The sequence below is a fragment of the Pseudomonas sp. OV546 genome (assembly GCF_900116845.1).
GTDB lineage: Bacteria > Pseudomonadota > Gammaproteobacteria > Pseudomonadales > Pseudomonadaceae > Aquipseudomonas > Aquipseudomonas petroselini.
In genome coordinates this window covers 55,341-112,109 of sequence record NZ_FPCE01000005.1, presented here as the reverse complement: position 1 = coordinate 112,109, position 56,769 = coordinate 55,341, and the positions used below count along the sequence as shown (strand labels likewise).

Below are 56,769 nucleotides of genomic sequence, written 5' to 3'. Positions count from 1 at the left end.
GCGCCAGCTGACTTGAGGTTACACATCCCCGTGAATGTCGATTTGCACTGCCACAGCACGGCCTCCGACGGCGCCCTGGCGCCCGCGGTACTGGTTGCGCGTGCGTTTGAAAAAGGCGTGCGAGTCCTGTCCTTGACCGACCACGACACCCTCGAAGGCCTCGACGAAGCCCGCGAAGCCGCCCATTCACTGGGCATGCAACTGGTCAACGGTGTGGAGTTGTCCTGCACCTGGGGCGGCGCCACCATTCATGTGCTCGGCTACGGTTTCGATCAAAACGCCGCGCCTTTGGTCGCGGCCATCGCCCAATTGCACGATGGCCGCTGGCTGCGGTCCGAAGAAATAAGCCGCAAGCTCAGCCTTAAAGGCATGCCTGGAGCGCTCGAAGGCGCCCGCGCCATCCAGCAGGAACTGGGTGACAGCGGCAATGCACCGGCCCGGCCGCACTTTGCCGACTGGATGGTGCGGGAAGGTTTCGTCAAGGACCGTGCCGAAGCCTTTCGCAAGTGGTTGGGCGCCGGCAAGTTGGGGGATGTGAAGCAACATTGGCCGACCCTGGAAGACACCGTCGAGACCCTGCGCGCCTCTGGGGCCTGGGTCAGCCTGGCGCATCCCTGGCATTACGATTTCACCCGCAGCAAGCGTCGCAAGCTGTTTGCCGACTATATTGGAGCGGGCGGCCACGCAATCGAAGTGGTCAACGGGCATCAACCCGCCGAACAGGTCGGCAGCCTGGCGATTCTTGCCCGCGAATTTGGTCTGCTGGTCAGTGCCGGCAGTGATTTTCATGGCCCAGGCGGCTGGTCCGAGATCGGCGAGTATCGCCCCGTCCCGGAAGACTTGCCGCTCTTGTGGGGGCGATTCAAGCATGACCCCATTATTGCCACCGTCTGAACAGGTAGAACACGTGAGTCAATTCTTCCAGATTCATCCGGAAAACCCCCAGGCGCGCCTGATTAAACAGGCCGTCGAGATCATTCGCGCCGGTGGCGTGGTGATCTACCCAACCGACTCTTCCTACGCCATTGGTTGCCAGATCGGCGACAAAGGCGCGGTCGAGCGTGTAAGACGTCTGCGTCAACTGGACGACAAGCACAACTTTGCGCTGATCTGCAGCGACCTGTCCCAGTTGGGGCTGTTCGCCAAGGTCGACACCGGCACCTTCCGCCTGCTCAAGGCCCACACGCCAGGGCCCTACACCTTTATTCTGAACGCCACCCGCGAAGTGCCGCGCCTGCTGTTGCACCCGAAGAAGCGCACCATCGGCCTGCGGGTGCCGGAGCACCCCATCGCCCTGGCACTGTTGGCCGAGCTGGGTGAGCCGCTGATGAGCGTGTCGTTGATCATGCCCGGCGATACCGAACCGCTGGAAGACCCATACGAAATGCGCCAATTGCTGGAAAAACAGGTCGACCTGATCATCGACGGCGGTTTCGGCGGCGGCAAGGCGTCCACCGTGATCAACCTGGCCGATGGCGAACCGGAAGTGATCCGGGTGGGTTGCGGCGACCCGGCTCCGTTTATGGTCGAGGCCTGAATGTCGGCCGTGGAAACCGTCGACCCCCAGGCAGGCGCCCAGCAGGAACTGCCGTTTGCCATGGTGTATGGCCAGGCGGTCATGGAAATGCCGCTGGATCTGTACATTCCGCCGGACGCGCTGGAAGTCTTCCTTGACGCCTTCGAAGGTCCGTTGGACTTGTTGCTGTACCTGATCCGCAAGCAGAACATCAACATCCTCGACATTCCGGTGGCGGAAATCACTCGCCAGTACATGGGCTATGTGGAGCTGATGCAGTCGGTGCGCCTGGAGCTCGCCGCCGAGTACTTGGTGATGGCCGCCATGCTTGCCGAGATCAAGTCGCGCATGCTGCTGCCGCGCTCGGAGACGGTCGAAGCTGAAGAGGACGACCCGCGCGCCGAACTGATCCGCCGCCTGCAAGAGTACGAACGTTTCAAGGCCGCCGCCGAAGGTATCGACGGCTTGAGCCGTGTGGGTCGCGACGTGGTGGTGCCCAAGCTCGACGCCCCCGAAGCCCGTGCGCGCAAGTTGCTGCCGGATGTGAGCCTGGAAGAATTGTTGATGTCCATGGCCGAGGTGCTGCGCCGTGGCGACATGTTTGAGCACCACCAGGTCAGCCGCGAGGCGCTGTCCACCCGTGAGCGTATGAGCGACGTGCTGGAGCGCCTCAAGGGCGGCGGCTTCGTGCCGTTTGTCGAGCTGTTTACGGCCGAAGAAGGGCGCCTGGGGGTGGTGGTGACCTTTATGGCGATCCTCGAGTTGGTGAAGGAATCCTTGGTTGAGCTGGTCCAGAATGAGCCTTTTGCGGCTATCCACGTGCGGGCGCGAGCCGAATAAAGAGCTGAATCGATGAATCTGACTGAACCCCGCGAACTGGCCCCATTGCTGGAAGCCTTTCTCCTGGCCTCGGGTAAACCGCAATCCCTGGAGCGCTTGTTCGAACTCTTTGAGGAGGCCGAGCGCCCTGAGCCGCCGGTGTTCAAGAAGGCGCTGGAGATCCTGCGCAAATCCTGCGACGGACGTGCCTTTGAATTGCGCGAGGTGGCGTCGGGTTATCGCCTGCAGATACGTGAGAAGTTTTCCCCGTGGGTCGGCCGCTTGTGGGAAGAGCGCCCACAGCGTTATTCACGGGCGATGCTGGAGACCATGGCGCTGATCGCCTATCGCCAGCCGATCACCCGTGGCGAGATCGAAGACGTGCGTGGCGTGGCGGTCAACAGCCATATCGTCAAGACCCTGCTGGAGCGCGAGTGGATCCGTATCGTCGGTTACCGCGACGTGCCCGGCAAACCGGCGATGTTTGCCACCACCAAGGTGTTTCTCGACCACTTCAACCTGAAGAACCTCGACGATTTACCGCCGCTGGCCGAACTGCGCGAGATGGAAGCCGAGCCGGTGCTCGATTTCGACGACGCGCCGGTGCCCGCGAGCCTGCAGGAACTGGCCGACGCGACCGCAGAGCCGGAAGAACCGAAGGACGAGACCAGTTTCCACACGTTGTTGCTGGAGCTGGATGACATGGAGCAGGGGATCAAGACCGACTTTGATGATTTGTTGCGTGACGGTGCTGCCGAGCCTGAAGCGCAAGTGAACGTGGACGTTGAGCCTGAGGTCGAACCTGAGCCCGAGCCCGAAGAAGATATCCTCGGCGTGGCCGAAGCCCGCGAGAAACTTCTCGCCGCCGTCGCCGCCCTCGAACATCCGCCGCTGAGCGATGAGGAAGACGAAGCCCGGGCCCTGGCCGAAGCGATCGAGGCCGAGCGCCGCCAGTTCGAAGACTGACGCGATTTATTTACCGCCACTGACCTCATGTGGGAGGGGGCTTGCTGTGGTGAGTGGGGCTTGTCCCCCGACAGGTTCACCGCCGACTCAAGGGGCTGCTTCGCAGCCCAGCGCAGGGCAAGCCTGCTCACCACAGCAAGCCCCACACATTTGACTTTGATTGTCAGGGAAAACGCATGAGCTCCACCAAAGACCCTTGCATCAGCCTCTGCAAATTCAACGACGACATCTGCGTTGGCTGCGGCCGCAGCAAGCGCGAGATCCGTGCCTGGAAGAAACTCGACAAAGCCGACAAGCGTACCGTCTTGGCCGAAGCCGAGCTGCGTTTGCTGGCCCTGGGCGCCACCGGTCGGCGGAAAAGCAAATGACTGGGCGCATATCGACTAGTCTCTGATGCGCAACGCGCGCAATGCGCGTATGATTCGCGACCCTTTGCCGAGCTATTCGGCCAAAGCCCCGCTTTCAACACTCTTCAGGCCACGCCTGAATCGACCCACCGGGAGGTGCTTAAGATGAACGACAAAGACCAGAACGACAGCCAGGAAATCGGCCCAGCAGGCGAAAAACTGCAAAAGGTGCTGGCGCGTATCGGCGTGGGCTCGCGCCGCGACGTCGAAGCCTGGATCACCCAGAAGCGCATCAAGGTCAACGGCGTCGAGGCCACCCTCGGCCAGCGCGTCGACCTGCACGATGCAATCACCATTGATGGCAAGGTCATCAAGCGTGAAGAGGCCGCCGAATCGGTGCGCCGCGTGATCATGTACAACAAGCCCGATGGCGAGATCTGCACCCGTGACGACCCGGAAGGCCGTCCGACCGTGTTCGACAAGATGCCTAAGCCTAAAGAAGGCCGTTGGATCAACATCGGCCGTCTCGACATCAACACCACCGGCTTGCTGATGTTCACCACCGACGGTGAGCTGGCCAACCGCCTGATGCACCCGTCCTACGAGATGGACCGCGAATACGCCGTGCGTGTACGCGGTGAAGTCGATGACGAAATGATCGAGCGCCTGAAGGCTGGCGTGGTGCTGGAAGATGGCCCGGCCAAGTTCACCGACATCAAGCAAGCCCCAGGCGGTGAAGGTTTCAACCATTGGTACCACTGCGTGGTGATGGAAGGTCGCAACCGTGAAGTCCGTCGCCTGTGGGAATCCCAGGGCCTGGTGGTGAGCCGCCTGAAGCGCGTGCGTTTCGGTCCGGTGTTCCTCAACTCCGACCTGCCGATGGGCCGCTGGCGCGAAATGAGCCAGTACGAAGTCGACATCCTCAGCGCCGAAGTCGGCCTGACGCCGGTCGCGATGCCGCAGATGAACGCCAAGAGCAAAGACAAGCTCGAGCGTATGCAGCGTAAATCGTCGCGCCCTGTGGCTCGCACCGAACGTGTTGCCCGCACCCTGCGCCCGGCGCTGAATGCACCGGCGACCGGCGGTCGTATCTCGCGTGAGCCGCAGATCGAAGGCGAGCGCCGCCCCACCGCGCCATCGCGTCAGGAAGGCGAGCGTGCTCCGCGCACCCCGCGTCCTGCCCCGGCGGGTGGTCGCAGCAACCGCGGTGAAGCCGATCGTCCAGCGGACAACGCCAGCACCAAGCGTCCAGCCAAGCCGGCGGCCAACAAGCGCCCCGGCCCGAAACTGGTCGCGGACGAGCCGTCGGGCAAGCGCCGTGGCGCCCCGGCCGGTTCGGGTCAACGCCCGGGTTTTGGTCGCAAGAAGCCGCAGTGATGTAAGTGCTGCATAAAAAAACGCCAACCTTTGGGTTGGCGTTTTTTTTTGCTTTGGAATACCGTCAAAAATGTGGGAGGGGGCTTGCGCCCGATAGCGGTGTGCCAGCCACCCATACATCAGCTGAACCACTGCCATCGTGGGTAAGCCCCCTCCCACAGTGGATCTCTATGAGAATCGACGTCAGCGCTTAGAACGCAAAGGTGCCATCAAACACCGGCTTGTCATCCAGCGCCAGTACCCCACTGGCGAAGATCAGATCCAGGTGATGGCTGCCTTTCTGCCCGCCCCCCAGGCCCAGGTGCAACCCGCAATGGCGCTCCTCAAACCCGGCATTGCGCGCATACAGGTCCTTCACGCCTTCATTGGTGCCAATCCCCAGTTCCTCCACACGCCGGTTGGACGGGTTGGCATTCAGGTATTTATTGAAATCATCCGCCAGCCCAGGCACGTCGCTGGCCACGCTGCAGATGGTCGAGTTCTCGATCCACAGCTCCAGCGGTGATTGCAGCACGCCGTATTTACGCGCGAATGGGATGGTGCTGAGAAAGGTGCCGACAAACCGCACCTGGCCATTGATGGCTTCGCTGTGGGTGGCGATCTCACCGGGGGCGAGGTCGTGGTTACCGACGCCGTTGATATTGGTCCACTTCTTGATGCTGCTCATCGGCGCTTCCAGCCGCGAACCGTGCTTATCGGTAAAGCTCAGCACAGTGGCTTGGGACATGCGCCGGATCAGCGTGGCGTTGAGGTCGGCAATGCGCTGGGGTTCGACGCTGAAGGTGTCGTAGAAGTAGTCGCCGTAATCCTTGAACAGCAGGGATTTTTTCCAGTGCTCGGCCATCACGCCTTGCAGGGCACGGATAAAGTCCGGGCCTTCGGCGCGAGGGTTGGGCAAGGTCGAGGAATCGTAGAGGAACAGGTACAGGTCGCAGGTTTCAATCGCTTCGGTCAGGGTATCGCTGGTGGCCAGGTCCAGGCGCTGCACCTGGAAGTTGAAGCGGGCGGCACTGCTGTGGGTGATCGCCTGGGCGATGGCGTCGTAGCGCTCGGTATGGCCCAGCAACACGGTGGGGCAGCTCAGGCCGTTGAGCGCCGGGTGGTGCGCGAGGTAGTAGAGAAAGTGTTCGACGGCGCGGGCCTTGTCCATGACGTACTTCCTTTCTGTGCCTTGGGTAAGGGGGCAGGTGCCGTGCACAGCACCTGCCGAATGCCTGCCGGTTTTTAGAATGGCCACATCGCGGTGCCGAACGGCACAACGGCATCGGCTTGCATCATTTCAACGGCGGCCTCATGGGTCGGCGCTTCAAACCAATCGTCGAGTTGCAGTTCGGTTTCCAGGTCGTTTTCCAGTGCTTGCATGGTGTATCTCCTAGAGGACGTTGTTTGAGAACGGCTTGCCAACGGGCTTCGCGGGCAAGTGGGATGAACCTAGGAGAGAGTGTTTATAAATGCAAAATTTTTATTGACACGGTTTCATTTGGATTTTTTGTTCTGTTTTTAGGCGATCGTTTTTTCTTGAATGAATACAGGTAGCTGGCGCGACTAATCTGCCAGAAATTTCCTACCGTCAATTTTTATTAAAATTACAGCTGTAACGCTAATTTTCCATGCTGTAACGATTAATTTACGAGTAGATGGCGACATTGTTGGCCGATCCTGCGCTGTAAGGATTACCTGACAGATCGTCGCACTCGCTTTTCGCGGCCCCCCCCCAAGCGGTCGAGCGGTGTACAATCCGCCGCGTTTTACTGTGACCCCCTTGCGTAACCACGCAAAAGGCCAAGACCTCGGGGTTTACCCGCCCTGATCACTCCGCCTGGCCACGAGCCGGACGGGTTCGATTTCGTCACAGATAAAAACAAACAGGTGACGCATGACCGTTAGAACGACGCTGTACTCCTGGTGCCTGCGCTGGGGTTTGAGCGGCGCTGCTTGAGTCGGTAATTCAAGGCAGCAACCTGCATTCAACATCCTCAAACCTTGCGTGAGACCCTTTTCATGAGTGGACCCCATTCCTCTTCAGGCGAGCTGAAACGCGGCCTGAAAAACCGGCATATCCAGTTGATCGCCCTCGGTGGCGCCATCGGAACCGGCCTGTTCCTCGGCTCGGCCGGGGTGCTCAAATCCGCTGGCCCGTCGATGATCCTGGGCTATGCCATCTGCGGCTTCATTGCCTTCATGATCATGCGCCAGCTCGGCGAAATGATCGTCGAAGAGCCGGTTGCCGGTTCCTTCAGCCATTTTGCCCACAAGTATTGGGGCGGTTTCGCCGGCTTCCTGTCGGGCTGGAACTGCTGGATTTTGTACATCCTGGTGGGGATGTCGGAGCTGACGGCCGTCGGTAAATACGTGCACTACTGGTGGCCGGAGATCCCGACGTGGGTCTCGGCAGCGGCGTTCTTCGTGCTGATCAACCTGATCAACCTGGCCAACGTCAAAGTCTTCGGTGAAGCCGAGTTCTGGTTCGCCATCATCAAGGTGGTGGCCATCGTCGGCATGATCGCCCTGGGCAGCTACCTGCTGGTCAGCGGCACCGGCGGCCCGCAGGCCTCGGTGAGCAACCTCTGGGACCACGGCGGCTTCTTCCCGCACGGCGTCGGCGGATTGGTGATGGCCATGGCGATCATCATGTTCTCCTTCGGCGGCTTGGAAATGCTCGGCTTCACTGCAGCCGAAGCCGACCAGCCGCGCACGGTGATCCCAAAAGCGATCAACCAGGTGATCTATCGCATCCTGATTTTCTACATCGGTGCCCTGGTGGTGCTGCTGTCGCTGACGCCGTGGGACAGCCTGCTGGCGACCCTCAATGCCTCCGGCGACGCTTACAGCGGCAGCCCGTTCGTGCAGGTGTTCTCGATGCTGGGCAGCAACACTGCCGCGCATATCCTTAACTTCGTGGTCCTGACGGCGGCACTGTCGGTGTACAACAGCGGCACCTACTGCAACAGCCGCATGCTGCTGGGCATGGCCGAACAGGGCGATGCACCTAAAGCACTGGCGAAGATCGACAAGCGCGGCGTGCCGGTACGCGCCATCCTCGCTTCGGCGGCGATCACCCTGGTGGCGGTGTTGATGAACTACCTGATCCCGCAACACGCGCTGGAACTGCTGATGTCGCTGGTCGTGGCAACGCTGGTGATCAACTGGGCGATGATCAGCTTCTCTCACTTCAAGTTCCGCCAGCACATGAACCGCACCGGCCAGGTGCCATTGTTCAAGGCGCTGTGGTACCCGTATGGCAATTATGTGTGCCTGGCGTTCGTGGTGTTTATCCTGGTGATCATGCTGATGATCCCGGGGATTCAGGTGTCGGTGTACGCGATCCCGGTGTGGGTGGTGTTCATGGCGGGGTGTTATGGGCTCAAGAATAAGCGCAGTGCCGATGCGGCGCTGACGACAGCGAGTGAAGCGTTGAAGTAAGCGCCCGCACCTAAAAGGAAAACCCGGCGCAGTGCCGGGTTTTTTGTGGGCGTCGACGGGTTAGACTCGCGTCTTGTTGTGATCTGTTCATTGGCTGGAGCCCACCCATGCACCACACCGACATCGACGGCGGCACCTTGCAGCGCTGTGAGCTGGAAGACCTGATCGATCAGCACGGCGGCCCCTTGCGCCTGGTGGGCGTTGACTTGAGTGGCGCCGATCTGTCGCGTATGGCCCTGGATCACTGGGTGTTCGAACGCTGCATCCTGGTCCAGACCTCGTTCCTTGGATCGCGCTTAGAGGGTACCCAGTGGAAAAGCTGCCGCGCCGGCCACGCCATCTTTGAAGCGGCGAACCTGCTGGAGGCGCAGTTCCACAGCTGCGACCTGAACAACACCCGTTGGCAGCGCAGCAAGTTGTCCCAGGCGAGTTTTGAGCACTGCAAGTTGACCGGCGCCAACTTCACCCATTGCGCCTCCCTGGGCCTGAGCTTCAGCGAAACCCGGTTGAACAGCGCCTTTCTGTCGGGGTTGTCGTTCGCGCGTACTGTGCTGAATAACCTGGATTTTTCCGACAGCGATTTGTCGGATGCGGATTTTCGCAAGGCCGAATTGATCGACTGCAGCCTCGCCCACGCGCGTATCAACGGTGCCAATTTCGCCGGCGCCGACCTGCGCGGTGCGGATCTGAGCGGGTTTCGCCTCAATGATGCCAAATTGTTCAAAGGCGCCGTGATTTCCAAAGCCCAGGCGTCGATGTTGTTGTCGGAGTTGGGCTTGTCCGTTGCCTGATTATTCGGTTTGTTGCTGTCAGCAGCCCGTCGCCGGAACTGTGTGGTGTTGCCTTGCAATAAATATATAGTGGTTTTATCTGAATATTTGAGGTGATGTATGCGAGATCTGATTTCCGTCAGCAGGCAACCTTTCAATCCAGCCAATGAGTACGCACCGGCCTTGGATACCGGCTGCGGCAATAAGCTGTACGCCGGTGAGGAAACCCCGGCATTCACGCCGCACACCGGAGTCTCCATCGCGGGGAAAAACTACTCTCCCGCTGAAAAAGACTACCTGGTCAATGCCTTCGTCAACGATACGCTGCAAAACTCCAACTACGAGAACCCAGAACACCTTGCGCGCCGAGCGAAGCATTTCTTCACGCACATCGAGTCTGAAATGGCCATCGGTCTGGGCGTTGAGAAAGATTTGCTCCGCGACGACTCGCCAGCATCGCAACTGTCATCACATATGGCACACCTGGTTCGCGGTTTGTGGACGCATTCAAAAAGTGATCCCGCGTTTCGCGAGGCGCTGCACAAGGAGTTGTTGGCGCCGAGCAATGACCCCGGCAACGTTCTACTGGCTGGAGAGGGCACAGGCGGTCTGTACTTGAGTATGAAAAACCTGCACGCCCTGTTGGTTCGCGGTGAGCAGGGGCCGTTGACCCGTGAGCAAGCGCAGCAAGGTGCGGAAATGGGCTTTGGTATCAAGGCAATTGCCGAGGCGCTCAAGGCGCATGATCCGATGCTCAGTAGCGTCGATGCCTACACCGTGCAGCATCGCGTGGGGTCGAACCGTGTTGTGGACGGTGTGAAGACACATCATTTCACCAGCCGCCATGGCACGGATTTGCGCAACGACTTGGGCACTCAGGTGCGCGATGAGCTTGGCATGCCCGTCATGTTGGGTACCTCGGGTGGCGCATCGGATGTCGCCTCGACCATTCGATATGCAGCCCAATTACAAGGTCAATCCATGTGGCCAAGCGGGATGGACGAAAAGAACGGCCGGGCAGCGATGATGGGGCTGGTGTTTCATCTGATGCGTAACCAAGTCACAGACAATGCCCAAGGCTTCTACGACAAGATGCGCAGCGATTTGCACGGTTTGTCTGCCAAACGGGTTGAGCCTGCGCTGATCTTTTCTCATTCCTTCCCGGAGGTGGTGTCGGGCGTCGAGATGACGCTGAATGATGAAAAACCCACCGATCGCCAAGCGATGATCCATTCAACGTTGCTAGCCAAGTCTCTGTTGGAACAGGCCTTTGCCAACAGGACATGAGGCGCGTCGAAGCACCTGCGCGGGAAGCGGGCCGATGTAGCATCGTGACTCGTTCGCGTATGCTGGCGAACCTGAACCGCGGACCTGTCTCAATGCTGGTGATTTCCAATAACGTGCATTTGCCCGACGCCGAGATCGAGCTGACCGCCATTCGCGCCCAGGGTGCCGGTGGGCAGAACGTCAACAAGGTGTCGAGTGCGGTGCACTTGCGGTTTGATATTCCGGCGTCGTCGCTGCCGGACTTCTACAAGGAGCGGCTGTTGGCGTTGCGCGACAGCCGTATCACCAGCGAAGGCGTGCTGGTGCTCAAGGCCCAGCAATACCGGACCCAGGAGCAGAACCGCGCGGATGCGCTGGAGCGTTTGGTGGAGCTGATCCTCAGCGCCACCAAGGTGGAGAAGAAGCGCCGCCCGACCAAGCCGACCCTGGGCTCGAAAAAGCGACGGCTCGAATCCAAGACCAAGCGCGGCAGCATCAAGGCCGGGCGCGGCAAGGTCGACTTCTAGTCGCCGCGCGCTTCGCGGGCCTTGGGTGCCTGGCGATACAGGTACACGCTCAGCAGTAAACCACCGAGGGCGGCGAGGGCGGCGAACAGGAAGATCGACGCGAAGCCGAAGCCTGCCGCCACGGCCCCGGCGAGTGGCCCGGTGATGCCCAACGACAGGTCGATAAACAGTGAATAAGCCCCCACTGCCGAGCCACGACTGGACGCCGGCACCAGGTTGACGGCTTCCACGCCCAAGGCCGGAAACACCAGGGAAAAGCCGAAACCGCTCAATGCCGCACCGGCCAGGGCCAGATGGGCGTCCGGCGCGAGCCACAGCAACAGCAGGCCGAGAACCTCCACCGACAGGCAGGCAATCGCTACGCGAAACCCGCCGATCCGGTTGATCAAATTGCCGAACAGCAGCCGCGCACCGATAAAACTGGCGCCGAACAGGCTCAGGGCCCACACCGCGTTATCCCAATGCTGGGTGGTGTAATACAGGGTGATGAACGTGGCGATGGTGCCAAAGCCAATAGAGCCCAACGCCAGTGCGCAGCCGTGGGGCAATACTCGACCCAGCACATTCATGAACGGCAGGCGCACGCCGGCAACGAGGGGGGCGGCGACTTTGTTCCAGGCCAGCAACAGGCCGACGATTGCCAGCAGGATGATGCTGACGCCCATGCTCCACAGCCCGAAATGTCTCACCAGCACTACGCCCAGCGGTGCACCGACGGCCAGGGCTCCATAGCTGGCGATGCCGTTCCAGGAGATGACCTTGGCGGTATTCGCCGCACCGACGCGGCCGATGCCCCAGCCGATGGCGCCCGAGCCCACCAGGCTTTCAGCACTGCCCAGTACCAGGCGGCCGATCAGCAGGCTGCCCAAGCTCAACGCCGGCAGGCTTGAGAACCACGCCGCGAGCAGCATGAACACACCGCTCAGGCCGCAGCCCGCCAGGCCAATCAGTACCGCGCGCTTGCTGCCCAGCGTGTCGATGATTTTGCCCGCATAGGGGCGGCTCAGCAGGGTGGCCAGGTATTGCACGCTGATCACCAGGCCAGCAATGACTGCGCCGTAGCCCAGCTCACTGTGCACATAACCTGGCAACACGGCCAGGGGAATGCCGATATTCAGATAGCCGATGAAGGTAAACAACACGATGGAAACAACTTGCAGCGTGACCGCCAGGGGGCGCTGTGTATCGGGCATGGGAGAGGTCCACTGTCGCAGCAGGTAAAGATAGGCTGCTAATGATACCGGTGGTTTGCCCCGTGCAGGGCGGTAAACCGCAAAAATCTCAGATCAAAAAGACCTCAGGCTTGTGCAGGGGCCAGCAATTGGGTGGTGACCAGGGCGGCCAGGGCGTTTTCCTGGGTGCCGAAGCGCTTGAGCAGCACGGCCTGTTTGTCTGCGCTGAGGCGGTTCCAGATCTCGACCATCTGCAGGGCAGCATCGAGTACGGCGGTGTCCGGGGTATTGGGGAGATTGTCGGTCATGGTGGGTATCTCGATTTATTCAGGCAGTGTGGAAAGCGCTCAAAGGTGCGCTTTCCACACGGTCTGGTACGGCGTCAGTCCCGGCTTTCGCGCTCTACTGGTTTTGCTTCTTTGGCCTCAGGCTGTTTGTCGCTGGCCTGCTGCGGGGTTGGCTGCTCTGTAGGGTGCAGGCTTGGGAAGGGGAGATTAGGTATCTCGTGCATCGTCGTCGCTCCTCGCAAAGTCTGTTTTTTCAATCGCAGGTGATTCCGCGCTCTCAAAAAGCCTTGGCAGGATACAGCACTGTAAATGACAAATAGACTTTTATATCGCCGGATTTACGTAAGCTCATCGTTCAAGCGCAAGTGACATGGGGTCACACCCGCTTTAAAACGGCACCTTGCCGAGAATCATGTCGCGGTACATCACAAAGTCCCCCAGCAGGCTGTAGAACGGGTGCTGAAAGGTCGCGGGGCGGTTCTTTTCGAAGAAGAAGTGGCCGATCCAGGCAAAGCTGTAGCCGGCAATCGGCAAGGCAATCAGCAAGCCCAAAGAACCTCTGCCAATGGCATACGCCAGGATACCGATCACCAGCGTGGTGCCAATAAAATGCAGGCGCCGGCAGGTGCTGTTGGCGTGCTCGCTCAGGTAATAGGGGTAGAACTCGGCGAAGCTATTGAAACGTCTCACATTTTCCACGGCGACCGGCCCTTTGATTATTGTTCCGCCGAACAGATGTTCGGCGGGGAGCTTATTTGAGTCTAGAGTGATCAGTAGTAACAGCCAGTGACAATAGATGCCACTTTAGTATCCTTGGCTTCCTGGCTGCTGTTTGAGCCTGCTTTATTAAGAAGACGCCATGAGCGAACGAACAACTTCTGCAAGCTGGGCGATGGGGATAGTCAAGGCATTGGAAATGGACGGCCTGGATTGCCGTACCTTGTTCAAGCAACTCGGCTTGGACTACGCCGCCCTTGACGATCCCGATGCGCGGTTCCCGCAAGACTCCATGACGCGTCTGTGGCAACGGGCGGTGGAGCTGTCGGGTAACCCGGCGATTGGCCTGAACATGGGCAAGGTCGTGCGCCCGGCGTCGTTTCATGTGGCCGGCTACGCACTGATGTCCAGCAACACGCTGGCGGAAGGCTTTATGCGCCTGGTGCGCTACCAGCGGATCATCGCCGAAAGTGCCGACCTGAGTTTCCGACTGATCCCCGAAGGTTATGCGCTGATTCTGACGGTGCACGGTGATCACTTGCCCCCCACCCGGCAGAGCGCCGAAGCCTCACTGGCCTGTGCCTTGGCGCTGTGTGGGTGGTTGACCGGCCGTACCCTGCAACCACGCAAGGTGGTGTTGCAAGGCGATCAACCGGCGGACCTCACCCCCTATAAACAAGCGTTCCATGCCCCCCTGGAATTCAACGCGCCCTATGACGCGCTGATTTTCGAACGGGCGGATATGGACGCGCCACTGCCCACGGCCAACGAGGCCATGGCGCTGCTGCACGATCGGTTTGCCGGTGAATACCTGGCGCGCTTCTCGGAAAGCCGCGTGACTCACAAGGCGCGCCAGGTGTTGTGCCGCTTGTTGCCCCAGGGCGAGCCCAAGCGAGAGGTGGTCGCCCAGACGTTGCACCTGTCCCAGCGCACCTTGCAACGGCGTTTGCAGGAAGAGGGCACCAGTTTCCAGACGTTGCTCGACGACACCCGTCGCGAGCTGGCCGAGCAGTACCTGGCGCAGCCGAGCATGACCCTGCTGGAAATTGCCTACCTGTTGGGCTTCGCTGATCCGAGCAACTTTTTCCGCGCGTTTCGTCGCTGGTTCGATGCCACGCCCGGCGAATACCGGGCGCGGTTGCTGGAAGCGTCGACCGTCAGTGACGCCAAAACGCCGGAATGCACAGAACAAAGACTGTAATGATCTCCAGCCGGCCCAGCAGCATGCCGAGCGACAGGATCCATTTGGCCGCATCCGGCAGGCTGGCGAAGTTGCCCGCCGGGCCGATGGTTTCGCCCAGGCCCGGGCCCACGCCGGACACTGTACTCGCGGCGCCGGTCAAGGCGGTCATCCAGTCCAGGCCCAGCAGCGACAGGGCCAGGGCAATGGCGCAGATGGTGATGGCGAAGAAAAACGAAAAGGTCAGGATCGAACGCACGATCTCTTCGTCGAGACGGTGGCCGTTGTACTTCTGCTTGATCACCGCGCGCGGGTGAATCAGCTGGTTCAAGTTGGCCTTGAGCAGGATATACGCGACCTGGAAACGGAAGATCTTGATCCCGCCCGCCGTAGAGCCCGAGCAACCCCCGATGAACCCCAGGTAGAAAAACAGCATCAGTGAGAAGTTGCCCCACAGGCTGTAGTCCCCCAGCGCAAAACCCGTGGTGGTCACCACCGACGTGACATTCAGTGCCACGTGACGCAGGGCCTCCAGCCAGTGCAGGTTGGTGGTCCACCAATACCAGGTGCCAAGCACCAGCCAGGTCACCAGCAACAAACCGAGCAAGCCCTGTACTTGCTGATCCTTGATCAGTGCCTTGCGATTGCCACGCAAGGTCGCCACGTACAGGGTGAACGGCAAGCTGCCGAGGATCATCACCACCACCGCCACCCAATGCACGGCGGGTTGTTTCCAGTGCGCCAGGGATTCATCGGAGGTGGAGAACCCGCCGGTGGAAATCGCCGACATCGCATGGTTGATCGCATCGAACAGGCCCATCCCGGCCCACCAGAACGCCAGGCTGCCGAGGATGGTGATGCCCACGTAGGCCGCCACGATCAGGCGCGCCACCATGTGCGAGCGGGGCATGACTTTTTCCGAGCGGTCCGAGGATTCGGTCTGGAACAGGCGCATGCCACCAATGCGCAGCAGCGGCAGGATCGCCACCGCCATACCGATAAAACCGATGCCGCCCAGCCAGTGCAGCAGCGAGCGCCACATCAGGATGCCCGGCGACATGGTGTCCAGCCCGCTCAACACGGTGGAGCCGGTGGCGGTGATGCCGGACATGCTTTCAAAAAACGAGTCGGTGTAGCTGATGTGTTGGGTCAGCAGAAACGGCAGCGCAGCAAAGATGCACACCACCACCCAGCTGGTAACGGTCAGCAGGTACATGTCTCGCGGGCGCAGGTGCACATGTTCCGGGCGACCGGGAATCACCAGGGCCAGGCCGGCAATGAAGGTGATCATGCTGGCCCACAGGAACGAGGGCAGGTCACTGGTGCGTTCGAAGATCACCAGGGTTGCCATGGGCACGACCATGGCGATCGCGAGGGTGATCAGGAAGATGCCGATGATGAAACCGATGATGCGTAGGGTCGGCAACGCCATGAAGTTCGCTCGAGGTAGGGCAGAGGCGCCATTCTACCTGGGGTGTGGGGCAAGTAAACCGGAGCGGACATTGGCTTGGCGAGTAGCTATGTAATGCCCCCGTCCCGGCCTGCAGCGGCACGATGGCGTACCTCCTATTTTCGAGATATACGCCATGCCGCATGACCGGTTATCACCGACGCCGCTGATCAGTCGCCTGACGCTGCGCGACACCCCCTTACAGGTCAGCCTGCGCCAGAAGCTGGTTGCACTGAATATCGAACTGTTCGAGTTGCTCCAGCGGCAACCGACGTTTCACGCCCTGGTGCAGCAGGCCTTTGACCACGCATTCCCTGACCGCAAACCGCTGCTGGACATAGACCAAGGGGTTATCCAGTACGATGAGCAAGAGACACGGGCCATCGGCACACCCCTCCCTGAAAACAGCGAACCGGTGCCCGAGGAAGCCCTGGTGCCGAGGTTGAACCTCATGGAAGCGGTGGTGCAGCGCATGGTTGCCAACCAGGCTTCGGGCTACGCCAGCCGGCCTGTCAGTTTCCATGCGCGCTTGACCGCTGAAGGGGAGTGGGAGCCTGTTACCGGGCTCACACCGAGCGCTTTCGATCGTTTCCTTGACCAATTTGCCGATGGTTTTTCAGGGCGTTATCAGCAATCCCAGCAAGCCTTCCTGGCCTTGGCGCATGGGCCGACTGAGGCGCACACCATCAAGCAGCAGTTGATTAAAACGCGAACCGAGCAATTGAGCACCGAGCTCGCCCTGCTCAGCGCCGAAAACCTGTTCAGTGCGACGGCGCAGGCGCTGTTCGCCAAAGTGCTGAAATACCCGGACGCCCTGGCGCGTCAGGCGTTGGGCAGCTATCGACCGTGTGTCTATGGGATCGCTTTGAAGGCTGGGGATACTGACGATATCCCGCTGCATGGGGCCTTTATCTTGACCGCCCGGGACCCGCAAGATACCCACGTGGGTTGGCAAAGCGATGTTCAGGTGCCTCAGGTTCGACCCATTGAGCCGGCGGCGAACGTCGGCACGGTGGTGGTATTCACTCCCGGCGCAGGCCTTGAAGAGTTTGCCTCGTTGAGTGACCTTGACCGCGAGCTGCATCGGCGGCTGAGCCATGGCGTTGCGTTCCCCCGCATCCTGGCGATGGTGGGGCAAGACCAGCAATCGCTGGCGCTGGCGCGGTGCCGGGAAGGTCATGAACGGGGCCAGTTCAAGTACCTTGAACGACTGGACTCCCCGTTCGATTACGCTATCGAATCCCAATGCCTGCACCTTCAGCAGAACGTTGCCGCGACCCTTGCGCGCTATCAAACCTTGGGTTTGCAGGCGGACAGCACATATTTGCCGCAGAGTTTGGACGAGGTAATGGACCTGACGCGGGCATTCGATGGCGCGGGTGCACTCTTCGCCAGCCTGGAAAAACGCGGGCAGGCGCAGATCAAGGCCTTTCTCAGTGCCGCCAGTCAAAGCGACAAAGACGCGTGGAGCGCCGCGAGTGCGCAATATTACGAACAGTTGGCAAGCCTGCTGGCCGCGGATGGCTTGCCTTCCTGGGCGCAATTCAGCGACAAGAGCAAACTGCTGGCTTACGCCAATCAGCAACTGCGCCAGGTGCTGGTGGCCGAATACGGGCTGGATATCAACCCAGATCATATTCTCGTGCACACCCAGGAAGCTTATGTCCCTCCCAGCGTGATAGTCCCAGGCGCGCCCGGCCACTCCATCAGAGAACCCGGCACGCCGTTGTATAAAAGCCGCAGCCGATCACTGACCCAACTGGCCCTGGAAAACGTCGGTGGCCTGGATCTCAATTTCATTAATTTCTCGCGGTTGACCGAAAAAACCGAAGACCTCGACAAGCCCGACGAAGCGCTGCGTCCGGAGGACTTCAAGACAGCTAAGGTTTATGAAGGGCTGACCGTGGAACAGGTCAGGGATCTGGTGCGCGGTGTGAATGTGGGCGGGACCTATGTGGCGCTGTTGCGTGAGCGGCTGATCACGTCCCCGCAAGCGTTGGCGCAGAAAAAAACCTATGTCCAAGTAATGGCGCATCAACTGCGGCTGGATGCCATTGAGGCCAGGATTGCCGGCGATTTCTTGCCGGATCGACTGGAACGCGGCTTCAACTGGGTGCGCGTCGTGCTTGATGAGCCGATTGATAGCGACCAGCGCGAGCGCGTAGAAGGCCATCGCATACTGGTGGAGTACTTGAAGCTGCGCGGCCAGCGGGTGCGCGGGGTATGGATGCTGCGCACCGCCAGCGCCGGCGGCGGCTCGGTAGTGGTCTATACCCCGCAGGCACCGACTGGGCGGGTGTTTCATGAGTACCCGGATGAAACCCTGATAAGGGATTTCGTCCACAGCAGCTCCTGGCGCGAATACCTGGTGAGCCGTGTTGAGCGCGCGTTCCAGCCGCAAGTACGCGCCGTGTTGAGGGGGCGAGGTGACACCTCGATGGTTCATTTCGGCAGAATCGACAATAACTTCATGGAGGACGCCTATGAGGTTGACGCCAACTTCGTGATCAACGATGCCCAGGCCTTATCCACGAGCACTCATCAAACCAATGTGGAAACCGCACTGACGGTTGCCACCACGGCGTTCGATATTGCCTCCATGGTGTTGCCCATCAAGATCATGCTGCCTATTGGCTTGGCCAGGAGTCTGTTTTCGGTGTTCAACGGAGTCGAGTCGGCGAACCTGGGAGACCGTACGGCGGCAGCGAACCACTTTGTGCGGGCGTTTGGAGAGCTGGTGGGGGCGCTGGTGGATGGGGCCATCGGCAGCCGATCAACCGGCGCCGGTCGCGCCACGACGATTGGGCAATTGAACCCGCACATGGCGCTGGCGAAAAAGCCGGACGGCGTACTGCCTCTGAAGGGGTGGGAGGGCAAGGGGGTTTACTTCACGACCTCCAAAGACGGCTCGAGGGTGTATTTCATCAACCAGCATCAGCACTGGTACTCGATCCTTGATGACGGCGCAGAGCAGGCCTGGCGGATCAGGGATGTACGCAAACCGCCGCAATACTATTACGACCCCATTCGACTGGATGCCAGTGGGACATGGCACATCGGTTCGCACCCAGGCAGAGGCTTGAAGGGCGGTCAGCCGCCGCACCGGGCGCTCATGGAGGTTTATCCGTTCTTCGACGAGGCGCAGGCTTGGCGGGTGCTTGACTCGTTCAACTTTCCGCGGGGACAGGAAATCGCATTTGGGTTGGACCTGGTTTATCACTTGAGAAGCGGCGTCGCCCTTGACCCCTTCCATCCGTACCTCATGATCACGCCAGAACGGTTGGCGTCGCGCTTGCGTGGCGGGGACAGCCCTGGACGGATGCCTCAAGCGCTTACGGTCGATGCCGACCGTGCGCCCTTGCCTCGACCGTCACCCGACAGGCTCCCCCATGAACGGTTTGTCGAGTGGGGGCAGACCATCGACGCTGCCGAACTGAACGTGTTGAACGCCGAGAGGGACATTGTCCGCAGAATACCGGGCAATGCGAGCCACGCGACGGGTGACTACATCAGGATCGATGAACGCTGTTACCCGATCCTGCCTATCGGCGGCGATGTGCAACGTAGCGTCGCCTATATGCGTAATCCCCATCTGGTACTTGATAGCTTTGACCAGTTTGAGCACATGTTGAGAACCGACCTGTTCAACCAACCCAGGCTCACCCGGTTTTATAGAGGGATTAATCGGTGGATCAACCAGATTGAATTGCCGTTTCGGCGCACGATATCGGCCTATGTAGCCGGCGCATTTCCCATGCTGCATGAGACCAGTCAGCTACAAGTCGCCAGGGCACTGTTCAGGCGGGCTAACCCGTCAGGGTTGACGGCCTGGGGCTATCGCGTCTTGCAGGTCACTCTGAATGACTGGGTCCAGTGGCCATCGTCGTCCATGGCAAAGTTTGGCGACCCGTTGTTGCTGCTCCCTATAACCGGCAGAACCGGGCGTGGTTGGCACCTGGGGGAATCGTCGGGGTTCTTCGGCCATCTGCGGTTTCGTACCGATCCTGTGGCGCTGCTGTTACACGACACGTTGACGTCGGGCACCGAGGGCACATTGCGGGCGCTGATGATTGAGGTGTTGACGCGCAGTCGTTATCAGATACTCGACGGTTACAACGTCGTTGGCGAGTTACTGTTTACGCGACCGGGGCGTGACACGGTGTATTGGATGTCGTTGCGACGAGCGCAGGGGAACTGGGTCGACGAAGGTGTCAATGTGCAACCCCGCGTACAAGCGATGCAGCCTGATACACGCAACCTCGTGGCACGGGCGCGGGTGAGCAACAATTTCGTGATTTTGGTCGGAGGGGTTCGGTCGTCTGTCGACGGCGGCGAGGTCAGTCTCTTCATCTTCCGCGCTCGAGCCCTTCCGGGTCTCAGTGCATAAAAAAATGCCCCGAGGTGTACCTCGGGGCATTTTTACCGACGTTGAGCGTGAACCTGTGTGGATCAGAACTCGTGATCAGCGTTGTCCGGGTTCAAGTCGCTGATGCCCAGTTTACCCGCGGCCGCTTCGATCGAGCCGGTCTGCTTGACCAGCGCAGCGATCGCATCACGCACGATCTGGTTGCCCGCGTCGTTACCGGCAGCGATCAGTTGGTCGTAGTGCTCGCCCTTGTTGGCGTGATCAACCATGACCTGGATCTTCGCTTCGGTCGCTGCCAGGTCTGCTTTCAGCGCGGTATCGGCAGCCGGGTCGGCCTTGGCCACCAGGGACGACAGGCTGGCGCCGGTCAGCTTGGTACCGTCGACGCGGGTGTACTCGCCCAGGTAGACGTTACGGATGCCCTTGGCGTCGTAGAAGTGCGAGTTGTGGGTGTTGTCGCTGAAGCAGTCCTGTTCGTCTTCCGGCGAGTTGGCTTCCAGGGAAACCTTCATGCGCTCACCGGCCAGCTCGCCCAGGGACAGGCTGCCCATGCCGAACAGCATTTTGCGCAGGCCGTCGGTGGCAGGTTCTGCCTCCAGAGTGGCGCGGTAGTTGTCTTCGACGTTAGGTTTCCAGTTGCCGACCATTTCTTCGAGGTCGCTGACCAGCAGTTGGGTGACCGCGCGCAGGTAGGTGCGGCGACGCTCGTTGTGGCCGCCCGTGGCGCCGTCGCCGGTCAGGTAGTCCGACGCAGGACGGTTGCCGGCGCCTGGGCCGGTGCCGTTCAGGTCCTGGCCCCACAGCAGGAATTCGATGGCGTGGTAGCCGGTGGCGACGTTGGCTTCGGAACCGCCCAGCTCATTGAGGCTGGCGAGTTTTTCCGGGGTGATGTCCTTCACGTCGACCTTGTCTTCGCCGACCTGGATCTCGGTATTGGCGATGATGTTGGCAGTCGCGCCTGGGTTACCCAGGGCATGTTCGTAGGACTTGTCGACGTAGTCGATCAGGCCTTCGTCCAGCGGCCATGCGTTCACCTGGCCTTCCCAGTCGTCGATGATGGTGTTGCCGAAGCGGAACACTTCGCTCTGCAGGTACGGCACGCGGGCGGCGATCCAGGCAGTGCGTGCGGCTTTCAGGGTTTCGTCGTTCGGCTTGGCGAGGAAGGCGTCGATTGCAGTTTGCAGGGTTTTCGCGGTGGACTCGGCATCGCTGTAGACCGCAAACACCATGTCAGCGTAATGCGCGACCACAGCCTTGGCGGCCGCTTCGTCGACCTGGCCGGCAGGCGTGGCAGCCGCTGGAGCGGTAGTGCTGGCGGCCGGGGTCGGCGCCTGGTTTGCTGCGGGCTTGTCTTTACCTTCGCCGCAACCGGCGAGAGAAATGGCAATGGCCAGCAGACTGGCGGTGGCCAGGGGCATACGAATCATGGCGAACATCCTGCTTCGGTTGTTGAGGGGGCGCGCGGAGGCGCGCAAAAACTGCGACATAATGCGAAAGATTTGCATTTTGTGTAAAGGGTTATACGCGGGAAATATTCAGTATCGTGTTTAGGGCAAGTCCCCATGCTCTCCAGTCAAGCGAGAAGACTGACCCTGTGGCGACGTTGCCACGTCAGAGAATCGCTGCGTTATTGCGTTCAGACTGCTTCAGAAAAGCCGCCAACTCCCGGGCCTGCAAGGGTTTGCTGTAGTGGTAGCCCTGACCTTCATGGCAACCCTCGGAGATGATGTAGGCCTCCTGCTCAGCGGTTTCCACGCCTTCGGCGATGACCTGCATGCCCAGGCTTTTGCCCAGTTGGATAATCGCGCGCACGATGGTGGCATCGTCATCATCGTCCAACAGGTCTTGGACGAAGCTCTTGTCGATCTTGATTTTGTCCAGCGGCAGGCTTTTCAGGTAACTGAGGGATGAATAGCCGGTGCCGAAGTCATCAATCGCGATCAACGCGCCCGAGCGGCGGAGGCTCAGCAGGTGCTGAGCCGCGGTGCTGATGTCTTCCATCAGGCCGGTCTCAGTGACTTCCAGTTCCAGGCTGCGCGGCGGCAGGCGGTAGATCTGCATGAGGTTGTTGACCACCCGCGGTAGCTCGGTGTGGTGCAACTGCACGGTGGACAGGTTGACGGCCATGCGCAGGTCGGTGAAGCCCAGGTCGTGCCATTCGCGCAATTGTCGGCAGGCCTGGTCCAGCACCCATTCGCCAATGGGAATAATGGTGCCGTTTTGTTCCGCGAGCGGGATGAACAAGTCCGGTGGTACCAGACCGTGCTCCGGGTGCTGCCAGCGCAGCAGTGCTTCTACGCCGACCACCCGATTGTCGCGGTAGCTGATCTGCGGCTGGTATACCAAATGGAACTGGTTGCGGCCCAGTGCCTCCCGCAGGTCTTTTTCCAGTTCGCGGCGCCGACGCATTTCGCTGTCGACGCTGGCGATATAGAACTGATAGCGGTTGCGCGAACGGGTCTTGGCCAGGGTCATGGTCTGTTCGGCTTTTTGCAGGAGCTTTTCGGTGCTGTCGCCGTCTTCCGGAAACAAGGTGATGCCGATGGTGGCGCGCAGGCGGATGCCCTCGTGGTCGAGGGCGAACTCCGCCTCCAGGTCGTCGAGGATGCTCTGTGCCAACTCGGCGGCCTCGTAAGGCTGGTCGATATCGGCCTGTACCAGGGCGAACTGGTCGCCACCCAGCCGGGCAAGGGCGCCGAGGCGGCCGCTGTGGGCGCGCAGACGGTCGGCCAGGGCCAGCAGCAGTTTGTCACCGGCCTGGTAGGTAAACTGTTCGTTGACGCTTTTGAAATCATCCAGCCCCACGCACAGCACCGCCACGCGCCGTTGCCGGCGTCCGGCGTCGGTGAGGATCTTGTCCAGTTGCTCCTGCAGTTTCTGGCGGTTCGGCAGGCCAGTCAGGAAATCATACTGAGCCATGCGCAGCAGGCTGCTTTCGGCTTCATGGCGCAAGTGGGTATTACGTTCGATGGATTCGAGCAACTGGTTGGCGGTATTGATCCACAGCCCCAACTCGTTGCGCTCGTGCCCCTTGAGCTGTGGGATCTTGTGTTCGCTGGGGCGGTCCGGGTTGATCGAGGTCAGGTGCTCGATAATCCGCGACAACGGCTTGGTCAGCAGCCAGTGATAGACCAGGTACAGCACCAGGCCCAGGGCCAGGGCGCGCAGCACGCCGGAAATAAAGATGATCACCGAGTTGACAATAAAACCCTGGCCATAAGTGGCGGTGTCGAGCGTGATACTCAGGTCACCGTAATACTCACTGTAAGGGCCTTTGCCCACCAGAGGCGTGGTAAAGGTGCGTTCCCGGCCAAGAATCAGGTCGGTCAACCAGCGGCTGGGGGATTGCTGCAACGCACGGCTTTTCTCAGCCAGCATGGTTTCGTTGGGATGGCCGATGGACGCGATACGCACGGCATCATCCTGGAACAGACCCTCAATGACTTGCATGCCCATCTCGCGGTCCAGGCTGTAGACGGCCTGGGTCGAAGGGTCGCGAAACATGTCGAGGATGCGCTGGGCATCGCTGGCCACGGCCTGGCGCGTCTTGTAAGCATCGAAAACGATCTGCGCCACGCTCAGCGCAACGCCTACGATCAATGCCGACAGCAGCACAACCCGTAGCAACTTCACCGACAAGCTGTTCTTGAGTTCCAGCTTCAAAGGGGCATTCCTTGTCTCATGCGGGTGGCCTTCAATATGCCATGAGTATTGGCAATCCCGTGAGGCCAGTCAAAGGAACATTAGGGCTGGAGACGTCTTGGCGGTGGGGAGGGAGAAAAAACCAGAAAAAACGGCGGATTTGCTCCGCCGCCTGGGGGGCTCGGCGTACGTGTGGCCAGGCAAATGCCTTTCCTACCGTGGCCGCTGTTATTGATAGGCTGAAATCTCGATCTTTGGCGGCGCCGGCGGCATCATGTCCTCGCCTGGTTTGCCGGGAGGGCTGGCAGCAGCGCCATCACCGCCACCGCCACCCGCCCCGCCGGCGAGGCCTTTCATAAGTCCGGTGATGAGTTGCATCGCCATCTGTCCGCCTGCTTTTCCGATTTCTTCCATCATTGATTCTCCAGAAGCGTGTGGGAGGGTTATTCCTCTCACTGGATGGGTGGCAGTTTCCCTTCCGCGGGTTCCACGATTCTGGGCAGGTCGACGTTGTGGAACAGCCACAAAAAAGCCCGGCAATGCCGGGCTCTTTCTACTGCAAGCGTTGCTTAGGCAGTGAAGGTCTTGCCTTCGAACTGCTCAGCCACGAACTTCCAGTTGACCAGGTTCCAGAACGCTTCCACATACTTTGGACGCACGTTGCGGTAGTCGATGTAGTAAGCGTGTTCCCACACGTCGCAGGTCAGCAGCGGGGTGTCGCCGCTGGTCAGCGGGTTGCCGGCGCCGATGGTGCTGGCCAGGGCCAGGGAACCGTCAGCCTTTTTCACCAGCCAGCCCCAACCGGAACCGAAGGTGCCGACGGACGTCTTGGTGAACTCTTCCTTGAACTTGTCGAACGAACCGAACGCAGCGTTGATGGCTTCAGCCAGCGCGCCGGTGGGTTGACCGCCGGCGTTTGGCGCCAGGCAGTTCCAGTAGAAGGTGTGGTTCCAGACCTGAGCGGCGTTGTTGAAGATACCGCCCGAAGAGGATTTGACGATCTCTTCCAGGGTCTTGCCTTCGAACTCGGTACCTGGGACCAGGTTGTTCAGGTTCACGACATAGGTGTTGTGGTGCTTGTCGTGGTGGTATTCCAAGGTTTCCTTGGAAATGTGCGGCTGCAGGGCATCGTGTGCGTAGGGCAGCGGCGGCAATTCGAAAGCCATGATGATTCTCCTAATCAGGTCAGTTGCGGTGAGCGCAAGGCCGATCACGGGCGGCCAAACAAGCGCCGGGGAGTTTGTACTCTTTGCGGCGCAGGGTCCGGATCATAGCACCGGGGGTGCGGCAAAACCACGCAACAACTGTGTGGGATAGAGGTTCCAGAGCGTTTTGGAATATTCATCAAGCGCTGATCAATTGATAGGCCACGCTGAACATCATCACTGCCACCAACAGGTCCAGCAGACGCCAGGTGGCAGGGCGTGCCAGCCAGGGTGCCAGCCACGCCGCGCCGAGCGCCAGGGTGGAGAACCACAGCAACGAAGCGCTGGCGGCACCGGCCACATAGGCGCCGGGCTCGGTTTGTTGGGCGCCGAGTGAGCCAATCAGCAACACGGTGTCCAGGTACACGTGAGGGTTGAGCAGCGTGACGGCCAACGCGCTCAGCAGCACCGCACGCAGTGAGCGCACCTTGAGATTATCCGCCTGGTCCAGGCTCTGTTTCGAACAGGCCCGGCGCAGTGCGCACGTCCCGTACCAGAGCAGAAACGCCGCGCCACCCCAACGTGCGACCGCCAGCAGCACCGGGCTTTGCGCCAGCACCGTCGCCAAACCGAACACCCCGGCAGCCACCAGCAGTGCATCGCACACCACGCACAGCGCCGCCACGGGCAAATGATGTTCACGGCGCAGGCTTTGCGCCAATACAAAAGCATTCTGGGTGCCGATGGCCATGATCAGGCCGAGGGCTACCAGCAGACCGTTCAGATAACTCTGCCACATAGGATTTACTCCGCGTCCGCTGCCAGTTGTTGCAACACCTGTAGGGCGCGCTGGGCATCGGCACGGCCAACGAACAGGTGATCGTGGTAATAGCCGGCAATCACGTTGCAACTGATGCCGGCGTTGCCCAGTGCACTGGCGACCGCGGCGGTCAGGCCCACGGCGTCCAGGGCCGAGTGCACATTCAAGGTGATCCACGCGGCGACATAGTCAAACGCCAGCCCGGCCTGTTGCGCGTGCTGGCGTTCGAGGATCAGCGTCAGGCCTTCCTGCTCGCGGAAACTGCCGATCACCTCGCAACCGGCAGGAATTCGGTGATCGGGCAGGGTGCAGAACACATAGTCACCGTCGTTGAGATGGGGGCTCATGCTGCGCAGCAGGGTTGCCAGAGCGGTTTCGCCAGCCATGGGAGATTCCTTATAAAGAGAAGCGATGCTGGCTATTCTCGTGAGGCAGGCTGTATAAGAAAAACAAATATTGCTGATCGCTCATTAGAGAAACTGATGTTCGACTATAAATTGCTTTCCGCGCTGGCGGCGGTGGTGGAACAAGCGGGCTTCGAGCGTGCCGCTCAAGTCCTGGGCCTTTCGCAATCGGCGATCTCCCAGCGCATCAAGTTGCTGGAAGCGCGTATCGGCCAGCCGGTACTGGTGCGCGCCACGCCGCCGACGCCCACCGATATCGGCCGGCGTCTGCTCAACCACGTGCAACAGGTGCGCCTGCTGGAGCGTGACCTGCAAAGCCAGGTGCCGGCGCTGGACGACGAAGGCATGCCCGAGCGCCTACGTATCGCGTTGAACGCCGACAGCCTCGCCACCTGGTGGGCCGAGGCTGTCAGCGGTTTTTGCGCCGAGCAGCATCTGCTGCTGGACCTGGTCGTAGAGGACCAGACCGTGGGCCTCAAGCGCATGCGCGCCGGGGAGGTGGCGGCCTGTATCTGCGCCAGCGAGCGCCCAGTGGCGGGCGCGCGCAGCCTCTTGCTGGGGGCCATGCGCTATCGCGCGTTGGCCAGTCCGGCCTTTATTGCCCGGCACTTTGCGCACGGCGTGCGCGCGGACCAACTAGCGCGTACGCCGGCCTTGGTCTTCGGTCCGGATGATTTCCTGCAACACCGCTACTTGGCATCCCTCGGCGTGGACGGCGGTTTCGAGCACCATTTATGCCCATCCTCCGAAGGTTTTATCCGCCTGACGGAAGCGGGGCTGGGCTGGGGGCTAGTGCCGGAATTGCAGGTACGTGACCAACTGGAAAAGGGCCTATTGGTCGAGTTATTGCCAGATAAGCCCATCGATGTGCCGTTGTACTGGCATCATTGGCGCAGTGGCGGGCAACTGCTGGGCTTGTTGACCGACCACCTGGCCCAGGCGTGTGGCCAATGGTTGGTGCCGTTGGAGTGATGGCGCGCGTCAAGGCAACAGCGATGAAAAATGAAAGAACACGGGGTAATACATGAAGATTCTGGTCACCGGCGCAAGCGGCTTCATTGGCGGGCGCTTTGCGCGTTTCGCTTTGGAGCAGGGCCTGGACGTACGGGTCAACGGGCGACGCGCCGAAGGTGTGGAACACCTGGTCAGGCGCGGCGCCGAGTTTATCCAGGGTGATTTGAATGACGCCGCGCTGGTGCGTGACCTGTGCCGCGATGTCGAAGCCGTGGTGCATTGCGCGGGCGCCGTCGGGCTGTGGGGGCGTTACCAGGACTTCCACCAAGGCAATGTGCTCGTTACCGAGAACGTCGTCGAAGCCTGCCTCAAGCAGCGCGTCGGTCGGTTGGTCCACCTGTCGTCACCGTCGATCTACTTTGATGGCCGCGATCATCTGGGCGTGACCGAAGAACAAGTTCCCAAGCGTTTCAAGCACCCCTATGCCGCCACCAAATACTTGGCCGAGCAGAAGGTGTTCGGCGCCCAGGAGTTTGGCCTCGAGGTACTGGCCTTGCGCCCGCGCTTCGTGACGGGCGCGGGTGACATGAGTATCTTCCCGCGGTTGCTGAAAATGCAGCGCAAGAACCGCCTGGCGATCGTCGGCGACGGGCTGAACAAGGTCGACTTCACCAGCGTGCACAACCTCAACGAGGCGCTGCTCAGCAGTCTGCTTGCCCCCGGCTCGGCACTCGGGAAGGCCTACAACATCAGCAACGGTGCGCCAGTGCCGGTGTGGGATGTGGTGAACTATGTGATGCGCCAGATGGAAATGCCGCAGGTGACGCGGTATCGGTCCTACGGCCTGTCCTACAGCGTGGCGGCACTTAACGAAGCTTTCTGCGCGATGTGGCCGGGGCGGCCGGAACCCGCGTTGTCTCGCCTGGGCATGCAAGTCATGAACAAAGATTTCACCCTCGACATCAGCCGTGCCAGGCATTATCTGGACTATGAGCCCAAGGTCAGCCTGTGGACCGCCCTCGACGAGTTCTGCAGTTGGTGGAAAGCCCAGGCGCCGGGGATCCAGTAAGCACACAACAGGCAACACTTCGGGAACCGATTTCGGCGTTCCGGGTCGATCAGTGCGCCGGGATCACGGTTTATACTCCCGTCGCTCGCCATTTCACCGATTCAGGGTTGATTCATGCGCAACGATGCTAAAGACGACTTCGACAACGTTCCCAGCCTGCGGGCCGATGTCGGGGATGATGATGATTTCGAGCCTTCTCCCGCCACCTCGGTGCGGTCACGCACAACCAAGGTGGTCAAGGTCAAGAGCGCCAGCACCGGCCCATTGTGGGCCTTGATCGGCGCGTTGCTGATCGCCTTTGCGGGCCTGGCCTGGTGGAGCTTCCAGCAGATCTCCTTGATGGGCCAGCAGTTGGTTGCCACCCAGGAAAGCTTTGCGCGCATCAGCGAAGAGGCGGCGGGGCGCCTGCAGGATATTTCCGGCAAGGTGGTGGCCAGTGAAGCCAGCGTCAACAATGGCAGCGAGGCGCTGAAACTGCAGATCAAGCAACTTGAAAGCCAGTTGCTGGAGCAGGGTAAACAGCAAGTCGGCGTGGCCGGCCAGGCGACCGAGTTGGATAAGCGCCTGGCGCAAATGACGGCCAGCACCACTGAGCTGTCCAACGCCAACAGCAAGCTGCAAGGCCAGGTCCAGGCCCTGACCGATGCTGTGGCAACGCTCAAGGCGGCGCAAGGTGATGCGAGCAAGCGCGATAGCGAAATCAAGGAGCTTTCCGCTGACGTGGCGGCCTTGAAGAAACAGGGCAACCCCAGTGCGGCCATCGCGCGTATCGAGCAGGATCTGGTAGTGCTCAAAAGCGCGCAGGATAACCAGCCGGTCAACAGCGATGCGCCCACCAATAAAGAGTTTGATGTATTCCGCATCCAGACCACGCGCAATATCACCACGTTGCAAAGCCAGGTGCAGAACCTGCAACGCCAAATTGCAACGCCGACGCAATAACTTCAATCAACCGAGCCACTCTGGCGGGGGGAGTGGCTCTTGTGGCGAGCATGCCTCGGGAAGCCCTTTCTACTCGGCTGTCACGGGTGCCATCGGCGTGCCGACCATTGCTACGCGGGTTGAGACCTCCCAGTCCGCAAAGCTGGCATAGGAGACCACGCCATTGTCGTGCAAGCGGTAGCGGGTACCTTGCTCGATGCCGGGCATAAGGTCTGCTTGCTGATAATCGGCAGCGATGGCGATCCATTTTATCGGCTGTTTATAGGTTACCAGCGCCTGCATTGGCCAAGCGCCGGCGAAACTCATGACAAGAGACACCACGATAGCGCCCGCCCAGTGTTTGATCATGCGTCCTGCGAACTCCTTCCGGCCAGACTGCACGAAGGCCTTCGCTGATCCATCAGGAAAGACCATGGCTAACAGCCTGAAGATGTCGTCAATAATCGGAAACGTGGAAATATGGACGAGGCCGCCTAACAGTATCGCCACTAAGGCATTGCCTAGAATAATGACGGAAGCAGCCATTAACCAAAGGCTGGGATAAATCAGTGCGCTGACCACGCTGACCGTAATATCAAAGTCCTGTGCTGGAAGCCCCATGACGCTGGATACACACCAGCGTGCCGGTATAAACGCAATAAAGAATATCGCGGTATGGGCGACAGTCAGGTACACCTTGCCGAAGGATGAAGCCCAGTGATGCTTGATGAAGTTGAACAAAAAGGTGAGGTAGCCGATGCCGAATAATCCACCGGCGCAAAGAATAAGTGTCTCGGTCAGCCACATCTTCTGGAATATTAGTTGAACGACCAGCCCGGCAATGCCAAGTCCTAAACCAATATTATAAAATGTGCTGCCGGAAGAAAGTTTCGCCGTTGTGGTGTGTTGTTGCATGTCAGTCCTTTGTTTGCAGCTGTTGGGTGATGGGGTTCGACACTTGAAACAGGTGTTCCGGTGATGACACGTTGCGCTGGGCGGGCATCATAAATACAATCGCGCGCTCATGGTTCGATGAGCGACCTGTAAAACGGCGATTACGTTATTAGTTTTGCGCAAAAAAAGGAATTGATGCGAATGTCATTTGAAACAAAATTATCCGAATGCCGGGTCTGGCTTCACGCGTTGAAGCATACCGTTGCAAAATTCACACTCTGTTTAGTTCTTGTTTATATTTTAGTAGGCCTGTCTGTCTGGTTTGAGTTGCCGGCGCCCATTATTTTCCTCAGCTCGCTTTGCACGTTGCTTGTTCCTTTCGCTTTGATCGTGATGCTGCTGACCGAAAATATTCTATATAAAAAACTTTCCAGTACGGTCTGGGGCAAGGCGGTCATCGGCGTAGGAATAACGTTCTACGGCGCATTGGCATATATATGGGCCGCCGGCGAGGTTAACCAAGTATTTGCCGAGGCGTCCGGAAACTTTCCCTGGGCGGTTACTGCTCTTGCTGTCGTATATTTTTTCAAGAATGTGGTGTTGGTGTTTGCGTTGGTATTACTGACGGGCATGATCTTCTACGTGCCACTATGGCTGTTACGGATGCTCATAAACGAAGAACAATCGGCCAAGGGTTTTTTCCGGAAACTGGGTGGCGGCATTTTACTGTTGCTAGGCGTCAGTATGCTCATGGGAACAGCGAATGCTGTAACGTTGCGGGCACGGGAGCTGGCCATACACGTGGCGTTGTATGCTGATTTCAGCAGTAAGTACTCTTGTAATGGCGCGGTTTTCAACGGTGTACGTCAAGTGTTGTTCTTACCGTCCGGCAGCGTCTTGATAGCTGAAACGGTCGAAAATGAGCAACAGCAAGTTGAATGGCGGTTTTCAAGGGCCAAGTGTGAGGTGTGATGCGAATCGTGAATATCACCACTCGGTGACATTTCCCATCCCCTTCGTTACTTGCCCCCACCGTGCCCTTGTTTAGACTCCGTTCATCCCACAAAAAATAATAAGGGCCACCCATGACCACGCAACCACTGCCTGCCAGCAGTTGGCTGAACGCGCCTGCTCATCACGCCTGGCTCGCCGCCGAAGGCCAGCGTCTGCTGGCGTTTGCCAAAGCTTCTCGACTGCCCGACGGCTTCGGCAACCTGAACGATAAAGGCCAATTGGCGGCCGATGCTCGCGCCGAAACCATGAACACCGCCCGCATGACCCACAGCTTCGCCATGGCCCACGCCATGGGGTTGCCCGGTTATGCCGAGCTGGTTGAACACGGGGTTACCTGCCTCAACGGCCCATTACGCGATGCTGAGCATGGCGGCTGGTTCGCCGCGCCCCACGCCCTCGATGGTAACCGTGGCAAGGCCGCTTACCTGCACGCCTTTGTCGCCCTGGCCGCCAGCTCTGCGGTTGTGGCCGGCGCTCCTGGCGCGCGCACCCTGCTGAACGACGCCATCCCTATCATCGACCAGTTTTTCTGGAGCGAGGAGGAGGGCGTGATGCTCGAGTCGTTTGCCCAGGACTGGAGCGGCGTCGAGGCCTACCGCGGCGCCAACAGCAACATGCACGCCACCGAGGCCTTCCTCGCCCTCGCCGATGTGACCGGTGATACGCGCTGGCTGGACCGCGCGCTGCGGATCGTCGAGCGTGTGATCCACACCCACGCCGCCGGTAACCAGTTCATGGTGATCGAGCATTTCGACGTTCATTGGCAACCTTTGCTCGGCTACAACGAAGACAACCCCGCCGATGGCTTTCGTCCCTATGGCATTACCCCCGGCCACGGCTTCGAGTGGGCGCGGCTGGTGCTGCACCTGGAGGCGGCGCGCCTGCAAGCCGGGCTCGTCACACCTGAATGGTTGGTGACTGACGCCAAGGGCTTGTTCGCCAGTGCCTGTGAATACGCCTGGGCAGTGGATGGCGCCCCCGGCATCGTCTACACGCTGGACTGGAACCATCGCCCAGTGGTGCGTGAACGCCTGCACTGGACCCATGCCGAAGCCAGCGCCGCTGCCCAGGCGTTGCTCAAGCGCACGGGCGAGTTGCATTACGAAACCTGGTACCGGCGTTTCTGGGAGTTTTGCGAGGCCCACTTTATCGACCGTCTCCACGGCAGTTGGCACCACGAACTCAGCCCGCACAACCAACCCAGCAGCAACATCTGGGGCGGCAAGCCAGACCTGTACCATGCTTGGCAAGCGGTCGTGCTGCCTGCACTGCCCTTGGCACCGAGTATGGCCAGTGCCATCGGGGCTGGGCTTTATGTCACCAGTTGGTGACATTTGTGCATCCCTTTGTTACCTGCGCCTCAAAAATCCATGTTTAAACTCCGTGCAGCGCAAGCTTAAGACTTGCATGCATAACAACAAGAAAAGGTACTCAGATGAACGCGATTAATCGCCTCGCCGTCGCTATTTCCATTGCCTCGTTGTTTCCCCTCAGTGCATTTGCCGCCGACTCGAAAGGGACGGTTGAAGTTGTGCATTGGTGGACCTCGGGTGGTGAGAAGGCGGCTGTAGATGTCCTGAAGGCCCAAGTTGAGAAAGACGGCTTCACCTGGAAAGACGGTGCCGTCGCAGGTGGCGGTGGCGCCACGGCCATGACCGTGCTGAAAAGCCGCGCGGTCGCCGGCAACCCGCCAGGCGTTGCCCAGATCAAAGGCCCCGACATCCAGGAATGGGCGTCTACCGGCCTGCTCGACACCGACGTGCTCAAAGACGTCGCCAAAGAAGAAAAGTGGGACTCCCTGCTCGACAAGAAAGTCTCCGATACCGTGAAGTACGACGGTGACTACGTCGCCGTACCGGTCAACATCCACCGCGTGAACTGGCTGTGGATCAACCCGGAAGTCTTCAAGAAAGCCGGTATCACCAAGAACCCGACCACCCTCGAAGAATTCTACGCCGCGGGCGACAAGCTGAAGAAAGCCGGCTTCATCGCGCTCGCCCACGGTGGCCAGCCGTGGCAGGACAGCACGGTGTTCGAAGCCGTCGTCCTGTCGGTGATGGGCGCAGAGGGCTACAAAAAAGCCCTGGTCGACCTGGATAACGGCGCGCTGACCGGTCCGGAAATGGTCAAGGCCCTGACTGAGCTGAAAAAAGTCGCGACCTACATGGACGTCGACGGCAAAGGCCAGGACTGGAACCTCGAAGCGGGCAAGGTTATCAACGGCAAGGCCGGCATGCAGATCATGGGTGACTGGGCCAAGTCCGAATGGACGGCCGCCAAGAAAGTCGCTGGCAAAGACTACGAGTGCGTAGCCTTCCCAGGCACCGACAAAGCCTTCACCTACAACATCGACTCCCTGGCGGTGTTCAAGCAGAAAGACAAAGGCACGGCTGCGGGTCAGCAGGACATTGCCAAGGTCGTGCTGGGTGAAAACTTCCAGAAAGTCTTCAGCATCAACAAAGGCTCGATCCCGGTTCGTACCGACATGCTCAATGAAATGGACAAGCTCGGCTTTGACTCTTGTGCCCAGACTGCCGCCAAGGACTTCCTGGCAGACGCCAAGACCGGCGGCCTGCAGCCAAGCATGGCGCACAACATGGCCACCACCCTGGCTGTGCAAGGTGCGTTCTTTGATGTCGTGACCAACTACATCAACGACCCGAAAGCCGACCCGGCCGACACCGCCAAGAAACTCGGCGCTGCGATCAAGTCTGCCAAGTAACACCTTTTGTAGGAGTCGGATTGCTGTGGCGAGGGAGCTTGCTCCCGCTGGGGTGCGAAGCACCCCCAAAGGCGGAGCGCCTTCGCCACAACACACTGGCTCCGACAGGCTGTAGTCCTTTTTCCCTGTACTGGATTTTCCCATGAGTTCTGTTGCTGTGTTCAGCAAAGCCTCGCCGTTCGATGCACTGCAGCGCTGGCTACCCAAACTGGTGCTGGCGCCCAGCATGTTCATCGTGTTGGTGGGCTTTTACGGCTACATCCTGTGGACGTTTGTACTGTCGTTCACCACATCGACGTTCCTGCCGAGTTACAAATGGGCAGGGCTTGCACAGTACGAGCGCTTGTTCGACAACGATCGCTGGTGGGTCGCGAGCAAGAACCTGGCCTTGTTCGGCGGGATGTTTATCGGTATCACCTTGGTCATCGGCGTGACACTGGCGATCTTCCTCGACCAGAAAATCCGTCGTGAAGGCTTTATCCGCACCATTTACCTATACCCGATGGCGCTCTCCATGATCGTTACCGGTACCGCCTGGAAATGGCTGCTCAACCCGGGCATGGGCCTGGACAAACTCCTGCGTGACTGGGGCTGGGAAGGCTTCCGTCTCGACTGGCTGATCGACCCGGACCGCGTGGTCTACTGCCTGGTGATCGCCGCCGTCTGGCAAGCCTCGGGCTTCATCATGGCGATGTTCCTCGCCGGCCTGCGTGGCGTTGATCAATCGATCATCCGTGCCGCACAGATCGACGGTGCGAGCCTGCCGCGCATCTACTGGAGCGTGGTGCTGCCAAGCCTGCGTCCCGTGTTCTTCAGTGCGGTGATGATCCTGGCGCACATTGCGATCAAGAGCTTCGACCTGGTGGCGGCGATGACGGCCGGCGGCCCGGGCTACTCGTCCGACCTGCCAGCGATGTTCATGTACTCGTTCACCTTCAGCCGCGGCCAGATGGGCATGGGCTCGGCCAGTGCAATCCTGATGCTCGGTGCGATCCTCGCGATCATCGTGCCTTACCTCTACTCCGAGCTGAGGACCAAACGTAATGACTAGTCTCGCCTCCAAACCTGCCATCAGCCTGAGTCGCATCGCGATCTACGCGGTGCTGATCCTCGCCGTGCTGCTGTACCTGGTACCGCTGGTGGTGATGCTGCTGACCAGCTTCAAGACCCCAGAAGACATCAGCACCGGCAACCTGCTGAGCTGGCCGACCGTGGTCTCCGGCATCGGCTGGGTCAAGGCCTGGGCCACCGTGGATGGCTACTTCTGGAACTCGATCAAGATCACCGTTCCCGCTGTGCTGATCTCCACCGCCATCGGTGCGTTGAACGGTTATGTGCTGTCGTTCTGGCGCTTCCGTGGTTCGCAGCTGTTCTTCGGTTTGCTGCTGTTCGGCTGCTTCCTGCCGTTCCAGACCGTACTGCTGCCGGCGTCGTTCACCCTCGGCAAGATGGGCCTGGCCAGCACCACCACCGGCCTGGTGTTTGTGCACGTGGTCTACGGCCTGGCGTTCACCACGCTGTTCTTCCGTAACTACTACGTGAGCATTCCGGATGCGCTGATCAAGGCGGCACGCCTGGACGGCGCCGGTTTCTTCACCATCTTCCGTCAGATCATTCTGCCGATGTCCACTCCGATCATCATGGTCTGCCTGATCTGGCAGTTCACCCAGATCTGGAACGACTTCCTGTTCGGTGTGGTGTTCTCCAGCGGCGACTCCCAGCCCATCACGGTGGCGCTGAACAACCTGGTCAACACCAGCACCGGGGCCAAGGAATATAACGTGGATATGGCGGCGGCGATGATCGCCGGGCTGCCGACCCTGCTGGTCTATGTGATCGCAGGCAAGTATTTCGTGCGCGGCCTCACGGCCGGCGCGGTCAAGGGGTAATCATGGCTACGCTTGAACTTCGCAATGTAAACAAGACCTATGGCGCCGGCCTGCCCGACACCTTGAAGAACATCGAACTGTCGATCAAGGAAGGCGAGTTCCTGATCCTGGTCGGCCCTTCGGGGTGCGGTAAATCCACGCTGATGAACTGCATCGCCGGCCTGGAAACCATCACCGGCGGCGCGATCATGATCGGCGACCAGGACGTGAGCGGCATGAGCCCCAAGGACCGTGACATCGCCATGGTGTTCCAGTCCTACGCGCTGTACCCGACCATGAGCGTGCGCCAGAACATCGAGTTCGGCCTCAAGATCCGCAAGATGGCCCAGGCGGACATCGACGCCGAAGTGGCGCGCGTGGCCAAGCTGCTGCAGATCGAACACCTGCTCAACCGCAAGCCGGGCCAGCTCTCCGGCGGCCAGCAACAGCGCGTGGCCATGGGCCGTGCCCTGGCGCGCCGGCCGAAGATCTACCTGTTCGACGAGCCGCTGTCCAACCTCGACGCCAAGCTGCGCGTCGAGATGCGCACCGAAATGAAACTGATGCACCAGCGCCTCAAGACCACCACGGTCTACGTGACCCACGATCAGATCGAAGCGATGACCCTGGGCGACAAAGTGGCGGTGATGAAGGACGGCATCATCCAACAATTCGGCACGCCGAAAGAAATTTACAACGACCCGGCCAACCTGTTTGTGGCAAGCTTTATCGGTTCACCACCAATGAACTTCGTTCCTATGCGCCTAAAACGCAAGGAAGGTCGTTTGGTCGCGCTGCTCGACAGCGGCCAGGCCCGTTGCGAATTGCCGTTGGGCATGAACGACGCAGGCCTGGAGGACCGTGATGTGATTCTGGGCCTGCGCCCGGAGCAGATCGTGTTGGCGGCGGGTGAGGGCAACGGTTCGTCGAGCATTCGCGCTGAAGTCCAGGTCACCGAACCGACCGGTCCGGACACCCTGGTGTTCGTGCAGCTCAATGACACCAAGGTCTGCTGCCGTTTGGCGCCGGATGTGGCGCCCCAGGTCGGCGAGACCCTGACCCTGCAATTTGATCCGGCCAAGGTATTGCTGTTCGACGCCAACACTGGCGAACGCCTAGGCACTGCTTCTTCATTGCCCGCACAGGGGCATGCCGACAACGTGGCCCAATTCAAAGGCCGCTGAAGCAGCTAAGTTGTTGTTTTAAATAAAAAAGTAACCCGCGTTAGATAAAAACAGTTTAATAACAATAAAGACGAGGATGTAGGGATGAAAAAGCAACACAACAACACTCGGCTGATCTGCCAAATGTCAGCTGCAGCAGCCCTGGTTTTGTCCGCCAATGCGATGGCGGCCGATGCATTCAGTGCCGACTCCAAGTGGATGACCGGCGATTGGGGTGGTGAGCGTACCAAGCTGATCGAGCAAGGTATCGACATCAAGGCTGACTACGTAGGGGAAATGGGCGCCAACCTGCGCGGCGGCTACAACGACGACAGGACCGGCCGTTACTCTGACCAGTTCGGTCTGGGCGTAGCACTGGACCTGCAAAAGCTGTGGGGCTGGGATAACACCCAGGCCAAGATCCAGTTTACCAACCGTAATGGCCAGAACATCTCCAACGACCGCATTGGCGACCCGCGTGCCGGCACGCTGAGTTCGTCCATGGAAGTCTACGGCCGTGGACACATGGTGCGTCTGACCCAGTTCTGGATCCAGCACCAGATGTTCGACAACAAGTTGGACGTGAAACTCGGTTACTTCGGTGAAGGCGAAGACTTCAACACCTTCCCATGCGACTTCCAGAACCTGTCGTTCTGCGGCTCGCAGGTCGGTAACTATGTGAACACCTGGTACAACTGGCCCGTCAGCCAGGCCGCGATCCGCGTGAAATACAACATCACGCCTGAGCTGTATGCGCAAATCGGTGCGTACAACCAGAACCCATCGCAGCTCGAGCACGGCAATGGCTTCAAGCTCAGCGGCAGCGGCACCAAAGGTACCGTGATTCCGGTGGAATTGGTCTGGTCGCCGAAGGTTAATAACCTGCCGGGCGAATACCGTGTGGGTTACTACAAAAGTGCCGCCGACGCCGCTGACGTACGTGAAGACGTGAACGGCAACGATGCCGCCACCACGGGTGCTGCATACCGTACCCGCAGCAGCAAGAAAGGCTACTGGTTCGTTGCCCAACAACAACTCACCACGCACAACGGCGACGCTTCGCGTGGCCTGAACATCGCGGCTAACGCGACCTTCCACGACAAAGAAACCAACCTGGTCGATAACTACCAGTCGTTGATGCTGGTGTACAAAGGCCCATTCGATGCGCGTCCAAAAGACGACGTGGGTATTGGTGCCGCACGTCTGCACGTCAACGACGACGTGAAGAAAAACGCCGAACTGCTCAACGTCGCCAATGGCGTGAACGACTACGACAACGCGCTGTTCTCGCCGATCCGCGAAACCGAGTACAACTTCGAAATCAACTACGGCTTCCACGTCACCAACTGGCTGACCGTGCGTCCCAACCTGCAATACGTCGTCCAACCGGGCGGCGTGGATAAAGTCGACAACGCGCTGGTGGCGGGCCTGAAAATTCAGTCTACGTTCTAACGCTGTTGCGATAAGCTCCTTCTCTCTGTGCGCATTTTGCGGGTAGCCATGGCTATCCGCTTTTTTTTGGGTTGCATTGTGAAGATATTCAGGACCGTGGCACATGCATGAGCAACCGCTGCAACGCTTTTTCAAATCCCTGCGCGAGCGTCCTGTGTTCGCCTGGGAGCGCTTCCAGATGCGCGACGTGCTGGTGATCGACCACCCGCTGTGCCAGGCGGTGTTCAGTCGCCAGGGCGCGCAACTGTTGCATTTCCAGCCCCGTGGCCAAAAACCCTGGCTGTGGTGTGCAGCCAAGTGGCCGCAAGTCGGCGCCATTCGTGGCGGCGTACCTGTGTGCTGGCCGTGGTATGGCCGCCATCCGAGTGAGAATGCCTGGCCGTCTCATGGCTGGGCGCGCTTGATCGACTGGAAACTGCTCGACAGCAGCACCGACGATGACGGCGTGCGCCTGCACTGGCAATTGCAGCTGTGCGACTGGCAGGTCGACCTCCACGCGCACTTGGGCGACACCCTGGAATTGCGCCTGAGCACCGAGCATCAGGACGAGCTGCCATGCCAATTGAGCCATGCGTTGCACGCTTACTGGCGTATTGGTCACGTTGACGAGATAGCGCTGTCTGGGCTCGACGGTGCACAAGGTTACGACCAGCTCAATCGCCAGGTTTGCCAGCAGGAAGGCGAGCTGCGCGTGGAGGGCGGGTGCCAGCGGGTGTTCCATCACGAAGGCGAATTGCAACTCAAGGACCACGCCTGGCAGCGTGAACTGTGCATCGACACCGGCGACAGCGCCGACACGGTGGTGTGGCACCCAGGCAGTCGGCCGTTGTTAGGCGTGAGCTTCAACGAGGCGTCGGGGTTTGTGTGCGTGGAGTCGGCGATGGCGGGGGCGAGTTTGGCGCCGGGGGAGCGGGCGCATCTGAGTTTGCAGGCGCGGGCTGGGGTTTAGCGGTGTGGTTGATGGCCTCATCGGGGGCAAGCCCCCTCCCACAGTTTAATTTGTGAATACTTTCAAATGTGGGAGGGGGCTTGCCCCCGATGAGGCCAGTGAAACCAACACACAGCCTTGCTCAGTTGAACTCGTCGCCCACCGGGTACCGGCTGTCATTCAAGCTCTCTTTGATCTTGCGCAAATGCGGCTGGAAATCCACGCCACGGCGCAAGGTCATGCCGGTTGCCAGCACATCCAGCACCGTCAATTGGATGATCCGCGAGGTCATCGGCATATAGATGTCGGTGTCTTCCGGCAGCGGAATGTTCAGGCTCACGGTACTGGCCTTGGCCAGCGGTGAGTTCTCGGCCGTCACGCCCAGCACTGACGCGCCGTTTTCCCGCGCGATACGCGCCACTTCCACCAGCTCACGGGTACGCCCGGTGTAGGAAATGATCACGAACAACTCGCCCGTGTGCGCCACCGACGCGATCATGCGCTGCATCAGCACGTCCGCGTGCGCGGTCACGGCCAGGTTGAAGCGGAAAAACTTGTGCAACGCATCCATGGCCACCGGGGCCGAAGCGCCCAGGCCGAAGAAGTGGATTTGCCGTGCCTGGATCAACAGGTCCACGGCCTTGCTGATCAGCGCCGGGTCCAGGGCCTGGCAGGCGCTGTCCAGGGACGCAATGGCGCTGCCAAAGATCTTCTGCGTGTAGGCCTCAGGGTTATCATCGGCCTCCACAGCGCGGCTGACATACGCCGCGCCACTGGCCAGGCTTTGCGCCAGCTGCAATTTCAGTTCAGGGTAACCGCTCACGCCGAACGAACGGCAGAAACGGTTGACCGTCGGTTCACTGACCGAGGCAGCCTGGGCGAGGGCGGCAATGGAGAAGCGGGTCGCCTGCTGCGGGTTGAGCAGGATGACCTCGGCGACTTTTTTCTCGGCCTTGTTCAATTCTTCGAGGCGGTTCCGGATCTGTTCCAGAAGATTTCGCACGCGGTCCATTCAGTCTTTCCTTCGGGCGACGATGCAAATTAGGGTGGTAACCAATCGATAAGTGGTCTTTTGCGGTGGCCTATCCTACTGAGGGTAGCTGAACACCACCACTCGGAATGCGTATTTCGGGAAAATGTTGTGGTTATTACTACATTTTTCCTTGAGTGATGCCTTGAAAAAAGGTATTTGTAGCTTAACTTGATAAAAGAACAAACATCATGCCTTCGATAACCGTAGAACCCTGCACCTTTGCCCTGTTTGGCGCCTTGGGTGATCTGGCGCTGCGCAAGTTATTTCCTGCCCTCTACCAACTTGATGGCGCGGGGCTCCTGCACGACGACACGCGCATCCTGGCCCTGGCCCGTGAAGCCGGTTCCGAGCAGCAGCACCTGGCGCACATCGAACAAGCACTGCGCAAATACGTCGGCAAGGAACTGGACGAAACCATCGCCCAGCGTTTCCTGGCGCGCCTGACCTATGTTCACGTCGACTTCATGAAAGCCGATGACTACGTGGCCCTGGCGGAAATCGCCGGCACTGCGCAGCGCCTGATCGCCTACTTCGCCACCCCGGCGGCGGTGTACGGCGCGATCTGCGAGAACCTGTCGAAGGTCGGCCTGGCGGAAAACACCCGCGTGGTGCTGGAAAAACCCATCGGTTCGGACCTGGAGTCCTCGCGCAAGGTCAACGATGCCGTGGCGCAGTTTTTCCCGGAGAACCGCACCTACCGCATCGACCACTACCTGGGCAAAGAGACCGTCCAGAACCTGATCGCCCTGCGTTTCGCCAACAGCCTGTTCGAAACCCAGTGGAACCAGAACTACATCTCCCACGTGGAAATCACCGTGGCCGAGCAGGTCGGTATCGAAGGCCGTTGGGGCTATTTCGACAAGGCCGGCCAGCTGCGTGACATGATCCAGAACCACCTGCTGCAACTGCTTTGCCTGATCGCCATGGACCCGCCGGCCGACCTTTCCGCCGACAGCATCCGCGACGAGAAGGTCAAGGTACTCAAGGCCCTGGCGCCGATCAGCCCGGATGGCCTGACCACCCAAGTGGTACGCGGCCAGTACATCGCCGGCTACAGCGCCGGCAAGCCGGTGCCGGGTTACTTGGAGGAAGAGAACTCCAACACCCAGAGCGACACCGAGACCTTCGTCGCCCTGCGTGCCGATATCCGCAACTGGCGATGGGCCGGGGTGCCGTTCTACCTGCGCACCGGCAAGCGTATGCCGCAAAAGCTGTCGCAGATCGTCATCCACTTCAAGGAACCGTCCCACTACATCTTCGCCCCCGAGCAGCGCCTGCAGATCAGCAACAAACTGATCATCCGCCTGCAGCCGGACGAAGGTATTTCCTTGCGCGTGATGACCAAGGAGCAGGGCCTGGACAAGGGCATGCAACTGCGCAGCGGCCCGCTGCAACTGAATTTTTCCGACACCTACCGCAGCGCCCGTATCCCGGATGCCTACGAGCGGTTGTTGCTGGAAGTGATGCGCGGCAATCAGAACCTGTTTGTTCGCAAAGATGAAATCGAAGCCGCGTGGAAGTGGTGTGACCAGTTGATTGCCGGGTGGAAAAAGTCCGGTGATGCGCCCAAGCCGTACGCGGCGGGTTCCTGGGGGCCGATGAGCTCGATTGCACTGATCACGCGGGATGGGAGGTCGTGGTATGGCGATATCTGAATTGAAACTGCCTCAGGGTGTGACGGCCCATGAGTTCCGTACGCCTGCCTTGTTGGCGGACGGCCTGGCCAATGACGTGGCCGAACAACTGCGTGAGGCCATCAGTGCCCGTGGCGAAGCGACGCTGGTCGTCTCCGGCGGCCGCAGCCCCGTCGCGTTTTTCCAGAACCTGGCCAAGCAAGGCCTGGACTGGTCCAAGGTCACCGTTACCCTGGCCGATGAGCGCTGGGTACCGGTGGAGCACGCGGACAGCAACGCCGGTTTGCTCAAAGCAAACCTGTTGCAAGGCCCGGCGGCTAAAGCCAAGTTCCTCAGCCTCTACAGCGCTGCGGCCAACCTTGAAGAGGCCGCCGAACAGGCCGATCGCCTGCTGGCCGAGCTGCCCGCCATTGATGTGCTGGTATTGGGCATGGGCGATGACGGCCACACCGCTTCGCTGTTTCCCAACAGTCCGAACCTCGCTGAAGCACTGCAGGCCGACGGTACCCGCCGTTGCTGGCCGATGCTGGCGCCGACCGTGCCGCACCAGCGCCTGACCATGAGTCGCGCGTTGCTGGCCACGGCGAACTACACCGTGCTGTCGATTTCCGGCAGTTCGAAGTTGACCACCTTGAGCGCCGCGCTGGCCAGCAACGACGTTGCTGCCATGCCGATTCGCGCGTTTTTGCAACCCACATTAGAGATTTACTGGTGCCCATGAGCCAAGGATCAGCCGCTATGAAAAGCCCTCAACCGACCGTGTCCATGGCGGATAAAGTTGCCCTGATCGACAGCCTCTGCGCCAAGGCGCGGATCCTGCCGGTGATCACCATCGCCCGCGAACAGGACATCCTGCCGCTGGCCGATGCCCTGGCAGCCGGTGGTTTGACCGCATTGGAAGTGACCCTGCGTTCCGAGTTCGGCCTCAAGGCCATTCAGGTGCTGCGTGAGCAACGTCCTGAACTGTGCACCGGTGCCGGCACCGTACTCGACCGTCACATGCTCGAAGCGGCCGAAGTGGCCGGTTCGCAATTCATCGTCACCCCTGGCATTACCCGCGACTTGCTGGAAGCCTCGGTGCACAGCCCGATCCCGCTGCTGCCGGGCATCAGCAATGCCTCGGGCATCATGGAAGGCTATGGCCTGGGCTACCGCCGCTTCAAGCTGTTCCCGGCCGAAGTCAGCGGCGGCGTCGCGGCCATCAAGGCCCTGGGCGGCCCGTTCGGCGAAGTGAAGTTCTGCCCAACCGGCGGCGTGGGCCCGGCCAACATCAAAAACTACATGGCGTTGAAAAACGTGATGTGCGTGGGCGGTAGCTGGATGCTGGACCCGGAATGGGTCAAGAACGGCGACTGGGCCCGCATCCAGGAAGTCACCGCACAGGCGCTGGCGCTGCTGGATTGAGCTGATTTACCGAATCGTTGTTGCTGTGCTTAACGGCATTTTTGCGGCGCACTTGGTCGGTGTGCCGCTTTTTTTTGCCTGTAGAAAACTTGAATTCAACGCCGCTCCCACATTTTTAGTCTGCGTTCAGTTGGGTAATCGCGTTCACCAACACGCTGATGTCCGCAGCTGAAGTCACTAGCCCCGGCGTTACCCGGATACACGTGCCAAATGCTGCACCGACACGCGTGGTAGTAAACAAGTCAAAGTCCCTGAGCAACCGATCCACCATCACCTGCTGGTCCCTTCCGACAAACTTGAACGCCGTAATCCCGCAATACAACCTGGGATCATTCGGCGTCAGCACTTCAATCCCCGGCAAAGCCCGCACTTGGTTCACCCACAAATCCCGCAGGTAATTAACCCGCGCACCCTTGGCCGCCGAGCCACCCAACTTCCGGTGCTCTTCAAACACCAATGGCAGTGTCATAAGCGCCGGAAAGTTCGGCGTGCTGTAGGACGTGCGTGCGCGTACGTCGGTAGCCGGGTAGTGAAACTCGCCCATGTCCGGGTCGATATCGGCCAGGCGCTCCGGGGCGATGTACAGAAAGCCCAGGGTCAGCGGCGCGCCGATCCATTTGTGCAGGTTGAAACCGGCAAACTGAATGCCTAACTCGGCGAGGTTGAACTCGATTTGGCCCAGGGCATGGGCGCCATCGAGGATCACGTCGATATCATGCTCGCGCGCCGCCTGGGCAATCGCGGCAACGGGCATGACCAGCCCGGTGCGGTGGGTAACGTGGGTCAGCGCCATCAACTTGAGGCGCGGGTACTGAGTGAACGCGTCACGATAGGTTTGCACGAGGCTGTCGAAACTGGCCGGGTGAGTGTGGGACAGTTCGATCACCTCCACGCCACGGTAACCCGCCAACCAGCGCATGGCCCCTTTGACCGTGTCGTACTCCAGGTCGCTGATCAGCACCTGGTCACCCGGTTGCAGGCAGTTGTAGTTGCGGATCAGTGATTGCAAGGCTTCGGTGGCGTTACGGGTAAACGCCAGCGATTCGGGATCAGCCTCCATCAGCTCGCCGAGTTGTCGACGAATCTCCACATTCTCACCCTGCTCGAACGTCTGACGCACATACAGCGAGTTACTGCGGTTGATAAACGCAACCTGCTCCAGATAGTGCGTTTGCACCGCGTGGCTCATGCGGCCGAAATAGCCGTTTTCCAGATTGATCGGGCCGGGCTCCAGCGCATAGCGCTGCGCGACGGCCTGCCAGTGACGTTCGTTGTCTGCATTCCGTGGCATAGGTGGCTCTTAATGACGAGGGGCGGGCTTGCCGTGTTTGGCGCGCAGGGGTTCAAGCAGTTCAGACAAACCGTTGCTGTCGATTTCCTGCATCAATGCCAGCAAACCGCCGAGTTCACCGTGGGGGAAACCCTCGCGGGCGAACCAGTTCAGGTAAGGACCGGGCAGGTCGGCGATGATCCGTCCCTTGTATTTGCCGAAGGGCATTTCGCGGGTGATCAGCAGTTCGAGTTTTTCCGGGTTCATGAGCTTCAGGCGGTAGAGGCGAGGTCTTCGAAAATACAGGCATTCTGCATGAAGGCCAAATGACAGATCATGCAAATAACGTACATACAGATGGTTCAATAATTCGTAAGCCATTGATAATTAATAGAAAAGTTGTTTGTCAAAACCTGGCACGGGCGCTGCAATTACTAAGACACGTTTCTAAACCCGCACAAGGAATTGAAAAATGACTGACATCAACAAAGAATCGATCTCCGTACTCAACGACCTGATCGAGACCAGCAAAGACGGCCAGAAAGGCTTCGCGACTTGTGCTGAAGACATCAAGCATCCAGAGCTCAAAGCCCTGTTTGTGAAACGTTCTGCTGACTGTGCTACTGCGGCTGCCGAGCTGCAGACCGCTGTTCGTGCTCTGGGTGGCGATCCGGAAGAGTCCGGCAGCGTTGCCGGCGCCCTGCACCGTGGCTGGGTCGACGTGAAGTCGATGGTCACCGGTAAAGATGAAGAGGCCGTGCTGAACGAAGCCGAGCGCGGTGAAGACCACGCCCTGAAGGCTTACAAGGAAGCGATCGAGAAGATCAACAAGCACAACCTGCTGGGCATTCGTGACCTGGTTGAGCGTCAGTTCCACGGCGCACAACGCAACCACGACCAAGTGAAAGCCCTGCGTAACCAGGCTCGCGCCCAGTCGTAAGCCCTGTGCTGTAAATGCTGTAAGAAATGTGGGAGGGGGCTTGCCCCCGATTGCGGAGTGTCAATCACTGCATCTTGTGACTGATCTACCGCTATCGGGGGCAAGCCCCCTCCCACATTCGTATTGCATAAGTTTTAGCCAATGCTGATCGGCGGCAACTCGGTCAGGGTCACGACTTGCTGCTTACGCGGCGCCAGAATTTCCGCCTCGCCGTCCACCACCAACTCATCGCGCTGGTTGAATACACGGGTGGCAATGCGCACGCGGAACTTCGGCAGTTTTTCGAGGATCTCCAGGCGCACCGTCAGCGTGTCGCCGATCTTCACCGGCTTCTGGAAGCTCATCTGCTGGCCGATATAGATCGTGCCCGGCCCAGGCAACTCACAGGCCACCGCCGCACTGATCAGGGCGCCGCTGAACATGCCGTGGGCGATACGCTCCTTGAACATGGTCGCCTTGGCGTACTCGGCATCCAAATGCACCGGGTTGTGGTCACCGGACATCGCGGCGAACAGCTGGATATCGCGCTCTTCCACCAATTTGCTGTAGCTGGCGGTCTGGCCGACTTCGAGGGCTTCGTACGGGGTGTTGGTTACCTGGGTCATCTAAAGGTGCATCCTGTGGCTAATCGGTAGTTTAACTGTTTGATTTTAAGTGAAAGTTCATTCGCAGCGGGCGGGCCTGTGCAAGGTCAGGGCCTGGTCGAGCCACGTCAGCACATCCGCGGTGACGTCATCGCGGTTGGTCTCATTGAACACTTCGTGACGCGCCTGCGGGTAAATAGTCAATTGCAGGTGCTGGCAGCCGGCTTCACGCAGGGCGTGGGCCAGGTGTTTGAGACGCTTGCCCTCACTCACCGGATCACATTCGCCGCCCATCACCAGGATCGGCAGGCCGGGATCGATCTGCGCGAGATTGGACGCTTTGCTGATTTGCTGCAAGCCGCCGAGCAGGTCGATCCAGAGCTGATTGGTGCAGCGGAACCCACACAGCGGGTCGTTGATGTACCTGTCGACTTCCGCCGGGTCGCGGCTGAGCCAGTCGAAAGCGGTGCGATTGGGTTTGAACGCCTTGTTGAACGATCCAAACGACAGGAACTCGATCAGCGCACTGCGCCCGCGCAAGCCCTGGCGCAGGCGCTCGGCCCGTGCGATCACCCGCGCGGCGCGGTACAGCGCCACCGGCTGGAAATTCGAACCGCTGAGGATCGCCCCGGTCAGGCTGGCGCTGTGGTGCACCAAGTAGGCCTGGGCGATGTAACTGCCCATGCTGTGCCCAAGCAGAATGATCGGTAACCCCGGCTGCTGCTGGCCGATATGCTGGTTGAGGCTGGCCAGGTCGCCCACCACCTTGTTCCAGCCGTCCTTCTCTGCGTACAGACCCAACGTGCCTTCATCGGCGGTACGGCCGTGGCCACGCTGGTCCAGCGCGTAAAGGCCGTAGCCGGCACCGCACAAGGCTTCGGCCAGGCGTGCGTAGCGCCCGCTGTGCTCGGCCATCCCATGGGAGAGCATCACCAGGGCCTTGGGCGGACCGTCGGGCATCCATTGATTGACGTACAGGCGGCAGCGGTCATTCGCGGTCAGCCAGAAGGTGCTGTGGTTCATGGCGGTTCCTTTTCTCAAGGTCTGCTCAAGGTCTGGTCTGCTCAGGTTCGTTCCAGTGTATAGCTCATCCCGAGGGAAGCGTCTGATCAGTGCAGGGCCTTGTAGGAAGATTCACACAGTTAATGACGCTCTTTCCTGTATTTGCCTGTTTGGCCATAGCTGCTAACGTCCCCTGAGCTCCGCTTTTTATAGATGTAGAGGTTTTACACCAGCAGCGGCCGGACACACTCAGGTAAGAGGACAAGAATAATGCAACCTGATTTCTGGAATGACAAACGCGCGGCGGGCGTACCCAATGACATCGACCTCGCGGCCTACAAGTCGGTGATCGAAGTCTTCGAGCGTTCCTGCAAGGCCTTTGCCGACCGTCCGGCATTCAGCAACATGGGCATCACCCTGACCTACGCCGAGCTTGAACGCCAGAGCGCAGCGTTCGCCGGCTACCTGCAGCAGCACACCGACCTCAAGCCGGGCGAGCGCATTGCGGTGCAGATGCCCAACGTGCTGCATTACCCGGTTGCCGTGTTCGGTGCCTTGCGCGCCGGGCTGATCGTGGTCAACACCAACCCGCTGTACACCCCGCGCGAGATGCGTCACCAGTTCAAGGATGCCGGTGTGCGTGCGTTGGTCTACCTCAACCTCTTCGGTTCGCGGGTGCAAGAGGTGTGCAGCGACACCGAGATCGACTACCTGATCGAAGCCAAGATGGGCGACTTCATGCCCGCCGCAAAGGGTTGGCTGGTGAACACCCTGGTCGACAAGGTCAAGAAGATGGTCCCGGCCTACAGCCTGCCGCGCGCGGTGTCGTTCAAGCGCGCCCTGCGCATGGGCGCAGGCCTGGGGGTGACCCGCCACCCGGTGACCCTGGATGACATCGCCGTGCTGCAATACACCGGCGGCACCACTGGCTTGGCCAAGGGCGCGATGCTCACCCACGGCAACCTGGTGGCAAACATGCAACAGGTGCGCGCCTGCATGTCCCAGACCGGCGAGGACGGCCATCCACTGATCAAGGAAGGGCAGGAGGTGATGATCGCGCCGCTGCCGCTTTACCACATCTATGCTTTCACCGCGAATTGCATGTGCATGATGGTGTCCGGCAATCACAACGTGCTGATCACCAACCCGCGCGACATCGGCGGCTTTATCAAGGAGCTTAAAAAGTGGCGCTTTACCGGGCTGTTGGGGCTCAACACGCTGTTTGTGGCCTTGATGGACCACCCGGATTTCAAAAGCCTGGATTTTTCCCACCTCAAGCTCACCAACTCCGGCGGCACCGCGCTGATCAAGGCCACGGCCGAGCGCTGGGAGCAGATCACCGGCTGTGCGATAGGCGAGGGCTACGGTCTCACCGAAACGTCCCCTGTGGCCAGCACCAACCCCTACGGCAACAAATCACGCCTGGGCACCGTGGGCATTCCTGTGCCAGCCACGGCAATGAAGGTGATTGATGACCAGGGCCTCGAACTGCCGTTGGGTGAACGCGGCGAGCTGTGCATCAAGGGCCCGCAGGTGATGAAGGGCTACTGGCAGCAACCGGCTGCCACCGCCGAAGCGCTGGACGCCGAAGGTTGGCTGAAGACCGGCGACATTGCAGTGATCGATGACGATGGCTTTGTGCGCATTGTCGACCGCAAGAAGGACCTGATCATCGTCTCGGGCTTCAACGTGTACCCCAACGAGATCGAAGACGTGGTGATGGCCCACCCGGCGGTGGCCAACTGTGCCGTGATCGGCGTACCGGATGATCGCACCGGGGAGGCGGTGAAGCTGTTTGTGGTGGCGCGTGCGCAAGGGGTGAGCCTTGAGGAATTGAAGGCGTACTGCAAGACCAACTTCACGGGGTACAAGGTGCCCAAGCATATTGTGTTGCGTGAGTCGTTGCCGATGACGCCGGTTGGCAAGATTTTGCGGCGTGAGTTGCGCGATATTGCCTGATCTGAAATGCGCTGAAAAAAAGTGGGAGGGGGCTTGCCCCCGATGGCGGTGGGTCAGTCACCAGATGTGTAGACTGAACCACTACCATCGGGGGCAAGCCCCCTCCCACATTTGTACTGTGTTGTTCTGAAAGCCCCGTTCCAGAGCCATTTATGCCGCTATTTTGGCTTGGTTTAAAGCGTGACCAATTATTGTAGGACAGTCGTGTTTATGACCGTGGGGCCCTTCTTTGGCTCTAGGCGGCCCTTGGCAAAGCTGCTACTCTCGGCGCGCTTTGTGACGTCTCGGCCTGCTTGAAAGCGCCAGATTCACCTAAAAAAACATACACCAATAATAATCGCATCAAATGCGATGATGAATTCGCGTCGCTGACGTCGCTGAGGAGTGGGCTTCCATGAACGAAGACTTTTGGAAGGATAAGTACCCCGCCGGGATTGCTGCACAAATCAATCCAGACGAGTATCCGAATATTCAGGCGGTACTGAAGCAGTCCTGCCAGCGCTTCGCCAACAAACCGGCTTTCAGCAACCTGGGCAAGACAATCACCTACGGTGAATTGTATGAATTGTCCGGCGCCTTCGCCGCGTACCTGCAGCAACATACCGACTTGAAGCCCGGCGACCGCATCGCCGTGCAGTTGCCCAACGTCCTCCAGTACCCGGTTGCCGTATTCGGTGCCATCCGCGCCGGCCTGATCGTGGTCAACACCAACCCGCTGTACACCGCGCGGGAAATGGAACACCAATTCAACGACTCCGGGGCCAAGGCCTTGGTCTGCCTGGCCAACATGGCTCACCTGGCGGAAAAGGTCGTGCCCAAGACCGCCATCAAGCACGTGATCGTCACTGAAGTCGCTGACCTGTTGCCGCCGCTCAAGCGCCTGCTGATCAACAGCGTCATCAAGTACGTGAAGAAAATGGTCCCGGCGTTTCACTTGCCCAAGGCGATCAAGTTCAACGACGTGTTGGCCAAGGGGCATGGCCAACCGGTCAGCGACGCCAACCCGGCCAGCGGCGATGTAGCCGTGCTGCAATACACTGGTGGCACCACCGGCGTGGCGAAGGGCGCGATGCTCACTCACCGCAACCTGGTCGCGAACATGCTGCAATGCAAGGCGCTGATGGGTTCCAACCTCAACGAAGGTTGCGAGATCCTGATCACGCCGCTGCCGCTGTACCACATCTATGCGTTCACCTTTCATTGCATGGCGATGATGCTGATCGGCAACCACAACATCCTGATCAGCAACCCGCGCGACCTGCCGGCGATGGTCAAGGAGCTGTCGAAGTGGAAGTTCAGCGGCTTTGTCGGCTTGAACACCCTGTTCGTCGCGCTGTGCAACAACGAAGCCTTCCGCAAGCTGGACTTCTCCGCGCTGAAAGTCACCCTGTCGGGCGGCATGGCGTTGCAACTGGCAGCCGCTGAACGCTGGAAGGCCGTGACCGGCTGTGGCATCTGCGAAGGCTACGGCATGACCGAAACCAGCCCCGTGGCTACCGTGAACCCGATCCAGCACATCCAGATCGGCACCATCGGCATTCCCGTGCCGTCCACCGTGTGTAAAGTCATCGCCGACGACGGCACCGAACTCGCACTGGGTGAAACCGGCGAGCTCTGCGTCAAGGGTCCGCAAGTGATGAAGGGCTACTGGCAGCGCCAGGAAGCCACCGACGAGATGCTCGACAGCGAAGGCTGGCTGAAGACCGGTGACATCGCGATCATCCAGCCCGACGGCTATATGCGCATTGTCGACCGCAAGAAAGACATGATCCTGGTCTCGGGCTTCAACGTGTACCCCAACGAACTGGAAGACGTGTTGGCGGGCTTGCCGGGGGTGCTGCAGTGCGCGGCCATCGGCGTGCCGGACGAGAAGTCCGGGGAGCACATCAAGCTGTTTATCGTGGTCAAGCCAGGCGCAACCCTGACCAAGGAGCAGGTTATGGAGCACATGCGCGCCAACGTCACCGCCTACAAAGTGCCCAGGGCCGTGGAGTTCCGCGATGCGTTGCCGACCACCAACGTAGGCAAGATCCTGCGGCGTGAGTTGCGCGATGAAGAGTTGAAGAAGCTCGGTCTGAAAAAGTAACGCTATACCCATGTGGGAGGGGGCTTGCCCCCGATAGCGGTGTATCAGTCAGCAATCTGCAGCTGACACACCGGCATCGGGGGCAAGCCCCCTCCCACATTTTTTATGCGTTTTCTACAGGGCGAACTGCGCGAAGCTCACACCGGCGCCTGCAGGGCGCACATCCTTCAAGAACGAATCCTTATCCGCGCTCAGCTCCAGGGTGATCTCCGGCTTGCGCTTGCCCGCGTTGCGCACCACCAGGCCTTCAAGATTCTCGCGCAGGAACACCGTCGGCACCTTCAGATGCAGCAACTGGTCGGTCTCGGCGTTATGCATCAACAGATGAATCCACTCGTACTGGCCCACGCCAATCCGCACCACCGGCAAGTCGAACCACCAGATGTTGCGTTTGCTGTCCAGGTCGGTGAAGTGGCAGTTGTTGACGCCGAGTACGGCACCTCCCAGTTCAGTGTTTCTGCGGGCGATGGCCTGTGCTTTATTGAGTTTCATAACCTTCCTACGGGATCTGTTATTCAGCGTTATAGCCTGAATGTGCCGGGCATTCTCGTGGGTTGGCCGCAAAACATAAAGCCAAACCTGCAACCGGCGATGAAATGCCTGCGCAAAAATAATTGAAACTCTGCCGAACGGCCTCAGGTCAATCTTTACGTAATGACCAAAAACCATCGATTGTTTCAGGAGAAATACCATGAGCAGTACATCCGATAAGGTTAAAGGCGTAGCGAACGAAGCGGTCGGCAACATTAAGCAAGGCGTCGGTAAAGTCACCGGCAACGACAAACTGCGCGCTGAAGGCGTGGTGCAGGAAAAGAAAGGCGAAGTTCAGAAAGCTGTCGGCGATACCAAAGACGCCGTGAAAAAAGCGACCAAGTAAGCCTGAATCGCTGGCTGGTTTCACGCAGCCCGACGGCCATCCACGGATGGCCGTTTTTGTGTCACCTGATGCGGTTAAAGTTTCGAAATTGTTTCAAGGTCGCCAAATAGGCTACCTTGATGTAGAAAACGGCCCCTGAGTCGCCCACGAACCTTCCTTTTGCGGCGAAAGGAGACGCTATGATTTTCCCGGTACTAGAAGGCCTCAAGCTGCACAAAGTGCTGGTGCGCACCGTCAAGGAATTTGTCGATGACGAGATGCCCACCTACGCCTCGGCGCTGGCCTACCAGATGCTGTTCTCGCTGTTTCCCTTCCTGCTGTTCCTGATTGCCCTGATCGGTTTCCTGCACCTGCCGGACTTCTTTACCTGGCTGCGCCTGCAGTCCGAGCTGGTGTTGCCGCCCCAGGCCCTGGAGCAGGTCAACCCGGTGATCGACCAGTTGCAGCAATCCAAGGGTGGCCTGCTGTCGGTGGGTATCGTGATTGCGCTGTGGACGGCCTCGGCCGGCGTGCGTCTGATGATGAGTGCGATGAACGCCGCGTATGACGTGGTCGAAGGTCGGCCTATCTGGAAGCGCTTTCCGCTGTCGATTTTCTACACCGTCGGCATCGCCGGCATGCTGTTGGCCGCTGCAGCGTTGATGGTGCTCGGCCCGCAGGTGATGGAGTGGTTGGCGGGGCAGATCGGCATGCAGGAGTTCGTGGTCACCCTGTGGACCATCGTGCGCTGGCCGTTGATCGTGATCCTGCTGATGTTTGCCGTGGCCCTCATGTATTACGTGATGCCGGACGTCGAGCAGAAATTTCGCTTTATCACCCCAGGTTCGGTGCTGGCCGTGGTGGTCTGGATCGTGGCCTCCCTGGGTTTTGGTTATTACGTCAAAACCTTTGCCGACTACAACGCCATGTATGGCAGCATCGGTGCGATCATCGTGTTGCTCCTGTACTTCTACATTTCTGCGGCCGTGCTGTTGCTGGGCGCGGAGATGAATGCGGTGATCGAGCACATGTCCGCCGAGGGCAAGGACCCTGGCGAAAAAGAGTTCGATGAACCCGGCCACACCGTTGAAAAACAGCACGTCTCAGGCCTTGGCCGGGACCATTCCAAGCCCACCCCTGACGAAGTCTGATCGATGATCCGTGAAATCCTGAAAATGGGCGACGAACGCCTTCTGCGTATCGCGCCTCCGGTTCCGCCGGAAATGTTCGACAGCCCCGAACTGTGGCAATTGATCGATGACATGTTCCAGACCATGGAACACGTGGGCGGCGTCGGCCTGGCCGCGCCGCAGATCGGCGTTGACCTGCAATTGGTGATCTTCGGTTTCGAGGCCAGCGAACGCTACCCGGACGCCCCGCCGGTGCCGCAGACGATCCTGATCAACCCGCTGATCACGCCGCTGGGCCCGGTGCTTGAAGAGGGGTATGAAGGCTGCCTGTCCGTGCCCGGCATGCGGGGCGCGGTGAGCCGTTACCAGCAGATTCGCTATGAAGGGTTTGATCCGAAGGGCGAACCTATCGTGCGGTTTGCCGATGGTTTTCATGCGCGGTTGGTGCAGCATGAGTGCGATCACTTGATCGGCCGGTTGTACCCGTCGCGGATCACTGACTTCAGCAAATTCGGGTTTATCGAGGTGATGTTTCCGGACATGGATCCCACGGCCGACGCCTAGCGTTCAGGCCCAATGAGACCGAACGGTGGGAGCGAGCAAGCCCGCTCCCACCGTTGGAATGCCTTTCAAGTCGGGTTATTTGGCCGGCTTCACAAACCGCAACGTCATCCGATCCGACTCGCCAATCGCCACATACTTGGCCTTATCCTGCTCCCCCAATTTCAATGTCGGCGGCAACGTCCACACCCCGGCCGGATAGTCCTTGGTGTCTTTCGGGTTGGCGTTGATTTCGCTCTGTCCGGCCAGCTTGAACCCGGCATCCGTCGCCAGTTTCACCACCTGGGCCGTGGTCAGGTAACCGCTGTCTTTGATTGCGTCCAGATCGGCCCCCTCCTTGGCCCGATGATCCTCCACGCCCAGCACGCCACCCGGTTTCAGCACGGTGTAGAAGGCACTGAACGTCTTCGCTGCGGTATCGGCCGCGACCCAGTTATGCACATTACGGAATGTCAGCACGGCGTCTGCCGAAGCGGGTTTGCCGAACACCGGCGCCTTGGGGTCGAACTCGACCACCTCAGCCTTGCCGTACCGAACAGGGTCAGCCGCGAATTTCTTTTTCAGGTTCTCTTCCGAGGTGCGCGCATAGGCACTGCTGCTCGCGGCCTGCACCGCCGCGATGTAATGCCCGTGATCCTTGAGCAGCGGTGCCAGCACCTCGCTGTACCAGCCGCCGCCGGGGGTGATCTCGATCACGGTTTGCTTGGCGCCCAAGCCAAAGAACGCCAGTGTCTGTTGCGGATGGCGATAACCGTCGCGGGCGCTGTTGGCCGGGTCTCGCCAACTGCCGGCGAGCACGCTCTGGTACTGCTGGGCGGTGAAGTTGGCGTCGGCTGCCTGGCTTAAAACCGGGGCGAGCAGGGCGGTGAGGGACAGAGCTGCGAGTGTGGTTTTCATGATCATCCTGTAAAGGGCCACTGTGCCGCCGAGGCTAGCATGGGCCCTGTACGCTCGGATCACACATTATCCGAGGTCGACCTCACCAAACGATCTAAGCCCATCGCGATCATCGGTTTGTTGCGTTTGTAGCGCACCAGCCGTTCGCTGAGAGACTGCGGCAACAGCGTGTCCTGACTGAACCCCATGCGCTGATACAACCCCTCCAAGTCCGGATGGCACAACAACCACACTGTACCTTCGACATCGGCCACCGCCGCCGCGATCACCTGCGCCGCCAGCCCCTGGCCGCGATAGGCCGGATCAACAAACACTCCGGTCAGCCACTGCCCGCCGACCACGGGTGTGAGGCACAGACCCGCGACAATCTCGCTATCGCGCGCCACCCACAAACGCCCGCCCTTGAGCGCCTTCATCGGCGAATTGTGGCTGCGGTAAAATTTATTCAGCAACGGCCAAAGCGGCTCTGCCAGCGGTTCGATGTGCAATGGGGGCATGGTGTTCAGGCAAGCGTTATCAAGGACCGGGGATTATAAGCGCCTTCTGTCTTGCAATAGGTGGTATACCCACTGCTACATCCCCTGTCAGTGGAGCACGCATCATGGCCAAAGGTATGGATTCAAAGAAAGCCGCGAAGAAGAAACCGGCAAAGACCGCAGATGAAAAACGCGCCGACAAAAAAGCCAAGAAAACTGAGACAGGCCTGTTCGGTCACTGAGTGACACGCTTGAAAGCAAACCCTCTGCAAGATTTCCCAGCCTCTACCGTAAGCCCCAAATGGCCGCTTGAAACCGGTTCTCTGCAGCGAAGCCGATCAAATGTGGGAGCACGCCCGCTCCCACAGGTTGATTGCATTTTAGTTCATCGGCTTTCTGCTGCCAGGGCCGCAATCACCGCCGGCCGTGCGCCGATCCGCTGCTGAAACGCCGCCAGCGCCGGCCACTCGCCCAGATCAATAGCGTGAAACCCTGCCCAGCGCAGCACCACGAACAGGTAGGCGTCCGCTACCGAATATGCGGTGCCCAACAGATAATCCTGGTGTTCCAGCGTCTGCACCAGCACCGCGAAACGCTTGAAGAGGGTGGCCTGGAACAGGGCACGCACCTCGCCCTGGATGGCATCGTTGAAGAACACCGCCAACCCGCCGTGCACTTCGGTCGCGATGAAATTCAGCCATTCCTGCAACCGCACGCGCTCCCAGCTGCCATTGGCCGGGGCCAGTCCGACGGTGGGTTTCAGGTCGGCCAAGTACTGCAGGATCGCGCTGGCTTCGGTCAGCACCTGGCCATCGTCCAGCCTCAGCGCGGCGACGTAGCCCTTGGGGTTGATCTGCAGGAAATCCTCGCCATCGGCGGTGGTTTTGGCCTGGTTATCAACCCGCACCAGGTCGAACGGCAACGCCAATTCGCGCAGGACGATATGCGGGGCGAGGGAACAGGCGTGGGGGGCGAAATACAGTTTCATCTGGGGCAGCTCCGTTGAATTTGCGCCAGTCTCGTGGGCGTGGCACCTTGCGTAAAATTAAACCTTCAGACCCCTGCCATAAGGATCGCTACTGCCATGATGAACCTGATGCATTGGCGCCTGCTGGTGGCGGTGGCCGATCACGGCAGCATCACCGCCGCCGCCGAGCATGTGGGCATGACCCAATCCGCCGCCAGCCAGGCCATGGCCGGTATGGAGGCATCACTGGGTGCGCAACTGTTTACCCGCGAGCCGCGCAAGACCTTGCCCACTGCCTTGGGCTTGAGTGTGGTCGAGCAGGCGCGGGTGATGCTCGCAGCCTTGCAGGCGATTCGCAGCACCGTGGACGAAGCCAGGCCCATGCTGCGTGGGAGTATTCGCATTGCAAGTTTCCCCATGGTGCTGGTGGCCTTTCTCACTCCGTTGTTACAACGCTTCGCGCAGCTTCACCCCGGTATAGAGGTCACCACCCTTGAAGTCACTGACAACGAAGTGAACACGTTGCTCGACGCAGGCCTGATCGACTTCGGCGTAGTGCTCAACCCCCATCCTGGGCGCAATGCCACGGTGTTGGGGCGGGACAATTGGCTGGCGGTGTTGCCGGTGCAGCACGCGCTGGCCCAACGTCCGGCGCAGGCCACGGTGACGCTGGAGGAATTGCTGGCACAGCCCTTTGTACTGGCCACTGGTGGCTGCACCGCCAATGCGCGCAGCCTGGGCGCTGATGCCGGGCTGACGCTGAGTGATGTTCGCGTGGAAGTGCGCGAGTG

The 56,769-nt window shown here is 59.8% G+C and carries 55 protein-coding genes (1 of these 55 cut by a window edge); 33 read left to right on the top strand and 22 right to left on the bottom strand.

All coding sequences use genetic code 11. The annotated features are described in order from the left end of the window. Positions 1-30: 30 nt before the first annotated feature. The 6 genes from BM403_RS13225 to rluB all read left to right on the top strand — a co-directional run bounded on the left by BM403_RS13225 (position 31) and on the right by rluB (position 5,025). Positions 31-894, top strand: a complete 864-nt coding sequence (locus tag BM403_RS13225) for a PHP domain-containing protein (protein ID WP_093543181.1) — start codon at positions 31-33, stop codon at positions 892-894. A 13-nt stretch (positions 895-907) separates the two neighbouring features. Next, a complete protein-coding gene (locus BM403_RS13220; protein ID WP_015885581.1) occupies positions 908-1,537 on the top strand; it encodes an L-threonylcarbamoyladenylate synthase in 630 nt (209 codons plus the stop codon). Positions 1,538-1,657: 120 nt separating this feature from the next. Further along, on the top strand, positions 1,658-2,356 hold the full coding sequence (locus BM403_RS13215; protein WP_173390412.1) for a segregation and condensation protein A: 699 nt from the start codon (positions 1,658-1,660) through the stop codon (positions 2,354-2,356). A gap of 12 nt (positions 2,357-2,368) precedes the next feature. Beyond that, positions 2,369-3,301, top strand: a complete 933-nt coding sequence (gene scpB / locus BM403_RS13210) for an SMC-Scp complex subunit ScpB (RefSeq protein WP_015885579.1) — start codon at positions 2,369-2,371, stop codon at positions 3,299-3,301. 176 nt (positions 3,302-3,477) lie between these two features. Beyond that, on the top strand, positions 3,478-3,669 hold the full coding sequence (locus BM403_RS13205) for a DUF1289 domain-containing protein (RefSeq protein WP_015885578.1): 192 nt from the start codon (positions 3,478-3,480) through the stop codon (positions 3,667-3,669). Positions 3,670-3,813: 144 nt separating this feature from the next. Continuing rightward, complete coding sequence (rluB, locus tag BM403_RS13200) at positions 3,814-5,025, top strand: 23S rRNA pseudouridine(2605) synthase RluB (protein ID WP_015885577.1); 1,212 nt, start codon at positions 3,814-3,816, stop codon at positions 5,023-5,025. Between the two features lie 190 nt (positions 5,026-5,215). Here rluB and BM403_RS13195 read toward each other — a convergent pair whose 3' ends face one another. Then, positions 5,216-6,175: a CgnE/CgnB domain-containing protein gene (locus BM403_RS13195; RefSeq protein ID WP_093543179.1), complete on the bottom strand. Its 960-nt coding sequence runs from the start codon at positions 6,173-6,175 to the stop codon at positions 5,216-5,218. A 74-nt stretch (positions 6,176-6,249) separates the two neighbouring features. Then, entirely contained in the window at positions 6,250-6,387 is a 138-nt protein-coding gene (locus tag BM403_RS31880) for a hypothetical protein (protein ID WP_003175756.1), read from the bottom strand. Positions 6,388-7,026: 639 nt separating this feature from the next. Here BM403_RS31880 and BM403_RS13190 point away from each other — a divergent pair. The 4 genes from BM403_RS13190 to arfB all read left to right on the top strand — a co-directional run bounded on the left by BM403_RS13190 (position 7,027) and on the right by arfB (position 11,011). Beyond that, positions 7,027-8,448 carry an amino acid permease gene (locus BM403_RS13190; RefSeq protein ID WP_015885574.1) on the top strand — a complete coding sequence of 474 codons (1,422 nt, stop codon included), beginning with the start codon at positions 7,027-7,029 and terminating at the stop codon, positions 8,446-8,448. A gap of 107 nt (positions 8,449-8,555) precedes the next feature. Further along, on the top strand, positions 8,556-9,239 hold the full coding sequence (locus BM403_RS13185; protein WP_015885573.1) for a pentapeptide repeat-containing protein: 684 nt from the start codon (positions 8,556-8,558) through the stop codon (positions 9,237-9,239). Positions 9,240-9,338: 99 nt separating this feature from the next. Further along, positions 9,339-10,505, top strand: a complete 1,167-nt coding sequence (locus BM403_RS13180) for a hypothetical protein (RefSeq protein WP_015885572.1) — start codon at positions 9,339-9,341, stop codon at positions 10,503-10,505. A 92-nt stretch (positions 10,506-10,597) separates the two neighbouring features. Further along, complete coding sequence (arfB, locus tag BM403_RS13175) at positions 10,598-11,011, top strand: alternative ribosome rescue aminoacyl-tRNA hydrolase ArfB (RefSeq protein WP_034109044.1); 414 nt, start codon at positions 10,598-10,600, stop codon at positions 11,009-11,011. Here the strand turns inward: arfB and BM403_RS13170 are convergent. From BM403_RS13170 to BM403_RS13160, 3 genes are all read right to left on the bottom strand, one after another. Continuing rightward, a complete protein-coding gene (locus BM403_RS13170; RefSeq protein ID WP_015885570.1) occupies positions 11,008-12,204 on the bottom strand; it encodes an MFS transporter in 1,197 nt (398 codons plus the stop codon). The genes arfB and BM403_RS13170 overlap by 4 nt on opposite strands. A 104-nt stretch (positions 12,205-12,308) precedes the next feature. Further along, positions 12,309-12,491: a hypothetical protein gene (locus BM403_RS13165; RefSeq protein ID WP_093543177.1), complete on the bottom strand. Its 183-nt coding sequence runs from the start codon at positions 12,489-12,491 to the stop codon at positions 12,309-12,311. Positions 12,492-12,857: 366 nt separating this feature from the next. After that, entirely contained in the window at positions 12,858-13,169 is a 312-nt protein-coding gene (locus tag BM403_RS13160) for an Mpo1-like protein (RefSeq protein ID WP_093543174.1), read from the bottom strand. A 160-nt stretch (positions 13,170-13,329) separates the two neighbouring features. Here BM403_RS13160 and BM403_RS13155 point away from each other — a divergent pair, with 160 nt between their 5' ends. After that, positions 13,330-14,388 (top strand): AraC family transcriptional regulator, encoded by a 1,059-nt coding sequence (locus tag BM403_RS13155; protein WP_093543172.1) that lies wholly within the window; start codon positions 13,330-13,332, stop codon positions 14,386-14,388. On the opposite strand, the gene BM403_RS13150 is transcribed toward BM403_RS13155, so the two are convergent. Continuing rightward, the gene (locus BM403_RS13150; RefSeq protein WP_015885566.1) at positions 14,345-15,799 is read right to left on the bottom strand and encodes a TrkH family potassium uptake protein; all 1,455 of its coding nucleotides are present in this window, start codon (positions 15,797-15,799) and stop codon (positions 14,345-14,347) included. The genes BM403_RS13155 and BM403_RS13150 overlap by 44 nt on opposite strands. A gap of 154 nt (positions 15,800-15,953) precedes the next feature. Here BM403_RS13150 and BM403_RS13145 point away from each other — a divergent pair, with 154 nt between their 5' ends. Further along, on the top strand, positions 15,954-20,204 hold the full coding sequence (locus BM403_RS13145) for a dermonecrotic toxin domain-containing protein (RefSeq protein ID WP_175538070.1): 4,251 nt from the start codon (positions 15,954-15,956) through the stop codon (positions 20,202-20,204). A gap of 62 nt (positions 20,205-20,266) precedes the next feature. Here the strand turns inward: BM403_RS13145 and BM403_RS13140 are convergent, their stop codons facing one another. From BM403_RS13140 to BM403_RS13115, 6 genes are all read right to left on the bottom strand, one after another. After that, positions 20,267-21,610 (bottom strand): imelysin family protein, encoded by a 1,344-nt coding sequence (locus BM403_RS13140; RefSeq protein WP_015885564.1) that lies wholly within the window; start codon positions 21,608-21,610, stop codon positions 20,267-20,269. A gap of 184 nt (positions 21,611-21,794) precedes the next feature. After that, positions 21,795-23,846 carry a putative bifunctional diguanylate cyclase/phosphodiesterase gene (locus BM403_RS13135; protein ID WP_046035489.1) on the bottom strand — a complete coding sequence of 684 codons (2,052 nt, stop codon included), beginning with the start codon at positions 23,844-23,846 and terminating at the stop codon, positions 21,795-21,797. A 207-nt stretch (positions 23,847-24,053) separates the two neighbouring features. Beyond that, entirely contained in the window at positions 24,054-24,242 is a 189-nt protein-coding gene (locus BM403_RS13130) for a hypothetical protein (protein WP_046035488.1), read from the bottom strand. A gap of 152 nt (positions 24,243-24,394) precedes the next feature. Continuing rightward, entirely contained in the window at positions 24,395-24,991 is a 597-nt protein-coding gene (locus BM403_RS13125; protein WP_003212997.1) for a superoxide dismutase, read from the bottom strand. Between the two features lie 178 nt (positions 24,992-25,169). Continuing rightward, positions 25,170-25,769 (bottom strand): LysE/ArgO family amino acid transporter, encoded by a 600-nt coding sequence (locus tag BM403_RS13120; RefSeq protein ID WP_015885562.1) that lies wholly within the window; start codon positions 25,767-25,769, stop codon positions 25,170-25,172. Between the two features lie 5 nt (positions 25,770-25,774). Continuing rightward, on the bottom strand, positions 25,775-26,176 hold the full coding sequence (locus BM403_RS13115; protein ID WP_015885561.1) for an ACT domain-containing protein: 402 nt from the start codon (positions 26,174-26,176) through the stop codon (positions 25,775-25,777). Positions 26,177-26,272: 96 nt separating this feature from the next. Between BM403_RS13115 and BM403_RS13110 the strand changes: the two genes are divergently transcribed. From BM403_RS13110 to BM403_RS13100, 3 genes are all read left to right on the top strand, one after another. Further along, positions 26,273-27,166 (top strand): LysR family transcriptional regulator ArgP, encoded by an 894-nt coding sequence (locus BM403_RS13110; protein WP_015885560.1) that lies wholly within the window; start codon positions 26,273-26,275, stop codon positions 27,164-27,166. Positions 27,167-27,218: 52 nt separating this feature from the next. Then, positions 27,219-28,217, top strand: a complete 999-nt coding sequence (locus BM403_RS13105) for an NAD-dependent epimerase/dehydratase family protein (RefSeq protein WP_015885559.1) — start codon at positions 27,219-27,221, stop codon at positions 28,215-28,217. A gap of 114 nt (positions 28,218-28,331) precedes the next feature. Then, positions 28,332-29,159: an ATPase gene (locus tag BM403_RS13100; protein ID WP_043205810.1), complete on the top strand. Its 828-nt coding sequence runs from the start codon at positions 28,332-28,334 to the stop codon at positions 29,157-29,159. Between the two features lie 69 nt (positions 29,160-29,228). Here BM403_RS13100 and BM403_RS13095 read toward each other — a convergent pair whose 3' ends face one another. Next, positions 29,229-30,053 (bottom strand): hypothetical protein, encoded by an 825-nt coding sequence (locus tag BM403_RS13095; RefSeq protein ID WP_093543170.1) that lies wholly within the window; start codon positions 30,051-30,053, stop codon positions 29,229-29,231. 180 nt (positions 30,054-30,233) lie between these two features. On the opposite strand from BM403_RS13095, the gene BM403_RS13090 reads away from it, so the two are divergent. From BM403_RS13090 to BM403_RS13055, 8 genes are all read left to right on the top strand, one after another. Beyond that, the gene (locus BM403_RS13090) at positions 30,234-31,004 is read left to right on the top strand and encodes a hypothetical protein (RefSeq protein ID WP_093543168.1); all 771 of its coding nucleotides are present in this window, start codon (positions 30,234-30,236) and stop codon (positions 31,002-31,004) included. Between the two features lie 113 nt (positions 31,005-31,117). Then, entirely contained in the window at positions 31,118-32,377 is a 1,260-nt protein-coding gene (locus tag BM403_RS13085) for a D-mannose isomerase (protein WP_093543165.1), read from the top strand. A gap of 104 nt (positions 32,378-32,481) precedes the next feature. Beyond that, positions 32,482-33,768 (top strand): ABC transporter substrate-binding protein, encoded by a 1,287-nt coding sequence (locus BM403_RS13080; RefSeq protein ID WP_046035482.1) that lies wholly within the window; start codon positions 32,482-32,484, stop codon positions 33,766-33,768. A 142-nt stretch (positions 33,769-33,910) separates the two neighbouring features. After that, the gene (locus BM403_RS13075; protein ID WP_003175732.1) at positions 33,911-34,819 is read left to right on the top strand and encodes a carbohydrate ABC transporter permease; all 909 of its coding nucleotides are present in this window, start codon (positions 33,911-33,913) and stop codon (positions 34,817-34,819) included. After that, positions 34,812-35,657, top strand: a complete 846-nt coding sequence (locus BM403_RS13070) for a carbohydrate ABC transporter permease (protein WP_015885553.1) — start codon at positions 34,812-34,814, stop codon at positions 35,655-35,657. Before BM403_RS13075 ends, BM403_RS13070 begins: the two co-directional genes overlap by 8 nt. A gap of 2 nt (positions 35,658-35,659) precedes the next feature. After that, positions 35,660-36,820, top strand: a complete 1,161-nt coding sequence (locus tag BM403_RS13065; protein ID WP_015885552.1) for an ABC transporter ATP-binding protein — start codon at positions 35,660-35,662, stop codon at positions 36,818-36,820. Positions 36,821-36,904: 84 nt separating this feature from the next. After that, positions 36,905-38,251 (top strand): carbohydrate porin, encoded by a 1,347-nt coding sequence (locus BM403_RS13060; protein ID WP_015885551.1) that lies wholly within the window; start codon positions 36,905-36,907, stop codon positions 38,249-38,251. A 103-nt stretch (positions 38,252-38,354) separates the two neighbouring features. Then, complete coding sequence (locus BM403_RS13055; RefSeq protein ID WP_064053705.1) at positions 38,355-39,200, top strand: D-hexose-6-phosphate mutarotase; 846 nt, start codon at positions 38,355-38,357, stop codon at positions 39,198-39,200. 121 nt (positions 39,201-39,321) lie between these two features. Here BM403_RS13055 and BM403_RS13050 read toward each other — a convergent pair whose 3' ends face one another. Next, positions 39,322-40,182, bottom strand: a complete 861-nt coding sequence (locus BM403_RS13050) for a MurR/RpiR family transcriptional regulator (protein WP_170039859.1) — start codon at positions 40,180-40,182, stop codon at positions 39,322-39,324. Positions 40,183-40,400: 218 nt separating this feature from the next. On the opposite strand from BM403_RS13050, the gene zwf reads away from it, so the two are divergent. From zwf to BM403_RS13035, 3 genes are read left to right on the top strand one after another with little or no spacing between them, the layout of a single operon-like run. Next, on the top strand, positions 40,401-41,867 hold the full coding sequence (gene zwf / locus BM403_RS13045) for a glucose-6-phosphate dehydrogenase (RefSeq protein ID WP_015885549.1): 1,467 nt from the start codon (positions 40,401-40,403) through the stop codon (positions 41,865-41,867). After that, positions 41,854-42,567, top strand: coding sequence for a 6-phosphogluconolactonase (pgl, locus tag BM403_RS13040; RefSeq protein ID WP_093543163.1), 714 nt, complete (start codon positions 41,854-41,856; stop codon positions 42,565-42,567). Before zwf ends, pgl begins: the two co-directional genes overlap by 14 nt. Before the next feature lie 17 nt (positions 42,568-42,584). After that, positions 42,585-43,250, top strand: a complete 666-nt coding sequence (locus tag BM403_RS13035) for a bifunctional 4-hydroxy-2-oxoglutarate aldolase/2-dehydro-3-deoxy-phosphogluconate aldolase (RefSeq protein ID WP_026013852.1) — start codon at positions 42,585-42,587, stop codon at positions 43,248-43,250. Positions 43,251-43,365: 115 nt separating this feature from the next. Here the strand turns inward: BM403_RS13035 and BM403_RS13030 are convergent, their stop codons facing one another. Next, a complete protein-coding gene (locus BM403_RS13030) occupies positions 43,366-44,541 on the bottom strand; it encodes an aminotransferase class V-fold PLP-dependent enzyme (protein ID WP_015885546.1) in 1,176 nt (391 codons plus the stop codon). A 9-nt stretch (positions 44,542-44,550) separates the two neighbouring features. Further along, a complete protein-coding gene (locus tag BM403_RS13025; protein WP_010208204.1) occupies positions 44,551-44,787 on the bottom strand; it encodes a DUF3820 family protein in 237 nt (78 codons plus the stop codon). 205 nt (positions 44,788-44,992) lie between these two features. Here BM403_RS13025 and BM403_RS13020 point away from each other — a divergent pair, with 205 nt between their 5' ends. Beyond that, positions 44,993-45,460, top strand: coding sequence for a ferritin-like domain-containing protein (locus tag BM403_RS13020; protein ID WP_015885545.1), 468 nt, complete (start codon positions 44,993-44,995; stop codon positions 45,458-45,460). A 134-nt stretch (positions 45,461-45,594) separates the two neighbouring features. On the opposite strand, the gene BM403_RS13015 is transcribed toward BM403_RS13020, so the two are convergent. Both BM403_RS13015 and BM403_RS13010 read right to left on the bottom strand, forming a co-directional pair. After that, a complete protein-coding gene (locus BM403_RS13015) occupies positions 45,595-46,065 on the bottom strand; it encodes a MaoC family dehydratase (RefSeq protein WP_010208208.1) in 471 nt (156 codons plus the stop codon). Between the two features lie 57 nt (positions 46,066-46,122). Then, positions 46,123-47,067 (bottom strand): alpha/beta hydrolase, encoded by a 945-nt coding sequence (locus BM403_RS13010; RefSeq protein WP_015885543.1) that lies wholly within the window; start codon positions 47,065-47,067, stop codon positions 46,123-46,125. 249 nt (positions 47,068-47,316) lie between these two features. On the opposite strand from BM403_RS13010, the gene fadD2 reads away from it, so the two are divergent. Beyond that, positions 47,317-49,005 carry a long-chain-fatty-acid--CoA ligase FadD2 gene (fadD2, locus tag BM403_RS13005; protein WP_046035477.1) on the top strand — a complete coding sequence of 563 codons (1,689 nt, stop codon included), beginning with the start codon at positions 47,317-47,319 and terminating at the stop codon, positions 49,003-49,005. Positions 49,006-49,399: 394 nt separating this feature from the next. Then, positions 49,400-51,091 (top strand): long-chain-fatty-acid--CoA ligase FadD1, encoded by a 1,692-nt coding sequence (gene fadD1 / locus BM403_RS13000; RefSeq protein ID WP_046035476.1) that lies wholly within the window; start codon positions 49,400-49,402, stop codon positions 51,089-51,091. 114 nt (positions 51,092-51,205) lie between these two features. On the opposite strand, the gene BM403_RS12995 is transcribed toward fadD1, so the two are convergent. Further along, positions 51,206-51,583, bottom strand: coding sequence for a hypothetical protein (locus BM403_RS12995; protein ID WP_015885540.1), 378 nt, complete (start codon positions 51,581-51,583; stop codon positions 51,206-51,208). A gap of 199 nt (positions 51,584-51,782) precedes the next feature. Here BM403_RS12995 and BM403_RS12990 point away from each other — a divergent pair, with 199 nt between their 5' ends. From BM403_RS12990 to def, 3 genes are all read left to right on the top strand, one after another. Further along, entirely contained in the window at positions 51,783-51,968 is a 186-nt protein-coding gene (locus BM403_RS12990; RefSeq protein WP_028617689.1) for a CsbD family protein, read from the top strand. 179 nt (positions 51,969-52,147) lie between these two features. Further along, the gene (locus tag BM403_RS12985) at positions 52,148-53,098 is read left to right on the top strand and encodes a YihY/virulence factor BrkB family protein (protein ID WP_015885539.1); all 951 of its coding nucleotides are present in this window, start codon (positions 52,148-52,150) and stop codon (positions 53,096-53,098) included. 3 nt (positions 53,099-53,101) lie between these two features. Beyond that, complete coding sequence (def, locus tag BM403_RS12980; RefSeq protein ID WP_015885538.1) at positions 53,102-53,641, top strand: peptide deformylase; 540 nt, start codon at positions 53,102-53,104, stop codon at positions 53,639-53,641. Positions 53,642-53,716: 75 nt separating this feature from the next. Here def and BM403_RS12975 read toward each other — a convergent pair whose 3' ends face one another. The 3 genes from BM403_RS12975 to gstA all read right to left on the bottom strand — a co-directional run bounded on the left by BM403_RS12975 (position 53,717) and on the right by gstA (position 55,999). Further along, positions 53,717-54,535 carry a class I SAM-dependent methyltransferase gene (locus tag BM403_RS12975; RefSeq protein ID WP_093543161.1) on the bottom strand — a complete coding sequence of 273 codons (819 nt, stop codon included), beginning with the start codon at positions 54,533-54,535 and terminating at the stop codon, positions 53,717-53,719. 59 nt (positions 54,536-54,594) lie between these two features. Continuing rightward, entirely contained in the window at positions 54,595-55,032 is a 438-nt protein-coding gene (locus BM403_RS12970) for a GNAT family N-acetyltransferase (protein ID WP_093543159.1), read from the bottom strand. A gap of 364 nt (positions 55,033-55,396) precedes the next feature. Then, positions 55,397-55,999: a glutathione transferase GstA gene (gene gstA, locus BM403_RS12965; protein WP_015885535.1), complete on the bottom strand. Its 603-nt coding sequence runs from the start codon at positions 55,997-55,999 to the stop codon at positions 55,397-55,399. Between the two features lie 96 nt (positions 56,000-56,095). Here gstA and BM403_RS12960 point away from each other — a divergent pair, with 96 nt between their 5' ends. Then, on the top strand, positions 56,096-56,769 hold the 5' portion of the coding sequence (locus BM403_RS12960) for a LysR family transcriptional regulator (protein WP_093543157.1). It continues 196 nt past the right edge of the window; only the first 674 of its 870 coding nucleotides appear in the window; its start codon is at positions 56,096-56,098; its stop codon lies off the right edge, out of view.

Coding starts and splice junctions, on each gene's coding strand:
- scpB (WP_015885579.1), top strand. CDS start 2,369: ATGAATCTGACTGAACCCCGCGAACTGGCCCCATTGCTGGAAGCCTTT.
- BM403_RS13205 (WP_015885578.1), top strand. CDS start 3,478: ATGAGCTCCACCAAAGACCCTTGCATCAGCCTCTGCAAATTCAACGAC.
- rluB (WP_015885577.1), top strand. CDS start 3,814: ATGAACGACAAAGACCAGAACGACAGCCAGGAAATCGGCCCAGCAGGC.
- BM403_RS13195 (WP_093543179.1), bottom strand. CDS start 6,175: ATGGACAAGGCCCGCGCCGTCGAACACTTTCTCTACTACCTCGCGCAC.
- BM403_RS31880 (WP_003175756.1), bottom strand. CDS start 6,387: ATGCAAGCACTGGAAAACGACCTGGAAACCGAACTGCAACTCGACGAT.
- BM403_RS13190 (WP_015885574.1), top strand. CDS start 7,027: ATGAGTGGACCCCATTCCTCTTCAGGCGAGCTGAAACGCGGCCTGAAA.
- BM403_RS13185 (WP_015885573.1), top strand. CDS start 8,556: ATGCACCACACCGACATCGACGGCGGCACCTTGCAGCGCTGTGAGCTG.
- BM403_RS13180 (WP_015885572.1), top strand. CDS start 9,339: ATGCGAGATCTGATTTCCGTCAGCAGGCAACCTTTCAATCCAGCCAAT.
- arfB (WP_034109044.1), top strand. CDS start 10,598: ATGCTGGTGATTTCCAATAACGTGCATTTGCCCGACGCCGAGATCGAG.
- BM403_RS13170 (WP_015885570.1), bottom strand. CDS start 12,204: ATGCCCGATACACAGCGCCCCCTGGCGGTCACGCTGCAAGTTGTTTCC.
- BM403_RS13165 (WP_093543177.1), bottom strand. CDS start 12,491: ATGACCGACAATCTCCCCAATACCCCGGACACCGCCGTACTCGATGCT.
- BM403_RS13155 (WP_093543172.1), top strand. CDS start 13,330: ATGAGCGAACGAACAACTTCTGCAAGCTGGGCGATGGGGATAGTCAAG.
- BM403_RS13150 (WP_015885566.1), bottom strand. CDS start 15,799: ATGGCGTTGCCGACCCTACGCATCATCGGTTTCATCATCGGCATCTTC.
- BM403_RS13145 (WP_175538070.1), top strand. CDS start 15,954: ATGCCGCATGACCGGTTATCACCGACGCCGCTGATCAGTCGCCTGACG.
- BM403_RS13140 (WP_015885564.1), bottom strand. CDS start 21,610: ATGATTCGTATGCCCCTGGCCACCGCCAGTCTGCTGGCCATTGCCATT.
- BM403_RS13130 (WP_046035488.1), bottom strand. CDS start 24,242: ATGATGGAAGAAATCGGAAAAGCAGGCGGACAGATGGCGATGCAACTC.
- BM403_RS13125 (WP_003212997.1), bottom strand. CDS start 24,991: ATGGCTTTCGAATTGCCGCCGCTGCCCTACGCACACGATGCCCTGCAG.
- BM403_RS13120 (WP_015885562.1), bottom strand. CDS start 25,769: ATGTGGCAGAGTTATCTGAACGGTCTGCTGGTAGCCCTCGGCCTGATC.
- BM403_RS13115 (WP_015885561.1), bottom strand. CDS start 26,176: ATGGCTGGCGAAACCGCTCTGGCAACCCTGCTGCGCAGCATGAGCCCC.
- BM403_RS13110 (WP_015885560.1), top strand. CDS start 26,273: ATGTTCGACTATAAATTGCTTTCCGCGCTGGCGGCGGTGGTGGAACAA.
- BM403_RS13105 (WP_015885559.1), top strand. CDS start 27,219: ATGAAGATTCTGGTCACCGGCGCAAGCGGCTTCATTGGCGGGCGCTTT.
- BM403_RS13100 (WP_043205810.1), top strand. CDS start 28,332: ATGCGCAACGATGCTAAAGACGACTTCGACAACGTTCCCAGCCTGCGG.
- BM403_RS13095 (WP_093543170.1), bottom strand. CDS start 30,053: ATGCAACAACACACCACAACGGCGAAACTTTCTTCCGGCAGCACATTT.
- BM403_RS13090 (WP_093543168.1), top strand. CDS start 30,234: ATGTCATTTGAAACAAAATTATCCGAATGCCGGGTCTGGCTTCACGCG.
- BM403_RS13085 (WP_093543165.1), top strand. CDS start 31,118: ATGACCACGCAACCACTGCCTGCCAGCAGTTGGCTGAACGCGCCTGCT.
- BM403_RS13080 (WP_046035482.1), top strand. CDS start 32,482: ATGAACGCGATTAATCGCCTCGCCGTCGCTATTTCCATTGCCTCGTTG.
- BM403_RS13075 (WP_003175732.1), top strand. CDS start 33,911: ATGAGTTCTGTTGCTGTGTTCAGCAAAGCCTCGCCGTTCGATGCACTG.
- BM403_RS13070 (WP_015885553.1), top strand. CDS start 34,812: ATGACTAGTCTCGCCTCCAAACCTGCCATCAGCCTGAGTCGCATCGCG.
- BM403_RS13065 (WP_015885552.1), top strand. CDS start 35,660: ATGGCTACGCTTGAACTTCGCAATGTAAACAAGACCTATGGCGCCGGC.
- BM403_RS13060 (WP_015885551.1), top strand. CDS start 36,905: ATGAAAAAGCAACACAACAACACTCGGCTGATCTGCCAAATGTCAGCT.
- BM403_RS13055 (WP_064053705.1), top strand. CDS start 38,355: ATGCATGAGCAACCGCTGCAACGCTTTTTCAAATCCCTGCGCGAGCGT.
- zwf (WP_015885549.1), top strand. CDS start 40,401: ATGCCTTCGATAACCGTAGAACCCTGCACCTTTGCCCTGTTTGGCGCC.
- pgl (WP_093543163.1), top strand. CDS start 41,854: ATGGCGATATCTGAATTGAAACTGCCTCAGGGTGTGACGGCCCATGAG.
- BM403_RS13035 (WP_026013852.1), top strand. CDS start 42,585: ATGAAAAGCCCTCAACCGACCGTGTCCATGGCGGATAAAGTTGCCCTG.
- BM403_RS13030 (WP_015885546.1), bottom strand. CDS start 44,541: ATGCCACGGAATGCAGACAACGAACGTCACTGGCAGGCCGTCGCGCAG.
- BM403_RS13025 (WP_010208204.1), bottom strand. CDS start 44,787: ATGAACCCGGAAAAACTCGAACTGCTGATCACCCGCGAAATGCCCTTC.
- BM403_RS13020 (WP_015885545.1), top strand. CDS start 44,993: ATGACTGACATCAACAAAGAATCGATCTCCGTACTCAACGACCTGATC.
- BM403_RS13015 (WP_010208208.1), bottom strand. CDS start 46,065: ATGACCCAGGTAACCAACACCCCGTACGAAGCCCTCGAAGTCGGCCAG.
- BM403_RS13010 (WP_015885543.1), bottom strand. CDS start 47,067: ATGAACCACAGCACCTTCTGGCTGACCGCGAATGACCGCTGCCGCCTG.
- fadD2 (WP_046035477.1), top strand. CDS start 47,317: ATGCAACCTGATTTCTGGAATGACAAACGCGCGGCGGGCGTACCCAAT.
- fadD1 (WP_046035476.1), top strand. CDS start 49,400: ATGAACGAAGACTTTTGGAAGGATAAGTACCCCGCCGGGATTGCTGCA.
- BM403_RS12995 (WP_015885540.1), bottom strand. CDS start 51,583: ATGAAACTCAATAAAGCACAGGCCATCGCCCGCAGAAACACTGAACTG.
- BM403_RS12990 (WP_028617689.1), top strand. CDS start 51,783: ATGAGCAGTACATCCGATAAGGTTAAAGGCGTAGCGAACGAAGCGGTC.
- BM403_RS12985 (WP_015885539.1), top strand. CDS start 52,148: ATGATTTTCCCGGTACTAGAAGGCCTCAAGCTGCACAAAGTGCTGGTG.
- def (WP_015885538.1), top strand. CDS start 53,102: ATGATCCGTGAAATCCTGAAAATGGGCGACGAACGCCTTCTGCGTATC.
- BM403_RS12975 (WP_093543161.1), bottom strand. CDS start 54,535: ATGAAAACCACACTCGCAGCTCTGTCCCTCACCGCCCTGCTCGCCCCG.
- BM403_RS12970 (WP_093543159.1), bottom strand. CDS start 55,032: ATGCCCCCATTGCACATCGAACCGCTGGCAGAGCCGCTTTGGCCGTTG.
- gstA (WP_015885535.1), bottom strand. CDS start 55,999: ATGAAACTGTATTTCGCCCCCCACGCCTGTTCCCTCGCCCCGCATATC.